Annotated in this window: 56 protein-coding genes and 1 riboswitch (1 of these 57 only partly in view); of the genes, 43 read left to right on the top strand and 13 right to left on the bottom strand. The window is 42.9% G+C overall.

The window, feature by feature from the left end:
* Window positions 1–125, bottom strand: partial view of a methyl-accepting chemotaxis protein gene (locus tag J7E38_RS04710; protein ID WP_483297157.1) — the 5' end (the start) only. Its footprint begins 1,588 nt before the window's first position; the window shows 125 of its 1,713 coding nt (coding positions 1–125); the start codon lies at window positions 123–125; its stop codon lies off the left edge, out of view.
* Between the two features lie 572 nt (window positions 126–697).
* On the opposite strand from J7E38_RS04710, the gene J7E38_RS04715 reads away from it, so the two are divergent.
* The 5 genes from J7E38_RS04715 to J7E38_RS04735 all read left to right on the top strand — a co-directional run bounded on the left by J7E38_RS04715 (window position 698) and on the right by J7E38_RS04735 (window position 5,781).
* Window positions 698–1,480 carry a TerC family protein gene (locus tag J7E38_RS04715; protein WP_214709950.1) on the top strand — a complete coding sequence of 261 codons (783 nt, stop codon included), beginning with the start codon at window positions 698–700 and terminating at the stop codon, window positions 1,478–1,480.
* A gap of 224 nt (window positions 1,481–1,704) precedes the next feature.
* The gene (locus J7E38_RS04720; protein WP_214709949.1) at window positions 1,705–3,021 is read left to right on the top strand and encodes a hemolysin family protein; all 1,317 of its coding nucleotides are present in this window, start codon (window positions 1,705–1,707) and stop codon (window positions 3,019–3,021) included.
* 172 nt (window positions 3,022–3,193) lie between these two features.
* Complete coding sequence (locus J7E38_RS04725; protein WP_214709948.1) at window positions 3,194–4,141, top strand: YsnF/AvaK domain-containing protein; 948 nt, start codon at window positions 3,194–3,196, stop codon at window positions 4,139–4,141.
* Between the two features lie 248 nt (window positions 4,142–4,389).
* On the top strand, window positions 4,390–5,100 hold the full coding sequence (locus J7E38_RS04730) for a GDSL-type esterase/lipase family protein (RefSeq protein ID WP_214709947.1): 711 nt from the start codon (window positions 4,390–4,392) through the stop codon (window positions 5,098–5,100).
* 114 nt (window positions 5,101–5,214) lie between these two features.
* Complete coding sequence (locus J7E38_RS04735) at window positions 5,215–5,781, top strand: M15 family metallopeptidase (protein WP_214709945.1); 567 nt, start codon at window positions 5,215–5,217, stop codon at window positions 5,779–5,781.
* A gap of 50 nt (window positions 5,782–5,831) precedes the next feature.
* Here J7E38_RS04735 and J7E38_RS04740 read toward each other — a convergent pair whose 3' ends face one another.
* The 4 genes from J7E38_RS04740 to J7E38_RS24045 form a co-directional block, all read right to left on the bottom strand.
* Entirely contained in the window at window positions 5,832–7,064 is a 1,233-nt protein-coding gene (locus J7E38_RS04740; protein WP_214709943.1) for an NAD(P)/FAD-dependent oxidoreductase, read from the bottom strand.
* A 254-nt stretch (window positions 7,065–7,318) separates the two neighbouring features.
* Window positions 7,319–7,738, bottom strand: a complete 420-nt coding sequence (locus J7E38_RS04745) for a pyridoxamine 5'-phosphate oxidase family protein (protein WP_214709941.1) — start codon at window positions 7,736–7,738, stop codon at window positions 7,319–7,321.
* Window positions 7,739–7,824: 86 nt separating this feature from the next.
* Entirely contained in the window at window positions 7,825–8,064 is a 240-nt protein-coding gene (locus J7E38_RS04750; protein ID WP_214709939.1) for a hypothetical protein, read from the bottom strand.
* 47 nt (window positions 8,065–8,111) lie between these two features.
* Window positions 8,112–8,234, bottom strand: coding sequence for a hypothetical protein (locus J7E38_RS24045; RefSeq protein ID WP_285291706.1), 123 nt, complete (start codon window positions 8,232–8,234; stop codon window positions 8,112–8,114).
* Window positions 8,235–8,519: 285 nt separating this feature from the next.
* On the opposite strand from J7E38_RS24045, the gene J7E38_RS04755 reads away from it, so the two are divergent.
* The 11 genes from J7E38_RS04755 (at window position 8,520) to J7E38_RS04805 (ending at window position 17,472) form a co-directional block, all read left to right on the top strand.
* Entirely contained in the window at window positions 8,520–9,251 is a 732-nt protein-coding gene (locus J7E38_RS04755; protein WP_214709938.1) for a hypothetical protein, read from the top strand.
* 199 nt (window positions 9,252–9,450) lie between these two features.
* Window positions 9,451–10,923, top strand: a complete 1,473-nt coding sequence (locus J7E38_RS04760) for a UDP-N-acetylmuramoyl-L-alanyl-D-glutamate--2,6-diaminopimelate ligase (RefSeq protein WP_214709936.1) — start codon at window positions 9,451–9,453, stop codon at window positions 10,921–10,923.
* A gap of 503 nt (window positions 10,924–11,426) precedes the next feature.
* Window positions 11,427–11,726 carry a metal-sulfur cluster assembly factor gene (locus J7E38_RS04765; RefSeq protein ID WP_214709934.1) on the top strand — a complete coding sequence of 100 codons (300 nt, stop codon included), beginning with the start codon at window positions 11,427–11,429 and terminating at the stop codon, window positions 11,724–11,726.
* A gap of 163 nt (window positions 11,727–11,889) precedes the next feature.
* Window positions 11,890–12,255: a hypothetical protein gene (locus J7E38_RS04770; RefSeq protein ID WP_214709932.1), complete on the top strand. Its 366-nt coding sequence runs from the start codon at window positions 11,890–11,892 to the stop codon at window positions 12,253–12,255.
* A gap of 149 nt (window positions 12,256–12,404) precedes the next feature.
* A complete protein-coding gene (locus J7E38_RS04775; RefSeq protein WP_079508178.1) occupies window positions 12,405–12,503 on the top strand; it encodes a YjcZ family sporulation protein in 99 nt (32 codons plus the stop codon).
* 26 nt (window positions 12,504–12,529) lie between these two features.
* On the top strand, window positions 12,530–12,661 hold the full coding sequence (locus J7E38_RS04780) for a YjcZ family sporulation protein (protein ID WP_214709930.1): 132 nt from the start codon (window positions 12,530–12,532) through the stop codon (window positions 12,659–12,661).
* A gap of 252 nt (window positions 12,662–12,913) precedes the next feature.
* Complete coding sequence (locus tag J7E38_RS04785) at window positions 12,914–13,441, top strand: RNA polymerase sigma factor (protein WP_214709927.1); 528 nt, start codon at window positions 12,914–12,916, stop codon at window positions 13,439–13,441.
* Window positions 13,425–14,042 carry a hypothetical protein gene (locus J7E38_RS04790; RefSeq protein WP_214709925.1) on the top strand — a complete coding sequence of 206 codons (618 nt, stop codon included), beginning with the start codon at window positions 13,425–13,427 and terminating at the stop codon, window positions 14,040–14,042. Before J7E38_RS04785 ends, J7E38_RS04790 begins: the two co-directional genes overlap by 17 nt.
* Window positions 14,043–14,180: 138 nt before the next feature.
* Window positions 14,181–15,473: an ABC transporter substrate-binding protein gene (locus J7E38_RS04795; RefSeq protein ID WP_214709923.1), complete on the top strand. Its 1,293-nt coding sequence runs from the start codon at window positions 14,181–14,183 to the stop codon at window positions 15,471–15,473.
* Between the two features lie 140 nt (window positions 15,474–15,613).
* Window positions 15,614–16,606 carry a carbohydrate ABC transporter permease gene (locus tag J7E38_RS04800; RefSeq protein ID WP_214709921.1) on the top strand — a complete coding sequence of 331 codons (993 nt, stop codon included), beginning with the start codon at window positions 15,614–15,616 and terminating at the stop codon, window positions 16,604–16,606.
* Window positions 16,603–17,472, top strand: coding sequence for a carbohydrate ABC transporter permease (locus tag J7E38_RS04805; RefSeq protein ID WP_214709919.1), 870 nt, complete (start codon window positions 16,603–16,605; stop codon window positions 17,470–17,472). Before J7E38_RS04800 ends, J7E38_RS04805 begins: the two co-directional genes overlap by 4 nt.
* A gap of 40 nt (window positions 17,473–17,512) precedes the next feature.
* Here the strand turns inward: J7E38_RS04805 and J7E38_RS04810 are convergent, their stop codons facing one another.
* Window positions 17,513–17,749, bottom strand: a complete 237-nt coding sequence (locus J7E38_RS04810) for a hypothetical protein (protein WP_214709917.1) — start codon at window positions 17,747–17,749, stop codon at window positions 17,513–17,515.
* 184 nt (window positions 17,750–17,933) lie between these two features.
* Complete coding sequence (locus tag J7E38_RS04815) at window positions 17,934–18,386, bottom strand: YkvA family protein (protein ID WP_251030202.1); 453 nt, start codon at window positions 18,384–18,386, stop codon at window positions 17,934–17,936.
* A gap of 284 nt (window positions 18,387–18,670) precedes the next feature.
* Here J7E38_RS04815 and treP point away from each other — a divergent pair, with 284 nt between their 5' ends.
* From treP to J7E38_RS04840, 5 genes are all read left to right on the top strand, one after another.
* Window positions 18,671–20,077: a PTS system trehalose-specific EIIBC component gene (gene treP / locus J7E38_RS04820; protein WP_214709914.1), complete on the top strand. Its 1,407-nt coding sequence runs from the start codon at window positions 18,671–18,673 to the stop codon at window positions 20,075–20,077.
* A gap of 37 nt (window positions 20,078–20,114) precedes the next feature.
* Window positions 20,115–21,800, top strand: coding sequence for an alpha,alpha-phosphotrehalase (gene treC, locus J7E38_RS04825; RefSeq protein WP_214709911.1), 1,686 nt, complete (start codon window positions 20,115–20,117; stop codon window positions 21,798–21,800).
* A gap of 335 nt (window positions 21,801–22,135) precedes the next feature.
* Entirely contained in the window at window positions 22,136–22,546 is a 411-nt protein-coding gene (locus J7E38_RS04830; protein WP_214709909.1) for a YugN family protein, read from the top strand.
* A gap of 107 nt (window positions 22,547–22,653) precedes the next feature.
* Window positions 22,654–23,835 carry an alanyl-tRNA editing protein gene (locus tag J7E38_RS04835; protein WP_214709907.1) on the top strand — a complete coding sequence of 394 codons (1,182 nt, stop codon included), beginning with the start codon at window positions 22,654–22,656 and terminating at the stop codon, window positions 23,833–23,835.
* 241 nt (window positions 23,836–24,076) lie between these two features.
* A complete protein-coding gene (locus J7E38_RS04840) occupies window positions 24,077–24,289 on the top strand; it encodes a hypothetical protein (RefSeq protein ID WP_214709905.1) in 213 nt (70 codons plus the stop codon).
* Between the two features lie 30 nt (window positions 24,290–24,319).
* Here the strand turns inward: J7E38_RS04840 and J7E38_RS04845 are convergent, their stop codons facing one another.
* Window positions 24,320–25,195 carry a metal-dependent hydrolase gene (locus J7E38_RS04845; RefSeq protein WP_214709903.1) on the bottom strand — a complete coding sequence of 292 codons (876 nt, stop codon included), beginning with the start codon at window positions 25,193–25,195 and terminating at the stop codon, window positions 24,320–24,322.
* Window positions 25,196–25,345: 150 nt separating this feature from the next.
* On the opposite strand from J7E38_RS04845, the gene J7E38_RS04850 reads away from it, so the two are divergent.
* From J7E38_RS04850 to J7E38_RS04890, 9 genes are all read left to right on the top strand, one after another.
* Window positions 25,346–26,920, top strand: coding sequence for a peptide chain release factor 3 (locus J7E38_RS04850; RefSeq protein ID WP_214709901.1), 1,575 nt, complete (start codon window positions 25,346–25,348; stop codon window positions 26,918–26,920).
* A 405-nt stretch (window positions 26,921–27,325) separates the two neighbouring features.
* On the top strand, window positions 27,326–28,723 hold the full coding sequence (nhaC, locus tag J7E38_RS04855) for a Na+/H+ antiporter NhaC (RefSeq protein ID WP_214709899.1): 1,398 nt from the start codon (window positions 27,326–27,328) through the stop codon (window positions 28,721–28,723).
* Window positions 28,724–29,257: 534 nt separating this feature from the next.
* A complete protein-coding gene (locus J7E38_RS04860; RefSeq protein WP_214709897.1) occupies window positions 29,258–32,524 on the top strand; it encodes an efflux RND transporter permease subunit in 3,267 nt (1,088 codons plus the stop codon).
* A gap of 187 nt (window positions 32,525–32,711) precedes the next feature.
* On the top strand, window positions 32,712–33,809 hold the full coding sequence (locus J7E38_RS04865) for an SDR family oxidoreductase (protein WP_214709895.1): 1,098 nt from the start codon (window positions 32,712–32,714) through the stop codon (window positions 33,807–33,809).
* Window positions 33,810–33,840: 31 nt separating this feature from the next.
* Window positions 33,841–35,388, top strand: coding sequence for an aldehyde dehydrogenase family protein (locus J7E38_RS04870; RefSeq protein WP_214709893.1), 1,548 nt, complete (start codon window positions 33,841–33,843; stop codon window positions 35,386–35,388).
* A gap of 228 nt (window positions 35,389–35,616) precedes the next feature.
* Window positions 35,617–36,102 carry a hypothetical protein gene (locus J7E38_RS04875; RefSeq protein ID WP_215038198.1) on the top strand — a complete coding sequence of 162 codons (486 nt, stop codon included), beginning with the start codon at window positions 35,617–35,619 and terminating at the stop codon, window positions 36,100–36,102.
* A gap of 195 nt (window positions 36,103–36,297) precedes the next feature.
* Complete coding sequence (locus J7E38_RS04880; protein WP_214709889.1) at window positions 36,298–37,506, top strand: DUF5667 domain-containing protein; 1,209 nt, start codon at window positions 36,298–36,300, stop codon at window positions 37,504–37,506.
* Window positions 37,507–37,624: 118 nt separating this feature from the next.
* Window positions 37,625–38,371: an RNA polymerase sigma factor SigI gene (gene sigI / locus J7E38_RS04885; RefSeq protein ID WP_215038236.1), complete on the top strand. Its 747-nt coding sequence runs from the start codon at window positions 37,625–37,627 to the stop codon at window positions 38,369–38,371.
* Window positions 38,368–39,438, top strand: coding sequence for an anti-sigma factor domain-containing protein (locus J7E38_RS04890; protein WP_214709885.1), 1,071 nt, complete (start codon window positions 38,368–38,370; stop codon window positions 39,436–39,438). The genes sigI and J7E38_RS04890 overlap by 4 nt, the downstream gene beginning before the upstream one ends.
* 87 nt (window positions 39,439–39,525) lie before the next feature.
* Here the strand turns inward: J7E38_RS04890 and J7E38_RS04895 are convergent, their stop codons facing one another.
* Entirely contained in the window at window positions 39,526–39,726 is a 201-nt protein-coding gene (locus J7E38_RS04895) for an alpha/beta-type small acid-soluble spore protein (RefSeq protein ID WP_214709883.1), read from the bottom strand.
* 277 nt (window positions 39,727–40,003) lie between these two features.
* Here J7E38_RS04895 and J7E38_RS04900 point away from each other — a divergent pair, with 277 nt between their 5' ends.
* Window positions 40,004–41,359: a TrkH family potassium uptake protein gene (locus tag J7E38_RS04900; RefSeq protein WP_214709881.1), complete on the top strand. Its 1,356-nt coding sequence runs from the start codon at window positions 40,004–40,006 to the stop codon at window positions 41,357–41,359.
* Window positions 41,360–41,392: 33 nt separating this feature from the next.
* On the opposite strand, the gene J7E38_RS04905 is transcribed toward J7E38_RS04900, so the two are convergent.
* Window positions 41,393–41,740 carry a DUF3905 domain-containing protein gene (locus J7E38_RS04905; protein WP_214709879.1) on the bottom strand — a complete coding sequence of 116 codons (348 nt, stop codon included), beginning with the start codon at window positions 41,738–41,740 and terminating at the stop codon, window positions 41,393–41,395.
* Window positions 41,741–41,876: 136 nt separating this feature from the next.
* Here J7E38_RS04905 and J7E38_RS04910 point away from each other — a divergent pair, with 136 nt between their 5' ends.
* Window positions 41,877–42,038: a hypothetical protein gene (locus J7E38_RS04910; RefSeq protein WP_186326636.1), complete on the top strand. Its 162-nt coding sequence runs from the start codon at window positions 41,877–41,879 to the stop codon at window positions 42,036–42,038.
* Window positions 42,038–42,181 (top strand): hypothetical protein, encoded by a 144-nt coding sequence (locus J7E38_RS04915; protein ID WP_215038255.1) that lies wholly within the window; start codon window positions 42,038–42,040, stop codon window positions 42,179–42,181. The genes J7E38_RS04910 and J7E38_RS04915 overlap by 1 nt, the downstream gene beginning before the upstream one ends.
* Before the next feature lie 16 nt (window positions 42,182–42,197).
* Here J7E38_RS04915 and J7E38_RS04920 read toward each other — a convergent pair whose 3' ends face one another.
* Together J7E38_RS04920 and J7E38_RS04925 are read right to left on the bottom strand one after the other, a co-directional pair.
* Window positions 42,198–43,958, bottom strand: coding sequence for a B12-binding domain-containing radical SAM protein (locus J7E38_RS04920; protein ID WP_214709875.1), 1,761 nt, complete (start codon window positions 43,956–43,958; stop codon window positions 42,198–42,200).
* A gap of 144 nt (window positions 43,959–44,102) precedes the next feature.
* Window positions 44,103–45,146 (bottom strand): acyltransferase family protein, encoded by a 1,044-nt coding sequence (locus J7E38_RS04925; protein WP_214709873.1) that lies wholly within the window; start codon window positions 45,144–45,146, stop codon window positions 44,103–44,105.
* 344 nt (window positions 45,147–45,490) lie between these two features.
* Between J7E38_RS04925 and J7E38_RS04930 the strand changes: the two genes are divergently transcribed.
* The 4 genes from J7E38_RS04930 (at window position 45,491) to J7E38_RS04945 (ending at window position 51,340) form a co-directional block, all read left to right on the top strand.
* Complete coding sequence (locus J7E38_RS04930; RefSeq protein ID WP_214709871.1) at window positions 45,491–46,504, top strand: 2-oxoacid:acceptor oxidoreductase family protein; 1,014 nt, start codon at window positions 45,491–45,493, stop codon at window positions 46,502–46,504.
* Window positions 46,504–48,798: a thiamine pyrophosphate-dependent enzyme gene (locus tag J7E38_RS04935; protein ID WP_214709869.1), complete on the top strand. Its 2,295-nt coding sequence runs from the start codon at window positions 46,504–46,506 to the stop codon at window positions 48,796–48,798. The genes J7E38_RS04930 and J7E38_RS04935 overlap by 1 nt, the downstream gene beginning before the upstream one ends.
* A gap of 159 nt (window positions 48,799–48,957) precedes the next feature.
* On the top strand, window positions 48,958–50,535 hold the full coding sequence (locus J7E38_RS04940) for a PAS domain-containing sensor histidine kinase (protein WP_214709867.1): 1,578 nt from the start codon (window positions 48,958–48,960) through the stop codon (window positions 50,533–50,535).
* A 220-nt stretch (window positions 50,536–50,755) separates the two neighbouring features.
* Window positions 50,756–51,340, top strand: coding sequence for a DUF2087 domain-containing protein (locus J7E38_RS04945; RefSeq protein ID WP_214709866.1), 585 nt, complete (start codon window positions 50,756–50,758; stop codon window positions 51,338–51,340).
* A 69-nt stretch (window positions 51,341–51,409) separates the two neighbouring features.
* On the opposite strand, the gene J7E38_RS04950 is transcribed toward J7E38_RS04945, so the two are convergent.
* Window positions 51,410–52,192, bottom strand: coding sequence for a carbon-nitrogen family hydrolase (locus tag J7E38_RS04950; RefSeq protein ID WP_214709864.1), 783 nt, complete (start codon window positions 52,190–52,192; stop codon window positions 51,410–51,412).
* A 125-nt stretch (window positions 52,193–52,317) separates the two neighbouring features.
* Between J7E38_RS04950 and J7E38_RS04955 the strand changes: the two genes are divergently transcribed.
* The 6 genes from J7E38_RS04955 to J7E38_RS04980 all read left to right on the top strand — a co-directional run bounded on the left by J7E38_RS04955 (window position 52,318) and on the right by J7E38_RS04980 (window position 57,267).
* Window positions 52,318–53,514, top strand: a complete 1,197-nt coding sequence (locus J7E38_RS04955; protein ID WP_214709862.1) for a pyridoxal phosphate-dependent aminotransferase — start codon at window positions 52,318–52,320, stop codon at window positions 53,512–53,514.
* 62 nt (window positions 53,515–53,576) lie between these two features.
* Window positions 53,577–53,684: riboswitch (SAM riboswitch) on the top strand.
* A 94-nt stretch (window positions 53,685–53,778) separates the two neighbouring features.
* On the top strand, window positions 53,779–55,002 hold the full coding sequence (gene mtnW / locus J7E38_RS04960) for a 2,3-diketo-5-methylthiopentyl-1-phosphate enolase (protein WP_214709860.1): 1,224 nt from the start codon (window positions 53,779–53,781) through the stop codon (window positions 55,000–55,002).
* On the top strand, window positions 54,999–55,661 hold the full coding sequence (locus tag J7E38_RS04965) for a 2-hydroxy-3-keto-5-methylthiopentenyl-1-phosphate phosphatase (RefSeq protein WP_214709858.1): 663 nt from the start codon (window positions 54,999–55,001) through the stop codon (window positions 55,659–55,661). The genes mtnW and J7E38_RS04965 overlap by 4 nt, the downstream gene beginning before the upstream one ends.
* Window positions 55,658–56,293: a methylthioribulose 1-phosphate dehydratase gene (locus tag J7E38_RS04970; RefSeq protein WP_214709856.1), complete on the top strand. Its 636-nt coding sequence runs from the start codon at window positions 55,658–55,660 to the stop codon at window positions 56,291–56,293. The genes J7E38_RS04965 and J7E38_RS04970 overlap by 4 nt, the downstream gene beginning before the upstream one ends.
* 36 nt (window positions 56,294–56,329) lie before the next feature.
* Entirely contained in the window at window positions 56,330–56,869 is a 540-nt protein-coding gene (locus J7E38_RS04975) for a 1,2-dihydroxy-3-keto-5-methylthiopentene dioxygenase (RefSeq protein ID WP_214709854.1), read from the top strand.
* A gap of 152 nt (window positions 56,870–57,021) precedes the next feature.
* Window positions 57,022–57,267, top strand: coding sequence for a Spo0E family sporulation regulatory protein-aspartic acid phosphatase (locus J7E38_RS04980; protein ID WP_214709852.1), 246 nt, complete (start codon window positions 57,022–57,024; stop codon window positions 57,265–57,267).
* Window positions 57,268–57,671 lie beyond the last annotated feature (404 nt).

Below are 57,671 nucleotides of genomic sequence, written 5' to 3' on the forward strand. Positions count from 1 at the left end.
AGTTCAGCTTCCATAGAATTGAAATTACTGGACTTTATCGTATGCTGGGCATAGAAAGTCGTTGCCATTGCAAGGACAAGTATTGAAATGATACTCAAAGATACAATCTTCAGCTTTAAACTCATATTCCTGTTGAGCAGGATTCTTCCTGGCTTTTTCTTTTCCGCTGTCTTTTTGACAGTATTCTTTCTTTTCTTAAAACGCAATTTGTCCACTCCTTCTGATTCTGCATAGACGAAAATATCGTTATTGTTATTTTCGGCAAATTTCAAAATTTGTTAAGTAAAAAGTACTATTAGAGTAGATATTGTTAATTACTTGTAGAGTATTGATTGCTGAAGATCGCAATAGTCTCCGATAGTATCAGGGACCAATGGCTTTTTCGGGGCAACAGATGAGTTTACGTTTTTTGTGCGCCGGCTGCAAGAACCATAATAAAAGCCTAGTTAATTGACTAATAATAGCTGCTCCAATATATTTAAATTAAGAGGATCATCCTTTTTAAAGGGGAGTAGCTGCTACAATAAAGTCGTCATGCCGAGATGAAAGTCTCCGGCTTTATTGGCAACATTGACGTTGTTAGCAAGACCTTTACTGAAAACGGTAAAGGTCTTTTTCTATTTGTTTAAGGCCTTTGCCATTTGCGGCAAGGCTTTTTTTCGTATGCCGGGGATGATCCGGAATGGAGGAGAAGAAAATGGAACTAACTTTGTTGCTTGAATATGGTTGGGTACTGCTTGTGCTTATATTGATGGAAGGACTTTTAGCAGCGGATAATGCATTAGTGCTGGCGATCATGGTGAAACACCTTCCTGAAGGGAAACGAAAAAAAGCGCTGTTTTATGGGCTTGCAGGAGCATTTGTGTTTCGATTCACATCTTTATTTGTTCTTTCCTTCATGGTTGATTTATGGCAAATCCAGGCTATTGGGGCTTTATACCTGCTATTCATGTCAGTAAGTCAAATAGTTAAAAAACTGGTCCCTAATAAAGAAATCCAGAAGGAAGCATGGTCCAAGAAAAGGGAAAACAAAAGCGGTTTTTGGATGACCGTACTGAAAGTGGAGGTAGCCGACATAGCTTTTGCCATCGATTCGATTCTTGCAGCTGTTGCACTGGCAGTGGTGTTGCCAGAAACACCTATCCCTGATATCGGAGGAATGGACGGTGGGCAATTTCTCGTCATCTTTGCGGGCGGCATGATTGGGGTAATCATTATGAGATTTGCAGCAAATATGTTCGTCAGTCTGCTTGAAAAAAGGCCGGGTCTTGAAATTGCGGCATTTGCGATCGTCGGCTGGGTTGGGGTGAAACTGGCAGTATTGACCCTATCCCATCCTGCACTAGGAGTAATCAATCAGAATTTCCCTCACTCGTCATTATGGAAGCTGATTTTCTATGCTGTTCTGGGAGGGATAGCTGCTGCTGGATGGTTCTTATCCAATACCAGGGTTGAAGATACCGTTAAAAAGGCATCCTAATCAAATTTTACAGCCACCTCCAAAATGAATTTGTATGAGAATTGCTGATATATTGAGGCGTAATATCGAATACTAGGACTGTATTGATTCAAGTTCTTTCTATATAATGCGTTAGTTGCTTAATATACGGGTATAATTTAAAAAATGATTTCATTTGGGTAATGAAATTTTGGAGGAAATGTTGGTTAGGAGGTGAATGCCTTACAAAATGTAGGGCTTGCCCATTGATTATTACGAATTTGCTGTTAGTTATCCTTTTGATTGCATTGACCGGTTTTTTTGTTGCGACGGAATTTGCGATTGTTAAAGTCAGGAGTTCAAGGATTGATCAACTGATTGCTGAAGGAAAGAACGGTGCACAGTCGGCTAAACATGTAATCACGCATCTCGATGAATATCTTTCTGCCTGTCAGCTGGGGATCACGATCACAGCTCTTGGTCTTGGGTGGTTAGGGGAACCGACAGTGGAAGCAATGCTCCATCCCGTTTTTGAAAGCTTAGATCTAAATCCGTCATTATCAGGTCTTTTATCGTTCGCAATCGCTTTTGCTTCGATCACTTTTTTGCACGTGGTTGTTGGGGAACTTGCCCCTAAAACGGTTGCCATCCAAAAAGCAGAATCAATAACCATGGCATTTTCAAAGCCAATCATCTTGTTTTATAAAATTATGTACCCCTTCATTTGGGCGCTGAATGGATCAGCCAGGCTTCTTGTCGGACTATTTGGCTTAAAGCCGGCATCAGAACATGAAATAGCCCATTCAGAGGAAGAGCTTCGGATTCTTTTATCGGAGAGTTATGAAAGTGGAGAAATCAATCAGAATGAATTGAACTTTGTTAACAACATCTTTGAATTTGATGAACGGATTGCCAAGGAAATCATGGTTCCGAGAACTGAGATTGTTACGTTTGACATTTCTGATGATGTTGAAAAAATTATCGATGTGATCCAGCAGGAAAAATATACTCGTTATCCCGTAATCGATGGTGAAAAGGATAATGTAGTAGGAATGATCAACATCAAGGAAATACTGACTGCCAAACTGACGCAAAAAGAACTTCAAAAAGATTCGATTTTGTCGTCATTCATTAAGCCTGTCATCAGAGTGATTGAGACTATTCCCATCCATGATTTGCTCGTGAAGATGCAGAAAGAGCGCATCCACATGGCAATCTTGATCGATGAGTATGGCGGCACCTCCGGCCTCGTAACTGTTGAGGATATCCTTGAAGAAATCGTCGGGGACATCCGCGACGAATTTGATGTAGACGAAATTGCCGAAATCAGGAAGGTGAAAGAAGACCATTATCTTTTCAGCTCACGAGTATTGATTGATGAAGTGAATGACCTCTTAGGCATCCATATTTCCGAAGAAGATGTCGATACCATTGGCGGCTGGTTCATGACCAAGAATATTGATGCCAAAATTGGAGATGAGATCGAGGAAGAGGGGTATCTTTTCAAAATCATTGAAATTGATGAATACCATATCGCCTATTTAGAAGTGACTAAGATAGAGGATGATTTAAAACCGGTGTAAACCGGTTTTTTTCTTTGTATCCATTATTCCGTACAAGATATCTTTCTGCCTTCTTTTCCGGTTGTGGCTAATTTTGGTATGTGCTAAATAGTTTGAGGGGTTGGCCATGCGGGGTAAGAATACACTACCGGTGCAACCGGATGTAACTTACATTGAAATGGAGGAATTTAAAATGTCTAAAAAAGTAGTTGGAGTTTATGATAATCAAACGGAATTAATTGAAGCAATTGAAGAGCATAAAAACAAGGGATATGCTGTCCAGGATTTTTCCATTATTGGGGACACAAATGACATTACCACTGCACTGGAAAGCAGGACAGGCGTAACGACGGAAACTATTGGAACAGATCATGATGATCATAAAGAAGGAGGATTCTGGCAGAGCCTAATGACTGCGTTCGATGCGGACCGAAATCTCGGCGGCAATGAACCTTCTATTTCAGACCGTCTAGTAGGGCTGGGATTGACAGATGACGCTGCAAGGGAATATGAAGCGGATGTAAGAGCTGGCCGTATCATCCTGTTAGCGGAAACCAATGCTTCTGGCCTTGATGTTGAGGAAACAGGCTATGTTACGGACACATCAGTAGCAGGGAATTATCAAAATACAGACACGTCTGTAACTGGAAACTATGAGGATACAGATGAACAAACTCTGAGATTAAGGGAAGAACAGCTGGATGTTTCCAAGGAGCGCGTCCAGGCAGGTGAAGTCGAAGTGCATAAAGAAGTAGTTGAAGACCAACAGAAGGTCAATATTCCGGTTACCCGTGAGGAAGTATACATTGAAAGACGGGATGTGAATGAGGCAGCAACTGGAACTGACGCTGCAATCGAAGATGACGAAACAATCCGTGTACCGATCATGGAAGAAAAAGTAGAGGTCACGAAGAAACCTGTTGTTTCAGAAGAAATTGTCATCGGCAAGCGCGAAGTGACCGATACTGAACAGGTTGTAGAAAGTGTCAAGCGTGAGGAGGCTCATCTTGAGGCTGATGACGACAGGATCGTGAATGATGGCGACCTGAACCGCAATAAGTTAAGAAACGATACTGATCTTAACCGCAACGAGTTAAGAAACGATACTGATCTTGATCGTGACGGTTACAGGGATCGATAAGAGAATAAAAAAAGAAAAGACGCCTCAGGGGCGTCTTTTCTGCGTATTGAGGCGACTGACTGTACGCCACATCGTACATTTCCATGAAGGAGTGTCAGTCGGCTTACACAATTCAGCTCATCGCTTGATTAATATATCATTTAAACGCATGAATTGGCAAGAGGAATTTTAAGGGAGGGCACTTTAGGTTTCAGGTCCAGTACCAAAGGGGTAAGAAAAAGAGAAATCAAACAGAGAAGGGAACCATCATGAAAACCAATCGAATTCTAATAACACTAGTAGTTGTAATCGCTCTGCTGGCAGGAGTCAGCATTTATGGTAACACACAAGAAAAAGACAAAGTGGAAAGGCTGGTTATTGCATTTGGCGACTCACTTACGTATGGGTTCGGAGATGAAAAAGGTTCAGGTTATATTGATACGTTAAAAGTAAAATTGAATACCCAGAGCAAGAAAGAATTCAATTTTGATAACGAAGCAATTTACGGTCTTGAATCATCGGGAATCCTTGCCCAACTGTCTGATGTTGGGATAAGAGGGAAACTTGATGAAGCGGATTATTTTATTCTTTTTATCGGTACGAATGATTTGATCAACAGCAATGGCGGAAACTTGAATAACCTGAAGGATGATGCAATTGCCAAAGGTCAGGAAGACTATTTGAAAAATCTAAAATCCATCATCAACATACTGTCTGAACAAAATGAGCAAGCACCAATCTTGCTGCTTGGACTTTATAATCCCTATCCTGACAGCAAGGCAATAGAAACTGTGATTGATGACTGGAATAATGAAATCAGTAAAATGATTAAAGATGAAAAACAGATCGTTTACATTCCTACCAATGATTTGTTTAAAGGGAAAAATAAAAAACAATATTTCAGTGATTCCCTCCATTTAAATGATAAAGGATACAAGCTGGTCTCTGAACGTATTTTAGAAAAATACCAGTTCGAATAGGATTGGCCTGGCAAAGTTATTGCCAGGTTTTTTCAATTTCTCAATCCATGAAACCCGAGGCGGTTTGAATTCGTAATATAATAGACTGAAAGAATAACTGAAAGGACTTTTACCGTGAAAAAAAAGCTGTTTGGGAATGCATCCGTCACGTTCTTGCTGGTTTTGGTGGTGCTCCTGCTATATTATCAGTTCCTGACCAGGCCGGAATTCAATGAAGACGTTCCCCTGCCAGAGGGACTCCATCCAGTTGTCTCGGAGAATAAGGAGGCCCTGATTCAAAGAGCAGCTGATTTAGGGATCAGGGTCATTGTTACAGATGGATTCAGGAGTTTCCAGGAACAAGATTCTTTGTATGAAAAGGGCAGGACGGCAGACGGCCAAATTGTCACCCATGCAAAAGGCGGGGATTCTTATCATAATTTTGGACTCGCAATAGATTTTGCTTTATTGGATAAACAAGGTAAAGCCTTATGGGATACGGCCTATGACGGGAATGGGAACGGAAAATCCGATTGGAGGGAGGTAGTTTCCATTGCCAAGGAACTTGGCTTTCAATGGGGTGGAGATTGGAAGCACTTTAAAGATTATCCGCATTTAGAGATGCGCTTTGGACTGACGATTGATGATTTGAAAAGAGGAAAACGCCCTCCGGAAGACTCGTTGACAGCATCACAAAATTAAACAAAGCATCGGGTACAGTTCACTGAGAACTGCTCCGATGCTTTTGGTTGTTATTTTTGATGGGAGACAGTGGAAACCTCTGAGTACGGCTTACCAATCTTAAAAAATTGCTTAACGACGAGGCCAGGTCCTCCGAGCACGAACAGGTAGCGTGCCTCGATGACCTGCTTCATTAAGGCAGCAAATGAACCTGAGATCTTCAAACCGAAGACTTTTCCTACGGCCGCCTTATTACCAATGGAAGCTACAGTGCCCTTATGGTGATAAACAAAATTTTTAAGGTGTTCACCCCTCAGGCTGGCAATAATATTTGGACCACATAACTCTGCCTGCTGTATGGCCACCTGCGCAGTCGGAGGCAGGGCGTTTTTATCATCCTTCATGAATAACGCGGCATCCCCGATACAAAAGACATTTTCAACACCTTTTACCCGTAAACATTCATCGACCGGAATGCGTCCTCTTGAAACGGGCAAGTCCAGTTTTTCCAGGAGAGTATTGCCGCGGACACCACCAGACCAAATCAATGTCCTGGACGGAAGTACTTCTCCATTGTCCAATTCAATGGAAGTTGGAGAACATTCTAGTATTTTTGTAGATGTCATTAATTCAACGCTGTTTTTCTTTAAATAATTGGTTGTAAAATCAATTGCTTCTTGATCAAACCCTGGAAGAACCGTTGGAGAAGCTTCGATATTGATGATTCTTGTTTCGGATAAAGGAATTTCATATTTGCGGCAAAGCTTGGGCAATGCTTCAATAAGTTCGCCAACCATTTCAATACCGGTAAAGCCTGCCCCGGCAACCGCAAATGTAAGTCTTGAAGGATCAGAATCTTCCTTGTAAGCAGCCATCTGTCTGAGAACATGATTGTAGATAGCTTTGGTGCTCTGGAAACTTTTAATTTTAAACGCATTTTCTTCTACACCGGGAATACCAAAAGTAGCAACATCAAAACCAAGAGAGATCAGCAAGTAGTCATAATCAATTTCATCGCCAGAATCGAGGCAGACCTTCTTTGCACCAAAGTCAACATCGTGTACGGTTCCTTTTTTGAACTGGACCTTATTTGTCTTGAGCAGGTCAGGGATGTGCAATGTAATTTTATCGTCAGATGCCGTACCTGCACCTGTTTTATGAAGTTGGGTAGAAATATAATGGTAATCATGTTTATTGATCAATGTTACTTCAGCTTCGCCGTTCCTTAGGGATTTCTCAAGTTGGCGGCTTGTAATCAGTCCGCCATATCCTGCGCCTAGTATGACTATTTTGGGAGTATTCATTGTATTTCCTTCTTTCTGGCTGGGTGATTGTGAATATTTTCACAAGTTAGGGTAAAAAAATAAACTTTGCTATTGGTTTTTAAAATAAAATTTGTGAAATGTTTCACATTGTTTATATCAATAGATTACAATAAACCTATTTTTATATCAAGTCATTTTATGCTGTTATTTTTAACAAATGTTTGAACAAAATCCGGCATGTTCTTCGATATATAAAAAGATGGAGAGGGGATTTTCCCGCTCTCCATCGCGATTTATAATCTCAACTCTTCAGGTTCTCCATGATCATTCATGAGCCGGATCGTTTCTGGTTTTATTTCCAGGATGATGAACTCGGGATCATTTGGGCTTTCAATCCATTTCTTCATTCTTTCATTCCAGAATTTATCCTTTAAGCTATGTTCTTCCCGGATCGCAGCCTTGCCCTGCACTTCGATATAGGCATCACCCATTCCTTCGCCTTCATATCCAAGCAGGATATGGACATTGGCATTCTTTTCAATTTCTTCAGCTTTATATGTTTCCTTGCTTGTCGGGGTGTACATTGTCAAATCTTCATGGAAGAAAGTCATATAGCGTGTGTGCGGCTTATTATCCACAACGGTCGCAAGGGTTCCTACCTTTGACTCACCGAGAACTTCCATGATTTTTTCCTTCAAAAGTTGTTGCTCCATTTCGTTTCCTCCTTTTTGTGCACCTTCTTACTATTCACTTTTTTGCCTGTGATAAACCAAAAAGCCCTGGAATCCCAGGGCTGTTGCTATAATTCATTATCAATATCAACATTGTACTTCTTTTCACTTGAAGACGAATCTTTTGAATGGTGACCGTCCTTTTCTTCTTGCTTTTCCTGATTGAGGTCTTCCATCGGAATCGTGTCTACTGTCAATTCACTTTTGTATCGATCATGGAGGCTTTTCGTCCGGGTTTCATACTGTTCCGGGTTGTCCATATTTTGAGTATTATCTACTGGTATAGGCTTTTTATCATCTTTTTTCAATATTTCTCACCTCACTGATTAATTCTTCCGAGTATCGCACTTAATGCCTACTTATCATCTTTTGACTCTTCCTGAGGTTTTACTGGATCCCTTTGAGGCTCGATATCCTTATTGTGCGCTTGCTTATTCTCCTGTTCTGGTGAACCATCATTGTGATTTTTTTCTGGCATGATAAAACCTCCTTTTACATTGAAAATACCCTTTCACATCAATTTAAAACAAACTTCCGTTGCGAGGAAGGTAATAACACAGCCTTTGCTATCACATAGAAGTAACTAGATGATTACCCAAAAGCGAGGTCCGCGAATGAATAGACCCCAACTTTATCAATTCATGGTGTCATGGCACTTTAAACCTGGATTCCAATTAACCACGCTGTCCAATGTCTTTTGTGCCGGGAAAGTTCATATAGTTAGAATGTATGTTTAATTATTGGAATATGGAGGGGGAGCGTGATGATTATCATCCGGTTTCCAGATGCTGCAGGCAAGCAAAAGCTGCAGAATCTGTCTGGGAAGCAGAGGGAAATATACGAGCATCTGGATCATAGCCTGACTTTGTTTGAGTTTGACTCAACCTTTCAGCTCCTATTTGAAATCAGGCTAAGGGAAAATATCATTGAAACGGCACTGAAACTGAAAGATGCTTCGGTGGCCTTCACTTCGTTCAAATACTCTAAATTCAATCCGATTTATTGGACAAAAGGACCAAGAGGTTACCTTTTGAATCCAAATGCACGACCGTCTGATGCCATTTCTGACATTTTTGAAAATGGGCAGGAGTATGGGTTTGAATGCTCTACCGCAATGGTGATCATTTTTTACAAAGCAGTCCTCGATTCCATCAGGTTGACGGATTTTGACTATTTATTCAGGGGACTGCTTGTCTGGAACTGGAATTATGACCCTGATTTGGCCATCATAACCTTGGAAGGGAGTGAGTTTATCCCCGGTGATGTGGTTTATTTCATGAACCCTGATTTCGAAATGCCCATCTGGCGAGGCGAAAATGCGGTTGTCCTGGGAAAAGGATTATATTATGGGCATGGAATAGGTATTGGAACGGCTAAAGAAATGATTGAGGCTCTTAACACCCTCCGGAAAGAAGGCTCAACAACGTCAGCCTTTATGCTGCAGCAACATAGCAGGCTGAACTCTAAGTACTTGTCCCAGTTCTCCGGCAGATAATCCCAGAAAACAGTAAAAGGCTGGCTGTATTGCCGGCCTTTTTTGCTGCTTCTTTCTGCTCATTTTTTTTAAAGTGATTTCTTATACAATTTACGAGGCATAGTTTTAGAAATTGGGGGAATATAAAAAGAGACATATTCTATACGTTTCTAGGTTCCAGATGTGGAATTTATAGGCAGTTAAAAAGGGAGTTTTGGAAATGAGATTATCAAAAGTACTTGAAGCCCTCGGCGGCAGTTTGAAAAAATACATAAACGATGCAGATCCTGATTTGGCAGGTATACAAATGGATTCACGAAAGGTGAAGCCAGGGGATTTGTTTGTTGCGATTTCTGGTTATCAAATTGATGGTCACCAGTTTATTCAAGAAGCAATTGACAATGGTGCTGCTGCCGTTATTGGAGAAAATGAGCTTGAAATTGCTGTACCGTATATCCAGGTATTTGACAGCAGACTGGCTCTAGGGAGGGCTGCAAGTGCTTATTATCAACATCCGTCAAGAAAGCATACGGTGATTGGCATCACAGGCACAAACGGAAAAACGACGGTTTCATATATTTTAAAGCATATTCTTGAGCATGCCGGCAAAAGTTGCTCTTTGCTCGGCACGGTGTCTTATATTATAAATAATGAAGTGTACAAGCCTTCGAATACTACTCCAGATGCCTTGCAAATCCAGGAATTAATGGCAAACAGCAATGATGAATTTGTTGTTCTAGAGGTGTCTTCACATGCCTTGAAGCAGTATCGGATTGAAGGATTGGAACTGGATTATGGACTGTTCACGAACCTTTCCCATGACCATCTGGATTATCATCCGACGATTGAGGATTATTTCGAGGCAAAAACACTGATGTACAATTACATGAAGCAAGAAGGTTCAGCAGTTGTCAGCATGTTGACCGAGTGGGGAGAAAAACTGACCGATCTATTGAGTGCCAAAGAGATACCTGTCTATTCAATGGGAAATAACGAAACCGATGATTTGAAAATAGGGGATATCAAGCTGAATGGTGCAACAAGGTTTGAAGTCAAAATGGGAGGGATTGTCTATCCTTTAACTTTTCCTTCTCCTGGTCTCCATAATGTCTATAACGCTGCGATGGCTTTTTTGACAGCAATAAAAATCGGCATTCATCCTGATGTGATCACGGACGCATTAAAGACTTTCCCAGGTGTGCCGGGAAGATTCGAAATGATTTCACATCCGGAGGGTGCAACATTCATTATCGATTATGCCCACACGAAGGATGCAATTGAATACTGTCTGCAGGCGGCTCAGGAGCATGATGCCGTGAAGATCAAGCATATATTCGGATTTCGCGGAGAGCGGGACAAGACGAAAAGAGAGCATATGGTAAAAGCGTCTGCGGCAATGAGTGATGAATTCATTTTGACATTTGATGATCTGAACGGTGTTTCGGAAGATGAGATGGAGGATGAATTAAAGGAACTGAATGAACGGTTTGGGATGAATAAGGGAAAGGTCATCACCGACAGGACGATCGCGATCCAGGAAGCCTGGGAAAGCGCCGGGATGGGGGAATGGATTCTCATCACAGGCAAGGGCCCCGAGGAATATCAGACCATATACGGACTTCCGACATCATCCGATAAAGATACGCTGCTATACTTACAAAAACAGCAGGATAAAGAAAAAATAATCGGCTGAACCATCCGCAGGCTGTAACTACTCAGCCTGCGGATTTATTTATAAAGGCTCTATTAAACAAGACTGTTGATTTTCGTTCCAGGCGCTTCGCTTTCCGCTGGAAGAATAATGAAAAAGCCCTACTGCCGGCTTTTTCAAAAGGCAATTCTTCCTGGCTGGCGCTGAGCCTCCTCGTCGCTTTGCTCCTGCGGGGTCTCACCTGACCAGCTGCGCCCGCAGGACATTGATTAGCTTACTGAATCAGCCCACGCACGATGGAAATGCGGTAGCATTTTCGGAGCAGTATACGCGCTTTCCACTACAATCAACAGGTGTAAAAACAACAATGGGCTTTAACAGCGCCTTTAAAAATAAACCTTCTTGTCAGGAAATGACACAAATTAGCCTTTTAATCATGACAATAATATGAAAGCTGTAGTAAGTTACTCCAAATTTTTTTCACCATCTTTTATCATATAAGTAAGTGCTATAAAGGCATGACTTTATGAGAGGAGGCATTCACTATGGATAAGATTGATATTTATAAAATGCTCGAAGAAGTAAAAGAACCAATGCTCGGAGTCGATATTGTGAACCTTGGCCTCGTCTATGAAGTCAGTGTCAAGGACGATCGGGATGTGGAAATCGTGATGACCACCAGGAATGAGAATTGTATGCTTGCGGACTATATCGCGCTCTCTGCCCGGGAGCATTTGACGGACCAGATGAAAAATCTTGAGCATATCGACATCAAAATGGTTTCCGCCCCAAAATGGACTAAGGATCGCATGACGAGATATGCAAAATTTTTATTGGATCTTTAATATAGACATCCCCATGAAGATTGCAAAGTCTCCTATGCGATCTTTTTTTCGCCTTCATCCTGTAAAAGATGTCTTGGAATTTCTTCCATACCCCAATATAAGTTTACTTTTAAACGAATTGTCTTTTAGAATGTGAGTTGGGGGAAAAATGGAGGCATCAACTATGATTTATAAAAAAATATCAGGAATCAGCATGTGGAAATTGAACAGAACATTAAAGAAACTGGCGTTTGCACGAATGGAATTGGAGAAGCAGATGAAGAAAGAACTAATCGTGGTCCTGCTCGAGCCGAAAAAAGATAAAGTGCTTGCCAGCCCGGAAGAGATAAAGGAAATTGAGAGGTCAGTGCAGGAATTAAGCGGGTTTGAAACGTTGAGGATTTGCCTTCTTGAAGATTGCAAGCCGGTATACAGAGAAAAACTGACGAACACTGGAGTATCAAGGTGGCTGGAAATACCAGTGAATCCTTTGATTACATATGAATTTTTGTATGAGAATCAGGAAGAACAAGTGCAAAAAATTGGATAACAACAGGCAGAAAGAGGACCTTCCACGGTTCTTTTTTTTTGTTTGCCTTTTTTAATTTTGAATTGGGCTAGTATTTTTTTTGGTGTTTAATTGCACAAATGTCCCGGGTTGAATAGGATATAGGGACACAAAAAAAGGAGGTTGTTACGATGTCAGATGGATGCGGCTACGGCGGAGGTTTTGCTTTGCTTGTTGTTTTGTTCATTCTTTTAATCATTATCGGAGCGTCTTGGGGTTTCGGTTACTAAAGTGAACTTCAATAGGAGGTTTTAGAATGTACGGATATGGCGGATGCTGTGGATATGGCGGCTACGGCGTAGGAGGAGTTGGATACGGCAGCGGATTTGTATTGATCGTTGTGCTGTTTATCCTCTTGATTATCGTCGGCTGCTCATGCTATCGCTAATAATGTTATCACAGGCGTCTTGGTCAATCCCGACAAGCGCTCGAGCTGTAAAGTGATCGAAGTGAGTGATAAAAAGGTGCTTGAACCACTCGTTCAAGCACCTTTTACTTTAATCGGACACACTTTTGGTTAAAAAGAATGATGAAAAAAAATTGAATTCCTGTTATTTTTAGTTAAATTAAAAATATTCCGAAAATAGTGTTGCTTTTTTTGCGCTTGTTCGTCTAACTGTTTGTAAAAGGGGGGAGAAATTTGAGCGATTATTACAGCATCCATTTCCAGAAGGTATACGAGGAATACAGTGATAAGGTATTCGGTTATTTGCTGCTATTGACCGGAAAGAAGGAAGTCGCGGAAGATTTAACCCAGGAAACTTTTCTAAGAGTGTACAAGAACATTCACCAATTTAATGGAGACTCACAAATGTTCACATGGCTTGTGAAAATAGCACGAAATGTGGCAATTGACCACTTAAGAAGAGGACGAAGACTGCGGTTTTTCTCATTGGACAAGTATGCGATCCAATCAAGTCAGCCTTCTCCGGTAGAAATTATTGTAAAAGGAGAAAAGACATCACTACTTTACAAAGCAATCAAAGCTTTGAAGCTAAGCTACCAGGAAGTGTTGATTCTAAGGAAAATCAAGGAATTTTCGATTAGAGAAACCGCTTTAATACTTGGATGGAGCGAAAGCAAAGTGAAAATTACCACTTCCAGGGCAATGGCCGCGCTAAAAAAAGAGTTGAAGAGAAGAGGGGAACTAATTGAGGAAATCATTTGAACTAGAAGATAGCTTCAGGAATCTCAACCAGATACCCAGGTCGGAAATTCAAAAAAGGAAAACCTATAATAACATCCTCCAAACCGGAAAGCCTGAAAGGCAGCTGCACTACATAGTAAAAACCTGGACAGGCAATTTCCTGACATTTGTGATGATTCTTGCGTGTGCAGCATTCCTTTTTACGGAAGTACAAACCCCGGCATATGATGGAGAAACTGCTCTCAAACCGGCACAGTTCTTAGCGGCAAGCGTTCCGGTCATAACCTATCTGGCAAAATCCGATTCAGCAGACCAGTTTAATCTGAACTTTAACCTGACCAGAAAGGGAGTGACCATCATTGATGAACCTTCCTGGATGGAGACGGTGAATAAGACCCTCAGCGGGCAAAGCAGCGGGAAGGATGCCGCATCCCCTGACGAGGCTTATGATGTATTGGTGGTCTATGAAAACCGGAAGCCGGATAAATGCAAATTATGGATTGACGGTGATACTGTATATATCAAAAAAATGAAAGGACAGCTTGTTTACAAAATTGAAAAAGAAAAATCAGAAAAGGTCATTGCAATGATCAGGGACATGGAAAAACAGGTTCAATTTTGAGCCTGTTTTTTTTATTATTCTGATGATGCTTTAGTACTATTTTAAAAAAGTATCGAAAAAGACGTTTAGAGTGCCGAAGGAGGTGGTAAAAGTGGGGTTGTACTTATAAATCAACTTGAATATACAGGAGGATCAGAGATGAAGAGGGGTCTAGCAATACTTTTAGCAGCATCCATGCTTATCGGATTGCTGGCTGGATGCTCAGGGGAGCAAAAGGCAGAAGCGGAAAAAACGAAAGACGGGAAAGTTGTTGTTGATTTCTGGACATTCTGGGGATCAGAAACACGACGTCCGATCATCGAAAAAATCATTGATGATTACAACAAGTCCCAGGACAAAGTTTTTGTGAAGCACACCTTCCTGCCATGGGGTGATATCTGGACAAAGAACCTTGCGTCCGTTGCAGCCGGAAATCCAGCAGATGTCATCGTCAATGATATCAATACTGTTGCCCAGCGTGCTGAAAACAAGCAGGTTGAGGATTTAAGCAAGTATGTTGATGATTCATTCAAACAGCAGTTTTATCCTCATCTGTGGGATACAGTCGAACATGATGGAAAGACATACGCAGTACCATTCAACACAGATACGCGACTTCTTTTTTATAACAAAAAAGCTTTCAAGGAAGCAGGACTTGATCCTAACAAGCCACCTGCAACCTGGGCTGAACTTGAAGAATATGCTCAAAAGTTAGATGTGAAAAATGGAGATAAATATGATCGCGTTGGTTTCTATCCGCTATGGGGAAGTGTCGGTGCTTCCAGCTGGATGACGAACGCAGATAATGGGAAAGGCTTCATCGAGGACGGAGAGTTGGCGATCAACACTCCGAAAAAAGTGGAAGCACTCAATTGGATTCTTGATTGGAAAGAGCGTCTTGGTGAAAAGACAGTCCAGGCTTTCCAGGCAGAATTCGGCAGTGAACAATCTAATCCTTTCATTGCAGGGAAAGTTGCAATGTGGGTTGATGTAGGAACATTCTATACTCAATTACGAGATTATGGTCAGGATGTTGAATTTGGCGTAGCACCAATTCCTGCCAAAGAAGAAGGCGCAGGGAATTGGGCAGAAGGCGGCGGTTTCGTAGTTGAAGTACCAAAAGGATCCAAGCATCCAAAGGAAGCAATGGACTTTATTAAATATTTGACAGATGTTGAAGCCCAGAAATATTGGGCTGTCAAAAACTATGATAATGTAGCGAATATTGAAGCAGCTGAAGCGGCTCTCAATGAACTAGAAGGCCCGGATAAAATGGTTTATGAAGCTTCAGTCAAGAATCTGGACCAAACAAAGATGTTCCCGGTACCAGTTGATTATCCTGATTACCAGAGCAGATTGAACCCGCATATCGACAATGCTTTATTAGGAAAAACAGCTCCTGAAAAAGCATTGAAGCAAGCGGAAGAAGATATTGAAAAAATGAAGAAGTAATTTAAGAAAAAGAGAAGGCGCAAACCGCCCTTCTCTTTTTGATAAGGTTCTTTTGTGAAAATACTGAAAAGATGGTTGGCTGTTTTTTTCTGAATTATCACTCGTTTTTTCTCATATGCAACAAGGGGGTTTAGGAAAGTATGAAGTCATCGGAAAGTACATTAGTGCACACAGAAGCTGGGCCAAAAGTAATAAGTGAACGTAAGACTGCTGAAGCAGCCCGGACGAAGGGTCTAAGCAGAAAAGCAAAAGACAATCTCGCTGGTTACTTATTCATTTCTCCATGGATCATAGGATTTCTCGGCCTGACTTTGGGGCCATTGCTGTTCAGTCTGGCTGCTAGTTTTACAGATTACAATATTACGTCAAAAATGAATTTCATCGGTTTGGAAAACTATAAACGCATGTTTACAATGGACGATTTATTCCGCACTTCTCTTTTTAATACTCTTTATTATGTTATTTTCTCGGTTCCATTGACGACTGCGGGCGCGATTATTCTGGCTGTCCTGCTGAATCAGAAAATCAAAGGGATGAAGTTTTTCCGGACAATCTATTATCTGCCGGCGGTTTTATCCGGTGTGGCAGTTTACTTTCTCTGGATGCAGCTTTTGAGTCCTTCGACTGGCCTTGTGAACACAATGCTTGGCTGGTTCGGCATTGACGGTCCGGCCTGGCTGTTTGATCCTGAATGGACCAAGCCTGCATTGTTATTGATGAAAATGTGGAGTGTAGGCGGAGGAATGCTGCTATACCTTGCCATCATGCAGGGGGTATCCCCTCAAATGTATGAAGCGGCAGATATTGAGGGAGCCTCACCATGGCAAAAGTTTTACCATATCACCTTGCCGATGATTTCTCCGATTATCTTTTTTGATGTCATCACAAGTACCATTGGTGCTTTTCAAATCTTCCAGGAAGCGTATGTCATGACGGAAAACGGAAGTGGCGGCCCTGGAAATTCGCTATTATTCTATAATCTGCATATGTGGAACAACGCATTTGAGGTCTTTAACATGGGATATGCTTCGGCAATGGCATGGCTGCTGTTCATCATAGTGATGATCTTGACAGCAGTGAATATGAAGCTCGGAAAAAGATGGGTGCATTATGAAGGGGGGGACGGCAAATGAGTTCAGTGACAGCTCCAAAATTTCATGAGACTAGAAAGTTCAAAGATAGGGTTAGACTTACATTTGTGACGCTGCTGCTAATTGCCGGCAGTACCCTGATTTTACTGCCATTATGGTGGATGATTTCGACTTCACTGAAGTCACCTGCTGAGATTGCGCAATATCCACCTACATTTTTCCCTAAGGAGTTCAATTTCAACAATTATATCGAGGCCTGGCAGACTGCTCCTTTCACTCGCTGGGCTTTGAATACGCTTTTCCTTGCGACCGTCGGTACGATCGGAAGTGTAGTTGTTAACTCATTGGTGGCTTATGGTTTTGCAAAAATCAAATTCAAAGGCAGGAATGCTTTATTTGTCCTGGTTCTTTCAACCATGCTTATCCCTGGATTTGTGACGATGGTGCCGCAATATATCCTGTTTTCCAAGCTTGGCTGGGTGAACACATACCTGCCTTTGCTCGTACCGGCATTCCTTGGCAGTGCTTTCTTCATTTTCCTGCTTCGCCAGTTCATGATGGGGATTCCAAATGAGCTGATCGAGGCGGCCGTACTCGATGGAGCCGGCCATTTGCAGATCTGGTGGCATATCATGCTGCCATTGACAAAGCCTGCTTTGATCACAGTGGCAATTTTTTCATTTAATGGTGCATGGAATGACTTATTGGGACCACTGCTGTATATCAATGATGAAAGCATGTACACATTGCAAATTGGTCTGCAAACCTTCAAGGGTACTGTCCAGACACAGTGGCATTATTTGATGGCAATGTCTGTCACGGTATTGCTGCCAGTCATTCTGTTATTCTTCTTTTTCCAAAAGTACTTCATAGAAGGCTCGAATATCTCATCCGGAACAAAGGGGTGAAAAAAAAGGATGCTGAAAAAATTCAGCATCCTTTTTGGGCTTAGTTTGTTACTGGGCAGGTGGTAAGCCATACGCCAGAGACACAGGTTCTATAACCATTATAGTAGGCATATTTTGTGCATTGCCAGCATGTGTAGCCCTCAGGATTGATGCCGGTCTTACTTTTATAATCCTCAGTTGGACTGGTATTTCTGTTCGAACTTTGTGCAGAAGAGGCTATGACAGAACCAGAGAAAACAAGCATCAAAACAAAGGTCAACATGAATAGCTTTTGCATGATTCTTCCCCCTTATTTTTCGATAGCATATAGTAAACTTTGTAAAAAATTTACTATTACTTTAAGTTACGGAAATGATGATTGAATTAGAATAGGACAAAATGTTTATTGTGCAAATGGCCACTTTTGTACTAGAGAGGGAAGAGGGAATTTTCCCAAGAAAAAAAGCCCGACAAGTTTCGGGCTAGTTCAGAGTTGGTGTATTATTGTCAGCTGGAGTTTCTTCTATTGTGATATGGTTTCCTCCATACCTTTCCTTCCAGATACGGAATTTTTCCAAATCGTTGGTGATTTGTTTCAGAACGAATCCAATCACGGCAGCATCGTCGACTATTCCAAGCCCGATGAGGAAGTCTGGTATTAAATCGATGGGAGATACAAAATAAATTACTGCGGCGATGATGGTCATGATTGATCCAGTCGGGATCTTTCGGTATTCCCCGCGACGCCAGGCTCCTACTAAATCGAACAGAAGCTGGAGGTTGTCCCAACTTTCAGCAAGGGCCCCTTTGTTCTCATCTGCCTTCTTGCCGGCATCTTTTATTAGAGCATCCGTTTTTTCTGGCCGCTTGATATATTCCTTAGCTTTGGATTCAAATCTCTTATAGCCTTCTTCAAGTTTTTTTGTCCCTAACATCATAAACACCCTTCCGTCTCAATTTCATTATTTTATATTTTTACCCTTAGATTTCAGTAATCAAAACAAATCTGTCATTTGGTAATTTTTTTCATAAGCAGCGATCATCTTGTGATGGCGGTTTTTATTGGTGTTTTTGGGGAATGTAAAAGATGATTAAAATCATTGACTTATCTTGTATATACAAGTAAAATGAGAGCGTAAACATGATGTATATACAAGTGTTCAAGGTTCAAAGCTATTTTTTTATATTAAATGAAAACGGTAACAGGAGGAGAGCGACTATGGATCGCAAGGCAGTTGAACAAATTGTTGAGGCTGTTGGCGGCAAAGAGAATATCGCCGCAGCAACTCATTGTGTGACTAGGCTTCGTTTTGCATTAAAGGATGAAGGAAAAGTAGATAAGGATCAACTGGAGGATAATGATCTTGTAAAAGGGTCATTTTCAGCGAATGGTCAATACCAGGTAGTCATTGGCCAGGGTCTTGTCGATAAGGTATACGCGGAAATGGTAGCGATTACCGGAATTGGGGAAGCCTCAAAACAAGAAATCAAAGATGCGGCAGCGCAAAACTTGAATCCGCTGCAAAGGGCGATCAAGACACTTGCCGATATCTTTATTCCAATCCTGCCGGCGATCGTGACTGCTGGTTTATTAATGGGTATCAATAATATCCTGACCGGGAAGGATATTTTCTTTGAAGGAAAAGCGTTAATCGATGTATATACCGGCTGGGCTGATTTTGCGAGTATCATCAATTTAATTGCCAATACTGCGTTCGTATTCCTGCCTGGTTTAATCGGTTGGAGTGCGGTAAATAAATTTGGCGGAAACCCGCTGCTTGGTATTGTACTGGGACTCATGTTAGTCCATCCTGATTTGCTGAATGCCTGGGGATACGGAGCAGCAAAAGAAATCCCTACATGGAATTTATTTGGACTGACTGTTGAGAAGGTTGGCTATCAAGGACAAGTATTGCCAGTATTGTTAGCTTCTTATGTACTTGCGAAAATGGAAATTTTCTTGCGTAAGCGTATCCCTGATGCTTTTCAGTTGTTGACGGTAGCTCCGATTGCTTTATTGGTAACTGGTTTCCTGTCATTCATCGTGATTGGGCCAATTACTTTTGCAATCGGTAATCTGATTACTGACGGTGTTGTCGGTATTTTCGATGCGGTGCCTGCTATTGGCGGACTGATTTACGGCGGTCTATATGCTCCGCTTGTCATCACCGGTATGCACCATACCTTCCTTGCGGTTGATTTGCAGTTGATTGGTACAATTGGCGGAACATTCCTCTGGCCGATGGTCGCACTTTCAAACATCGCTCAGGGGTCAGCGGCTTTTGCAATGATGTTTGCTGAGAAAGACAATGAAAAATTAAAAGGTTTATCTATGACTTCAGCTATTTCTGCCTGGCTTGGAATAACGGAGCCTGCCATGTTTGGTGTGAACCTGCGCTACAGATATCCGTTCATTGCAGCCATCATCGGTTCAGCCATTGCCGGAGTTGTCATTACACTCCGCGGTGTCATGGCGCCTTCGATTGGTGTCGGCGGTCTGCCTGCTTTCCTGTCAATCTTCACAGAGTTCTGGGGAGTGTTCTTCATTGGAATGGGCATCGCGCTTGTCGTACCATTTGTACTGACATTCATTATGGCCAAGACGAGAAAAAAGAAAGAAGCATAATTAATTGATTGATCCTGATGGAGGTGGAAGTATTATCATGACTGAACCATGGTGGAAAAAGTCGGTTGTCTATCAAATCTATCCAAAAAGTTTTTATGATACGACCGGCAATGGAACAGGCGACCTTCCGGGGATTATCGCCAAACTGGATTATTTAAAGGAACTGGGTGTGGATGTAATCTGGCTTACGCCAATCTATGATTCACCTCAGCGGGATAACGGTTACGATATTAGGGATTATTTCAAGATATATGAGGAATACGGCACGATGGAAGACTTCGACCGACTTCTTGAAGAGGCCCATCGACGCGGAATCAAGCTGATCATGGATATCGTTGTGAACCACTCATCAACTGAGCATGAGTGGTTCCAGGATGCAAAGAAATCCAAGGACAGTCCATACCGTAACTATTATATTTGGAAAGATCCTAAAGAAGATGGAAGTGCCCCGACAAATTGGGAGTCCAAATTTGGCGGAAATGCCTGGGAGTACGATGAGGAGACAGGACAATATTATCTTCATTTATTCGATGTGACCCAGGCTGACTTGAACTGGGAAAATGAACAGCTGCGCAATGATGTATATGAAATGATGCATTTCTGGTTCAAAAAGGGCGTTGATGGCTTCAGGCTTGATGTCATCAATCTGATTTCAAAGGATCAGGATTTTCCTGATGATGATGGTTCCGTGCCTCCAGGTGATGGCCGTAAATTTTACACGGATGGTCCGCGGGTTCATGAGTATCTGCAGGAAATGAATCGAGAGGTATTCTCTAAATATGACAGCATGACGGTCGGCGAGATGTCTTCGACTACGATTGAGAACTGCATCAAATACTCGAATCCAGAGCGAAATGAATTGAGCATGACATTCAATTTCCATCATTTAAAAGTAGATTATCAAAACGGCGATAAATGGACACTGGCTGATTTTGACTTCCTTGCACTTAAGCGGATCTTATCTCTTTGGCAGGAAGAAATGCATAAGGGCGGAGGATGGAATGCACTGTTCTGGTGTAACCATGACCAGCCGCGTGTTGTTTCCCGTTATGGAAATGACGGTGAGTACCACCGGGAATCTGCTAAAATGCTCGGAACGGCAATTCATATGATGCAGGGTACACCTTATATTTATCAGGGTGAAGAAATCGGGATGACCAACCCTTATTTTGAAAACATCGAGGATTATCGCGATGTAGAATCCTTGAATATGTATAAAATCAAAAAGGAAGAAGGCATGCCTGAAGAGCAAATCCTGAAAATCCTTCAGAGCAAGTCACGTGACAACTCACGGACCCCTGTCCAGTGGAATGCCGAGGAGCATGCCGGCTTTACAAAAGGGACTCCATGGATTGGTGCAGCGGAAAATTATCAGAGTGTGAATGTTGAAAATGCGCTCGCAGATGAAAACTCAGTTTTCTATCATTATAAGAAGCTGATTCAATTGCGAAAGCAATACGATATCATCACATATGGCGATTACCAGCTGATTCTCGAAGATAACCCTGACATCTTTGCTTATGTCAGGAACGGACAGGATGAAAAGCTGCTCGTCGTGAACAATTTTTATGGGAAAGATACGGTTTTTGAATTGCCGGATACTGTTGAAGCAGAGGGATATAATGTAGAAATCCTGCTCTCCAACTATGCTGATAGAAGTATAGATGTGTCACGGGTCAATCTTCGTCCGTATGAATCTGTAGTGTATCTTTTGACGAAATAAATGATTGGTGGAGGCCTGATTGCGGCCTCCACTTTTTCTGTTTATTGAAAAATGTAGAGAATAAGGTGAATTTCGTAGAGAATATCCAGAATTTCGTAGAGATTATGGTCGTAACCGTAGAGAATAATTGCGAAACTGTAGAGATTAGCGGGTAACTCGTAGAGATTTGCCTGTTTTAGAAGGGGGCATTACCACGGTACCTATTCATTTACAACGAAAGTGCCCTGTTTGATAGCTAACCATATATCTTACCAGTGTGTTCCTGCATGTTTGATAACCTTATTGCGGTGGAAAAAGTGAATATACCGAATCCAATACGAAATGAGGTTTGCAAAATGGTACCGATTCAATCAAATTTAGACGGTAAAGAGGTCCCGGTGGGTGAATTGAAGCAAAAACTCGAGCCGCTTGGCTTCACAGTAAACGGCAACTGGGAATATGACCATGCCTTTATCGATTACAAAATGAATGATGATCATGGTGACCAGCAGTATGTCAGGATTCCTTTCAAGTCTACTGGCGGTCCGCTTGACGATGATGGAACATTCGTCCAGATGGGGACACCGTTCCTCCTGGATCACCAATTTGAAACAGATGTGGATGAAGAAGGGAATATAGGGGCCCTGACTGGTTCATTCGACCAGTTCAAATCACCTGCCGACAAGGACGCTCCATTTCCGGAGGAACTTGTGGAACGGGGAAGAGTATTGATCAGCAAAGCTGAACAGGCTCTGGGCACTTTATAAGTGATGAAGACAGCTTCCGTTTAAGGGAGCTGTCTTTTATTTAGGAATTAGAAAAAATGGTATACTGAAAAGCATAAGTTGTTATGATCGGGAGCGTGAATTTGACCATGGAGAATAAGTTATATTATCAAGATGCTTACATAAGTAGCTTTAGTGCTGAGCTGGTCAGGCAGGGGTTGGATGAGTCAGGCAGGAATTATGCAGTATTGACTCAAACAGCTTTTTACCCGACAGGCGGCGGCCAGCCATTTGATACTGGTATTCTGAATGGAGTAGAAGTTGTGGATGTCGAGGAAATTGACGGAGAGATACGCCATTACATAAAAGAGCCGCTGGAAGATGGAATGCCTGTAGAAGGGAAAATTGATTGGGACCGCCGGTTTGACCACATGCAACAGCATGCTGGACAGCATATTCTTTCGGCAGCGTTCGAGGAACTGTATGGCTATAAAACAGTCAGTTTCCATTTAGGGAAAGATACGCTCACAATCGACCTCGATATAGAAAGTCTGTCAGCGGAGGAAGCTGACAGGGTAGAGGAGCTGGCTAACCGGGTGATCCTTGAAAATCGGCCAGTCATGACTAAATGGGTCGATGAGGACGAATTAAAGCAATACAAACTCAGAAAAGCATTGTCAGTCTCGAACAACATCAGGCTCGTCATCATACCGGAATTCGATTATAACGGCTGCGGGGGAACACATCCAAACAGCACAGCCGAAGTAGGCCATTTGAAAATCCTCGGATGGGAAAGACAGAAGAAAATTATCCGTGTTGAGTTTGTATGTGGGCAAAGAGTGTTGCGCGAGCTCGGGCAAAAGCATGACATTCTTAAGCAGCTGGCGGTTCTGCTGAATGCACCTGAACAGGAAATGGTGTCCGCGGTCAACAGACTGCTTGGCCAGAAAAAGACATCCGAAAAGTCAATCGAGGAAATGAGAGACCAATTACTAAAATATGAAGCAGCTGATCTGGCTGCAGCCAATACAGAAGAAATCGTCAGCCGTGTTTATCAAAATAGGGGGATCCAGGAACTTCAAAAGCTTGCCAGGATGCTCGCTGTACAGGCTGAGGACAAGGTATTCTTGCTAGTGGCTGAAAATGATGACAAACTTCAATTTGTTTTTGCCCGGGGTAAGAACACCCGCGGCAATTTGAAAGAATGGTCAAAACATGCTCTATCAATGATTGACGGCAAAGGCGGAGGCAGCGACCAGCTTGTTCAGGGCGGAGGCAGGTTCATGCCAGGTGAGGAATTCATCAGTGAGATTTCCAAGATTATCAAGTAATATAAATATGAACACACCATGAAAAAATTTGTGTAAATTAAGGAAGAACGACATGGTTCTTAAGGTGTGATTTTAACTGTAATGAACGTTTTCAAATCAATATTTTTCTCGCAAACTAAAAAGTAGAGACTAATATCCTATTTTTTACAGCGTAACTGGGTATAGATGAAAGTTTTACCATTTAAAAATAGGTTTATCTCCCTCATAATGGAATTCAACCAGAGAAATAGGGGGAATCAGAATGTATGAAGTTGAGAGAGGATCTGTAGAAGAGGCAATCATGATCCTGCAAAATCTCGGTCTTAAAGTGAATGAATACGAGAAGACGAATTCAATGATTCCAGTAGATAAATATAAAGAGTTATTGGAATTCACGATCGCAGTAGCCAGAAAAACGAATGATATCACTGTCACAATAGATGAACTTATGGACGATATAGAAACGAGAATGTAATAATAGAAGAGCAGCCAATTGGCTGCTCTTTTATTTGGTCTGGGTTTTATCGATATATTCAAACAGGAACGATTGGCCATTTCGGTAAAAGCGCGGATCATAGACTCCGAGTTTCTCGCCATCATCGACGATGACTACAAATGGCGACCATTCGTAAAGCGTCTTTGCTTCTGGTTTCCTCGCAAAAAGTCCATTCAGGTCTGTTTCCTCAGCAGAAGTAAGCTCATATTGCAGCTTTCTGTCAGTGAACAGGTTGTCTTGAAAGATTTTAACGTCGCTGTCGTTTTTGGCTATTACCGTATATGTCCATGGAATAAAGCCGGCTGAAAGGGCAATCTGCTTATAATCATTTTCATACTGATTATAGATTAACCAGCCCTGGACACTCTGGACAACAATGTGCAGCGCAATGAAAACCCATGCTATTTTAAAATAATACGGACTTTTCGCTTTATTTTTCCGTGAAGCAATAAAAGCTGTCCCTAGTATGACCCAGAATACAAAGTCAATGATCGGGATTGTGCCGAAAGTGATCCTGATATTTGAATATGGTTCGAGATAGCCTGTTCCCCAGGCATTGAACAAATCACTTGTATTATGGATAAAGACTGCCAGCCAACCGAGGAAAAATAATTTGAGATCCTTCACTTTAAAGAGAAGAAAAGACAGCAATACAAACAACAATGCCCAAACTGGAGTCAGAAACACAGAATGAGTGATGCCTCTGTGCCACATTTGGTAAAGTCCTTCATTATCCCAAAATTGGGAAATGACATCTATGTCAGGAATTTGGCTTGCGCCAACAGCTGTCAGCAAATAGGCACGCTTTTGCGTTTTCTCCATATGGTTTTTATCAACGGCGCCATATAAGGCTAAGCCGAATAAAGTATGGGTAACTGAATCCACTTTCGCACCTCCTGAACTATTATTATAATAGTTCCAAGGAAATAATTAAAAGTTCTGATATGCATTTGCAGGATTGCAAACTTTCCTCCAGAAAGATAAGATTAATTTTATGAGGAATTTTGCCTTTAAACAGAAAGGAAACATCAAATCATGAAAAAATTACAAGATGAAGTATTATCACGCAGAACGTTTGCGATTATATCTCACCCGGATGCCGGGAAAACAACGCTTACGGAAAAGCTGCTGCTATTCGGCGGCGCGATCCGTGATGCGGGTACCGTAAAAGCGAAGAAGACAGGAAAGTTTGCGACGAGTGACTGGATGGAAATCGAGAAGCAGCGCGGAATTTCCGTTACCTCCAGTGTAATGCAATTTGATTATGACGGCTTCAAAGTGAACATCCTTGACACACCTGGACACCAGGACTTCTCCGAAGACACCTACAGAACATTGACAGCGGTAGACAGCGCTGTGATGATCATCGACTCAGCAAAAGGGATTGAGGATCAGACTCTCAAACTCTTCAAGGTTTGCCGCATGAGAGGAATCCCGATCTTCACTTTTATCAATAAGCTGGATCGCCAGGGGAAAGCACCTCTTGAATTATTAGCTGAACTTGAAGAAGTTCTTGGCATCGAATCATATCCGATGAACTGGCCAATCGGAATGGGCAAAGAGTTCCTCGGAATCTATGACCGATTCAATAACCGAATCGAGCAATTCCGGGTTGATGAAGACAAGCGTTTTATTGCATTGAATGAAGAAGGCGAAATTGATGGAGATCATTCCATGAAAGAGTCTTCACTGTATGAACAGACATTAGAAGAAATCATGCTTTTGGATGAAGCGGGAAATGAATTTTCCAAGGAAAGGATTGTCGATGGGACATTAACACCGGTATTCTTTGGCAGTGCCTTGACGACTTTCGGTGTTCAGACTTTCCTTGATTCCTATCTGCAATTCGCGCCTGCGCCACAGCCAAGGAACTCCACGGTAGGAGAAGTGGATCCTCAATCCGAAGAATTCTCAGGTTTTATTTTTAAGATCCAGGCTAACATGAACCCGGCCCACCGTGACAGGATTGCTTTCCTGCGCATTTGCTCAGGAAAGTTCGAACGGGGAATGACCGTCCAGCTTAGCCGGACAGGGAAAACGATGAAGCTTGCGCAGTCCACACAGTTCATGGCTGATGACCGCAGTACTGTTGAGGAAGCTGTTGCCGGTGACATCATCGGGCTTTATGATCCGGGCACATACCAAATTGGCGATACAATCGTATCTGGCAAGGAAGGATTCCAGTATGAAAAGCTTCCTCAGTTCACCCCGGAACTTTTCGTCAGGGTTTCAGCCAAGAACGTCATGAAGCAAAAGCACTTCCATAAAGGAATCCAGCAGCTTGTCCAGGAAGGAGCCATCCAGCTGTTCAAGACATTGAAGACGGAAGAGTACCTTCTCGGTGCTGTCGGACAGCTTCAATTCGAAGTATTCGAAGCCAGGATGCGGAATGAATATAATGTTGAAGTCATCATGGAAAGACAAGGCTCCAAAATCGCCCGCTGGATCGAAGGCGACGATGTGAACGAGAACCTGTCCAGCTCCCGAAGCCTGCTAGTGACTGACCGCTTCGACAAGAAAGTATTCCTGTTCGAAAATGAATTTGCCCTAAGATGGTTCCAGGATAAGAACCCGGAAGTAAAACTTTATAACCCTATGGATGCATCTTAAGATAACGAGAGTCGGCATAAAATAGCCGGCTCTTTTTTTATGGTGGAATTTAACCTATAGGTTTTGTGGAGCCGAGTCTAACACACAAACAGTTTCTTCTTGACGTACTATTACTTTCATAATATAGTAATAGTATTCTATAACGCTTTTATGCATAAAAGCGTTTAAGTGAAAAAGAGGGATTGTGCTGACAGACCCTAGTAGAATTCCCACGAGCAGCGAAAAGAAACTGGATGGCAGCTGAAAATCCAGGCGGTGGCAAATTCGAAATACACCTGTCTTAGAAGGCACTGTTAATTAAGTGGGTAGACAAATTGTTTGCCAATTAGGGTGGTACCGCGGAGCTCCTTCGTCCCTAAACGTTGAGGAGTTTTTTGCATTTTACGATTAATTGGAGGAATCAGCATGATCCATCAAAATGAATCTATCACCTTAAAAACTTTCGAAGCCGCAGCAGTAATAGTATTGCTTTTGTCAGGAATTAGCTATGGCATGATCAAGCTGGAACTAATGCCCCATATTCCTGTCATCATTGGGATCATGGCGCTGACGATTTATGGTTTAATGAAAAAAATCAAGATGGCCGACCTTGAAAAAAGCATGGTTGAGGGTGCGAAGGCAGGCCTTGGTGCAGTAATGATATTTTTCTTCATCGGGATGCTTGTCAGCAGCTGGATTGCTGCTGGTACCATTCCGACTCTGATATTCTTTGCATTTGATCTGGTGACTGGCAAGTGGTTCTACGCAATTGTCTTTATCATCACATCCATAGTTGGGTTGAGCATAGGCAGCTCGTTGACCACCTCAGCTGTGATCGGGGTTGCTTTTATCGCAGTCAGTGAAGCACTGGGTTTCTCCCTGGCTATTACAGCCGGAGCAGTGATTTCGGGTGCCTTCCTGGGGGATAAAATGTCGCCGCTCTCAGATACGACGGTTCTGGCTTCATCCACTGTTAAGGTGGACCTGTTTGAACATATTAAAAATATGTCCTGGACAACGGTCCCTGCGTTCTTCATTTCGCTTATTTTATTTGGGTTTCTATCACCGGAGCTCCATTCAGCGGATTTCACCCAACTAGAGAATTTGCAGAACACCCTTATGAAGATGAATCTTGTACACTGGTACTCTTTGATTCCGCTGGCAGTGATCGTGGTTCTGGCTATTAAAAAAGTCTCATCAATTATGACCCTTACAGCAGGGACTCTGGCAGCGATGGTGATCAGTATGTTTATTGTCCCAATGCAAGAGTGGGAAGCGCTGCCCGGAATCTTATATTCTGGCTATGTTTCTGAGAGCGGAAATGCCCAGTTGGATTCACTGTTGTCAAGGGGCGGAATTGAAAGTATGTTCTTTTCCGTAACACTTGTCCTGCTTGCCTTGAGCATGGGCGGATTGCTTTTCAAGCTAGGGGTTCTGCCTGCGTTATTACAAGGTCTGGCCGGCAGTCTGGAAAAAGGGCCGGTGCTGATTGGTTCAGCAGCACTTTCTGCTCTTGGAATCAACTTGCTGATCGGTGAGCAATACCTTTCGATCCTTTTGACAGGGAATACATTCGCAGACCATTTTGAAAAAGCCGGGCTCCACGCGAAAAACCTGTCCCGGGTCCTCGAGGATGCAGGAACAGTTACCAATCCGCTTGTCCCATGGAGTGTGTGCGGTGTTTTCCTCAGCAGCGTCCTCGGAGTCAGCACAATGGAATATGTCCCATTTGCATTCTTTTGCCTGCTTTCACCGGTATTGACCCTTGCAGCAGGCTTCACCGGCATAACATTATCAAAAACTGGGAAAAACGCGGTGGCTTAGGCTACCGCGTTCTTTTTTTGGGTAAGTATGTGCCCGAAACCCGAGAGAACAGGAGATTTGGGTAATATAAAACCTAATTATGTGCCCGAAACCCGAGAGAACAGGAGATTTGGGTAATATAAAACCTAATTATGTGCCCGAAACTCAGAGGAACAGAGAATTTGGGTCACATAAACCCCGAACATGTGCCCCAAACTCCGTGGAAGAGAAGAATTGGGTAACATAAACCCCGAATATGTGCCCGAAACTCAGAGGAACGGAGGAATTGGGTAACATAAACTTCAATTATGTACCCATAACCCAAAAAAACGATCAAGTTGGGGCACATCCCTAATGATAAAACTAGGCACAGTCAGTGTCTTAAATTTTCATAAATCCGTTGCTTCATTTAAAATGGAGGGTATGTTAAAAATTGTTCTTAAACATTGCATATTTGATAGTTGAATTATCCTTGATGCTTCACTATATTTAGAATGGTATCTTTTAAAAAACGTCCGGTCAGTCATAAGGTTTACCGCCGAAAGGAGTTAGCGTATGAAAATCAGCAATTTTTCGATCAGGAGACCTGTTTTTACATTGGTTACGATGTTTTTGGTCTTGATTCTCGGGGTGGTTTCATTGATGAGGATTCCATTGAAACTCATTCCGGATATAAATCCGCCTGTTGGCGTGGTCGTGACCAATTATGAGGGAGCAAGTCCTGAAGAGGTTATGGAGAAGGTGACAAAGCCTCTGGAAGCAAATCTGGCGACACTGCCGGGAATCAAGACGATGACATCGACTTCGCAGGAGGGTGCAAACCTGATCCTGATGCAGTTTTCATGGACAACCAATATAGATGATATCCAGGATGAAGTCATTCAAAGACTGGATATGACGCCTATTCCGGACGATGCGAATAAGCCGAGGTTCATGAAGTTTGACCCGTCTCAATTCCCGATCATCCAGCTATCGCTTAGCTCTGGAAAGGATGAATCCGCGCTAAGGGAACTTGCTGAAGAGCTTGAACTGGAACTAACCAAGGTCGAAGGGGTCGCCAGCATCAACTTATCAGGGACATCTGTCCGTGAAGTGAGGGTGGAACTGGACCAGGAAAAGTTGAGAGATTATAAACTGAGTCAGTCGGATATTGTTGATCTGATCAGGGCGAATGATGTCTCGATGCCGGGTGACACGATATTGACTGAAGGCAAAGAACTGACCACGAGGATCATCAGTACTCTGGATTCACTGGATACATTGAAGAATCTGACGGTGTTCACCAATCCGGTGACGAAACAGAAGGTCAAACTGGCGGATGTCGGGAACGTCGAACTGCAAAAACAGGATGACCGGACAATCACAAGGACGAATCAGACCCCGTCAGTGCTGCTGAGTGTCCTTCAGCAGTCTGATGCGAATACGGCAGCAGTATCAAAAGCGTTCCTTGATGAGCTGGAAACTTTGCTTGAGAAAGATAAATACGCTGGAATCAAGTCCGATGTACTCTTTGACCAGGGCGATTATATAAAACTTGCGATCGGCAATATTTCAAACTCGCTTATTGTCGGGGGACTCTTGGCGATGCTGGTGCTGTTCTTCTTCCTGAGAAATGTGAAGAGTCCGCTCATCATCGGGATTGCCATTCCTTATTCCGTAATTTTTACGTTCGTATTGATGTTTTTCGCTGACTTTACTTTGAATATCATGACGCTCGGCGGCCTGGCTCTCGGGATTGGGATGCTCGTGGATAATGCCATTGTTGTCATTGAAAATATTTACCGGCATCTGTCGATGGGCAAGGATCCGAAAACCGCAGCCAGGGATGGTTCCAGGGAAGTCGGCGCTGCCATTACTGCTTCGACTTTGACGACAGTAGCCGTGTTTTTACCGGTTGTATTCATTTCCGGAATCATAGGGGAACTGTTCACAGAATTTGCATTGACGATCTCATTCAGTCTGTTTGCTTCATTGGTGGTCGCGTTGACAGTTGTCCCGATGCTCGCAAGCAGACTGCTGAAGGCGCCTAAGAAAAACATCGAAGCGAGAAGGCAGCGCTCCGGCTCGATGAGAGGACTGGAGAAATCGATCAGATGGGCTCTGCGGCATCGTTTTGCTGTCATTCTGATCACACTGCTGATGCTGGCCGGAGGCGCTTATGGAGTGACGACGGTCGGTACGCAATTTATCCCGCCGACGGATGAAGGCTTCTTCAGCATCAGGGTAAACCTTGAAAATGGGTCAGCATTGACAGAGACGGAAAAGGTTCTGGCAGCACTGGAAGATAAGTTGAAAGATGAAGAAGATGTTGATGTCTACGTAAGTCTGGTTGGAACAACCCAGGAGGCCTCGTTCAGAGGCACAACGAATGCAAACATCGGAGAATTGTATGTGAAAATGGATGAGCTGGAGGAAAGGGAGGTCAGTACCTTCCAATTTGTTGATGATGTGAAAAAGGAACTTGAGCAAGCTGCAGCTGAGGCAAACAGCAGTGCTGAGCTGAGTTTCAATCTCCAGTCCACATCAGGTTCAGCTCCGAACACACTTACATTCAATGTTCGTGATTCCAGTGAAAAAAGGCTGAATGAATCGGTTGAAAAAATATATAATTCCCTGAAGGACTTTGACGATGTCAATGAATTGACAACGAGCCAAAATGACACAGTCGAAGAAGTCCAAATCACAGTTGACAGGGAAAAGGCGCTCGCACAGGGTCTGGCACCTGCGCAAGTAGCGATGGTTGTAAACAATGTGACAAGAGGGGATATGGCGACCCAAATGCCTGGGGAGGATGAAGAGATTCTCGGTGTCTATGTGGAATATGACAGCGATGTAACCCAGAATATCGATAATCTAAAAAAACTGCTGATTAAGAAGCCTGATGGCAACTATGTTTCACTTGGCCAGATTGCCAATATAGAAACTGGCAGCGGTCCTGTTAAAATCCAGAGAATCAACCAGCAGGGTGCAGTTGAATTCACAATGAAGTACAAGTCTTCAACTAACCTTGGAGATATGTCCAAGCAAGTGGATAAAAAGATAGAAGAGCTTGATTTGCCTGATGAAACCGAGATTGTTTTCAGTGGGGACAGAGAACTTCTCGAATCTTCCATTGATGACTTGCTGCTTGCTTTCGTTCTCGCAATCATCCTGATTTATCTTGTCATGGCTGCCCAGTTCGAATCCCTGAAGTATCCATTTGTCATCATGTTCACTGTGCCGCTGATGGTGATTGGGGTTGCCATTGCATTGACCGCAACGCAAACTCCAGTGAGCCTAACGGTCATTATAGGGATCATTGTCCTCGCAGGGATTGTAGTGAACAACGCGATTGTGATTGTCGATTACATCAATCAGAAGAAAGAGCGCGGCCTGAATCCGCATGAGGCGATTGTTCTCTCGGTAAAAGACCGGGCACGCCCAATCCTGATGACCGCTTTAACTACGATTCTTGGGTTGATTCCGCTCGCACTCGGAATCGGCGAAGGAACCGAAATCAATCAGCCAATGGGGATAACCGTTATTGGCGGGTTGATCAGCAGTACGCTCCTGACACTCTTCGTCATTCCGGTGGTCTACAGCTTTTTCGACAGGGACTATCGCAGAAGGAATAAAATGTATGCAACACCAGATGGCCATCTTGTACCAGCCTATCTGCTGAAAGAGCATACAGATTCAGAATATGAAACAGGAGTCGAACAGCAGACAAAATCCTTCCAGAAAGGGAAATACTCAAAGGAAGAGATGGCAGGTATGCTGGAAGAACTTCTCCAACACATAAAGGAAGAAGATTCAACTCAAGATTTTAGAAGAAGAAGATAATACGTGATGCCTGGCTGGAAATAGCCGGGCATTTTTTTATGGAATAGAACATCACGATAAACGAGGGACTTCAATCAAGAATCATACCCGTTATTCATCGTATTTTTCAGAATAGTCAGCAAAGTGATTGCGGATATAAGCGCTTATCGATAAAATATAGCTAATTACTGTGTTTAGGAGGACGTCCATGGAATACGGATATTTTTTCACTGGCTTTCCAGGATTCATCAGCAATCAATTGATCAGGGAAGTATTACGGAGGAATGAAGGGAAAGGGACGGTTTATGTCCTCGTATTGCCTGCTATGGCTGAAAAGGCAGAGGCTGAGAGGGCTGCAATTGTTAAGGACTTTAACCTTGATGAAAGTCGATTTGAGATTTTAACAGGTGACATAACGGTTTCCGGTCTGGATATATCTCCGGTAAAGGCTGATCAGCTTGAGAAGAACGTTACCCATGTGTTCCACCTTGCAGCCATATATGACCTGGCAGTTCCTAAGGACATCGCCTACCGGGTGAATGTTGAAGGGACCAGGAATGTGAATGAATGGGCAAAAAGATTAAAAAATATTCAACGCTATACGTATTTCAGCACAGCATATGTTGCCGGTAAACGAGAGGGAATCCTTTATGAAGACGAATTAATCAAGCCACCCGGCTTCAAAAACTTCTATGAGGAGACTAAATATGAAGCTGAAGTCTTGGTAGACTCTCTTAAGTCGGAGATTCCGGTCACCATTATCAGGCCGGGAATCGTGAAAGGCCATTCGAAAACGGGGGAAACCATTAAATTTGATGGCCCATATTTTATCATGAATTTTATCGACCGGCTTGGTTTCATGCCTTTCTTGCCAAAGCTTGGCACGGGCGAAACTGTTGTCAATCTCGTTCCCGTGGATTATATTATTGAAGCGACCACCTATTTGACATTTGCAGAAATTGGGTCAGGCAAGACGTATCATCTAACTGACCCGAAACCTTACAAAGTCTCAGAGCTGTATGAAATGATGATGTTTGAATTGTTGAAGAAGCAGCCAGTGGGTTCGGTGCCTTTATCCCTGGCTAAGGCAGGGCTTCAGTTCAGGGGCTTGAGAAGGTATCTTGGTGTTGAAAAGGAAGCGCTTGATTATTTTACGTGGAAAGGCCGTTTTGACTCTTCGCAGGCCCAGGACGATTTGAAAGACTCAGGGATTGTATGTCCTGATTTCAGGGATGGGATTGCTTCAATGGCAGCCTTTTACCGCGAGAATAAGCATAAGCCGCATTATCAAATAAACATAATATAAATACTTGATCAGTATAGGCAGGTGAATGAATGTGCATTCAGTTGAAGATATACGGAGAATGCCTGTTGTCGCACCGGCTACAGGAAAAATAATCGCTGAAATGGAAGAGACGCCTGTCCATGAAATGCCTTACTTTTATGAGCGGGGCAGGAAGGCCTTCGCCAGTTGGAGTACTTTGCCAATCGCTCAGCGGATGGGTTACTTAAGAAAGCTCAAACAGTTAATGGTGGATGAGATGGACGAGATTGCGAGGGTCATTTCTGATGATACAGGGAAGGTGTTGACCGAAGCAATTGTGGCTGACATTATGCCAACACTTGATGCGATCGACCACATCATCAGGCATGCTGAAAAGGTCCTAGGCACGCAAAAAGCAAAAACGCCATTACTGCTGTTCGGCAAGAAATCATTCATAGAATATATGCCTCGTGGGGTGGTTCTGGTGATCTCCCCCTGGAATTATCCTCTTCAGCTGGCGATGGTTCCGATGATTAGCGCCCTGGCAGGAGGAAACTCTGTTATTTTAAAGCCGTCAGAGGTAACCCCGCTAGTCGGAAAATGTATCGAAGAGCTGTTCAAGCGTTCGGGATTCCCTGATGGGACCATACAGGTGGCCCACGGAGGAAAAGAAGTTGGCGCCGCCTTCACGGCCGGCAAGCCTGATTATATCTTTTTCACAGGCTCTGTACGCACCGGCAAGATCATTCAGCAGCAGGCAGCAAAAGATCTAATCCCGACTACCCTTGAACTGGGCGGGAAGGACCCGATGATCGTTTTCGGCGATGCCAACCTGGATCGGGCAGCGAAGGCTGCTGTCTGGGGTGCTTTTACGAACAGCGGCCAGGTTTGCATGAGTGCTGAGCGCCTGTATGTTGAACGGACAGTATATGGAGACTTCCTTGAGAAATTGAAGGGTGAAGTGCAATCACTCAGGCAGGGGGATGACATCGATGCAGATGTAGGTTCCATGACCTTTCCAGCCCAGAAGAACGTGGTTAGGGAGCAGCTGGAGGAAGCGCTTCTGCGCGGAGCGAAATTGGTGACAGGGCTTAAACCTGAGGAGTGGAAGGAAGGCATGTACCTGCCGCCAACGGTTGTTACGGATGTTGAACAGGATATGAAAATCATCCAGGATGAGACTTTCGGACCGTTGCTTCCAGTGGTTCCATTCGATACCGAAGGAGAGGCCATTGTCTATGCGAATGGCACAGCTTATGGGTTAAATGCAAGCGTATGGACAAAGGACAAGGAAAAGGCACGCCGTGTTGCGTCCCGCCTGGTGTCCGGAGCTGTCGTCATCAATGACGTCATCATCACTGTCGCCAATCATGGTCTCCCGTTCGGCGGTGCAAAGGAAAGTGGCATTGGGCGCTATCATTCCGAAGCAGGGTTGAGGATTTTTTGCCATGAAAAAGCGATAATGGAGGACCAGGGTTTCATGCAATCAGAGATTCAATGGTATCCCTATAAAGGAAAGTATCCATTATTCCTGGACTTGTTCAAGAGCTATTTTTCCGAGAAAAGAGATTGGGTCACCTTCGCAAAGAATTATGTCTCACTTTTAAGAAGCAATAAATAAATGTCAGCCGTCCTTTAATTGAGGGACGGCCTTTATTTTTGTTTGCTATAGTGAGGGGATTTAGGGGTCTTTTAGATTATTTCTTAACAATTAACTGGAAAAATGATAATTCAAAGCACAATTTGGACAATCTAAAACAAGTAGAAGAACGAAAAGGATGAAAAAGACCAATTTGAAATTGAAGGAATTTGCACTCATACAATGAAAGTCCAATAAATCGTTTAAAGGATGAATCTTGTCGTGGCGATAAAAAAGAAATTAACCAAACTAGAAGCGGTAATGTGGAGCATCGCACTGCCTGGATTTGCCCAATTGTTGACGGGTAATCTTGTGAAGGGCATATTATTTGTCTTACTCGAGTTCCTTGTTAACGTGAAAAGTAATTTCAACAAAGGAATAATGTACAGCTTCCTTGGTGAGACGGGAATGGCCATGCAGGTGATGGATTATCAATGGCTGATGTTTTACCCCTGTCTATACATGTTCGCCATGTGGGATGCATATAGGAGCGTGATGCCAGAAGATGAAAAGATTACTTTTTTGCCTTTCGTATTTTCGGCTTACTTTGTGACTGTTGGGTTAATGATTTCACCCAAGATCAAGATTTTTGGGATTTTTCCAGGTCCGGTGTTTTTGCCGATGATGTTTGTCATTCCAGGAGTACTGATCGGTTTATTGATCAGGAAACTGATCTTAAGGTTCTATAGTGAATGAACAATCTACATACTAATCCTGCCCGGTAGGGTTTGCAAAAAAATCAAGGTTACAGCAATGAAGAGATAATTCCGGTCGACTATAGACTGGAATTTTTTATTTTTTTCAGTAAAACCCCCATAACCCCCCAGGTGCAAACGTAACCATTTAGTGATTAAAGCGGCCGCTCTTAAAAACACATGAGGTGAACAGAGAATGAAGAAACTATCTAACCAAGAGATGAAGAAAATCGCAAAGAGTACCCTAGCTCTAGTGCTTGCTGGAACATTCACATTTTCCCCGGTTGCAATGGCAGAAGAAAACCATTCTGATCTGGAAACAGTAGAAATGCAAAATGTCAGTCCAGAAGAAATTGAAGAAGCAAAATCCCAGGTGGAAGAACTGGAAGAAATCAATCCAACGCTGATTCCTGGAGATTTCTTCTACTTTGCCAAAATAGCATTGGAGAAAATCAAGCTTGCTTTTACATTTGATCAGGCTGAAGAAGCAGAATTGCTTGCTGCATATGCATCAGAACGCCTTGCTGAAGCTGGGGCTTTGTTCGCTGAAGGAAAAGAAGAAGAAGCGCTTAAAGTGATTGAAGCGGCTGTTCAATACATGGAAACCACTCAGGACATCGTCGATCAGGAAACATCAAATGACGCAGAAGAGGACCTAGCTTCTGAAGCCGGAACGGTCTCTGAAGAAGATGGTGAAGATAAAGAAGCTGAGGAGTCTGCTGAAGAAGAAGTGGAACCAGCAGATGATGCTGATGCGGTTGAACAAACTGACGAAGATACAGACGAAGCCACTGATGAAGAAGAAGTGGTTGAAAATGAAGACGATGATGCTGTAAGCGAGGATCCTTTTGAGGAGATCGAAGGAATGCTCAGGCAGAATATCATTGCATTAAAAGCAGCTATGGAGCATGTAGGCAATGAAAATGCAAGGGCACAGCTTCAAAAGAATATTGACAAGACATATGCCAAGATGGCGAAGAAATTGGCGAAAATAGAAGAAAAGTACGGTGAGAAGCCAGCAGAAGAAGATCAAAATGACCAGGTTGAACCAATTGAATTAGAACCTGTGGTTGAGCCAGATCTCCTGCCTGCAGATGAAACACCTGAAACTGAAGATGATGTTGTAAAAGTTGAAGAAACAATGCCTGCTGATGATGATACAGCAGTTGCTGCTCCTGTAAAGGCGCAAAAAGAAAAAGCCAAGCAAGAGCGTAAGGCTGAAAAGGCTGCTGTGAAACAAGAGCGTAAGGAAGCAAAGCAGCAGGTGAAAGAAGAAAAGCGTCAGGCAAAGCAGGTGAAGAAAGAGGAAAAGCACCAGGCTAAGCAAGGCAAGAAAGAAGAAAAGAAAACACACAACAAAGCACAACACGGAAATGGCCACGGAAAAGGGAATGACAAAAATTAATATCGTTTGAACAATAGACTCGAAAAGATAGCCCGAAACGGCTATCTTTTCCCTGCCTAACCACAATAGAGAAATTGACAGATATGATATAATGTGTGGAGGAAAAGAGGTGAGGCTATTGCTAAGTTTATTGTTCATGGCAAAGAAAAAGCGCAGGCCGCTGGAAGAAACCGTTGAAAAAATCCACCAGGGGGATGCTGCACTTAGAGAAGAATTAATTGATTCTTACAAACCTTTTATTGCCAAGACTGTTTCGTCTGTCTGCAAGAGGTACATACATGAGTCTGACGATGAATTTAGCATTGGCCTCATCGCCTTTAATGAGGCAATCCAGAAATATTCATCCGAAAAAGGGAATTCCTTGTTGAGTTTTGCAGAAGTGATGATTAAACGGAGGGTTATCGATTATATCCGCCAGCAGAGCAGGAATCAAAACCTGAGCTTTAATATCTCTAATGACCCAAATGAGGAAGAGCAGCATCGGTCTACACTTGAAGATGAGCTTTCACTTGATGAGTTCCGTAAAAAAACAGAACAGGAACTCAGAAGAGAAGAGATCATCCAATTCCAAACAATATTATCTGAGTTTGATTTATCATTCCAGGACTTGCTGGAACAGTCACCAAAGCATGCTGATGCCCGGAAAAATGCCATGCTCGTCGCAAAGGCGATGGTAGAAAATGAAGAATTGAAGGGCTTGCTGCTCGAGAAAAAACGACTGCCAATCAAGCAACTGGAAGAAATGGTCAAAGTCAGCAGAAAAACTATAGAGAGAAACAGAAAATATATTATTGCAATTGCACTTATTTTAATTGGGGATTATGTGTTTTTAAAGGATTATATTAAAGGGGTGTTGGAGACATGAGAAAAGGAGTAATCCTTGAAATCAATGATCTTTACCTAACATTGTTGACCCCCGAAGGCGAGTTTTTGCGCGCCCGAAAGCTTCAGCAAGACTATCAGGTAGGAGAAGAAATTCACTTTTTTCCAGAATCGGAAAAAGCAAAGAGAAGAAAGTTAGACGTTTCATTTTTAACTAGTCTTAAGGCAAGGTCAATCATGCTGGCTGCAGCACTTATGCTTGTCATGGCTGCAATCCTGCCTGTTTACCAGGACGGACAGGTATACGCATATATGTCCATAGATGTGAATCCGAGCATAGAAATGGCGGTCAATGATGATTTGAAGGTTCTTCAAATGGAAGGATACAATCCGGAAGGGAAACAAATTATCACAGAATTAGAGGGCTGGAAGAAGAAAGATGCTGCCCTTGTTGCAGAAATGATTCTTGATAAAATTGAGGCCCAGGGATATTTTAGCAATAAGAATGAAGTCGTCATTGCAACAGTCCATAAAACAAAGGCAAAAAAATCAGTGGATCGGAAATTGGAACAAAAAATTGCTGAAATCAAGAAGTCAACAACCGATGAAGATTTGAATCTTAAGGTAATGGAAGCAACGAATGAAGACAGGGAGAAGGCTGTTAAGCAGGGTGTTACGACTGGTGTGTATAAAGAGAAGCAAAAAACAGCTGCACCAAAGCCGGTTGAAAAAGAAAAGAAAGCCGAGCCAAAGAAAGAGAAGAAGGAGCCGATTCAACAGCCTGTAAGGCAGGAACCGGAGCCGGAGCAAAAAAGAAAGGAAGCACCAGGCCAGGTAAAGAAAGATAAACCGGAGCCACCAAAAGGCAATTCAAATTCAGAACAGCGAAGGAATCCAGCTTCTGATAAAAAGAACGAGAAAGATAATTCTAATTCCGGATCGAACGGCAACGGCCAATCAAATAAGAAACATGCTACTAATAGGAGCAGTAAGCCTGATCCCAGTGGACAAAAATATAAAAATGATAAAAAGCCGAATGTGAATCAAAACCAGAATAATGGCCAAAGAGGAAAAGCTGGGAACCCAAAAGACAATTCAGGCAAAAAATAGAGAATGTCAAAAGTCCGGAACGTGGTTCCGGACTTTTTTCCATATCTATATTCGGTTTTAGTTACGTTGCTGAGGACTTGCTATATTTTATTCTTGTCTTTGTCCAGAAAGCTGGGCCTGTGCCTGCTGAACTAAACGTTTGGTGATTTCTCCTCCAACTGAACCATTTGCTCTGGAAACAGTATCTGAGCCTAAGTTTACGCCAAACTCCTGGGCAATCTCATATTTCACCTGATCCATGAATTGCTCTACACCAGGAACCAGCAATTTATTTGAATTTCGAGCCATGTTTTCATCTCCTTTTATAGGTTTACAGAGAAAAATCTCTGTATGAATAGTTTGGACATTGCGGACAACTTCATGAATGGTAACTTTTATATCATGGATTTTTCGTTCCGATTCTCTAAAGGTGATCTGCGCGTTCTTACCCAGAAAGCAGAAGAATTTGTGCAAAGGTGCCTCATCCATAATAAGTGGCTATGGGAACTGCAGGAAAATACTTTATTAATCCGTTGAATTTCTTTATCATAGGTAGTAATGAACTGAGAACTGAAAGGATATAAGTATGTGGATTAATATAAGAAGAAGGTTAAACAAATTATCTCCGGCACAAATCATTGTGGCGTATTATTTAATTGCCGTAATGGTCTCCATGAGTTTATTGAGCCTGCCTGTTGCCATACAGCCAGGTGCAAAATGGACTTTTATGGATGCGTTGTTTACTGCAGCAAGTGCAGTCAGTGTGACCGGCCTGTCCGTTGTGACAATTCGTGATACCTTCACTGTTCAAGGAATTTTTATACTCATGTTTGTCCTTCAGTTTGGCGGCATCGGCGTCATGGCCCTTGGAACTTTTTTTTGGCTGATCATCAGGAAGAAGATCGGCTTGAAAGAACGCAGGTTGATTATGATGGACCAGAACCAAACCAATATGTCCGGTCTTGTGAAAATGCTGAAGGATATCCTGATCATCATCGTGATCATTGAATTGATGGGTGCTCTGCTTCTGGGAATATACTTTCTTAAATACTTTCCAACATGGCAGGAAGCTTTTCTCCACGGTTTGTTTGCATCCATAAGTGCCACAACCAATGGAGGCTTCGATATTACCGGTGCCTCAATGATTCCATACGCTCAGGATTATTTTGTGGTGACAATCAATATTCTTTTGATTACTCTAGGGGCAATTGGTTTCCCTGTGTTGGTTGAATTGAAAAGCTTCCTTTTCAGGAGAAAAAAGAGTGCTCCGTTTCATTTTTCACTTTTTTTGAAGATCACTACACTGATGTTTCTCATTCTCCTGATTTTCGGTACAATCGCTATTTGGGGTCTGGAATTCAATCATTTCTTCTCCGATAAGTCATGGCTTGATTCTTTCTTTTATGCGTTCTTCCAATCGGCGACAACAAGAAGTGGCGGTCTGTCCACGATGGATGTCAATGATTTTACAGACCCGACGTTATTCCTGATGGCAGCACTGATGTTTATAGGGGCATCACCAAGCTCTGTCGGTGGAGGAATCCGGACCACTACCTTTGCACTAAACCTCTTATTCCTCTATCATTTTGCCCGAGGAAGGAGAGCAATCAAGATCTTTAACAGGGAGCTGCACCAGGATGACATCATCAAATCACTTGTTGTTTCAATTATGGCTGTCATGATTTGTTTTCTTGCTGTCATCATCATGATGGTGACAGAGGACCATGGATTGCTTGCGATCATCTTTGAAGTTGCATCTGCCTTTGGGACAACTGGATTATCAATGGGGATTACACCCGACCTATCAAATATTGGCAAATTGGTCCTGATCATCCTGATGTTCATCGGAAGAGTAGGAGTCATTTCCTTCCTGCTGATCATCGGCGGAAAAACAACCAAGGAAAGCATCGGTTTTCCTAAGGAACGTGTGATTATTGGATAAATGTTAAAAATCCGGGAGAATTCCCGGATTTTTTTAATCCTGACCCTTGCTCACATCTTTTGTTGGATGCATGAATGGATAGCCCTGTGGTTTTCTCTTTTCCTCGAGAAGGTCTCTGTTTTCTGCTGTGTTCCAGCCGATGTCATTGGTAGGATGGACCCATTCGTCACCAGCCATGACGGCCGGATCTGTCTCATCCGACCAATTTTCCAGCGGTGAATCCTCAGAAGCGTAAAGGCTGTCACCGATAATCACGCCATGCTCATTCCTAAAGGGTGGTTTCATCTCCATTCCGGTATCCTTGAAGCTTGGAGCGTTGATTTGATGGGGCAATGTTTCTTCGATATCCAATGGTTTTAGCTCGTGATCATTCTTTGCCATTTCTGCTCCTCCTTTTTGAGTTTATCTTTTGTTGTATGAAGCTTTTTATAAGAGAGTTCAGTTTGTAAAATAAGGTAATCAAAACTGTACATAGCAAATCACACATTGAAAAAAATAAAGGATGGAGGTGGTTAGAATGGCTAAAAGGAAGGCAGAAAGAAATGCTGTGGCTAAATATACAAACACACCTAAGAAGAATCTTCAGGAAAGTGAATTTTCTGCTGAATTTGCTCATGGTGAAGATCCGGGGAAATTTGCAAACAGGAATTCAAAGCAGGGCAGGAAAGGAAGAGCATGATGAAAAAGCATGAAGTCCGGCACCAGAAGCCTTTGAACGTTGAATTCGGCATGGAATTTGGCGATTTTAATGCGGGGAAGTTTTATGAACAGCCTTTTGCTGGTAAAAAGGTGAAACATAAAGCCGAAAAGGACTGTAAATAGAAAAAAGCCGGCTTAATCAAGCCGGCTTAAAATTTTCCTGTTTAAATGGGAAAAAATAAGGTTTTTCTGATTTAGAATCAAAATAGACAAGGAGATGTGACGGAGAATTCTCCATTACTCCATGTTTGATCAGTTTATCCAGATCGATTGTGATATCTTCTAGCAGAGTGTGTTTGTATAGATCCTTTTCATTCATCTTCAAATTAGTGAACTGATGGCCAAGCGCCTCGGGATTCTTGATGATATCCCTGTATAATTCAGACCGCTGCTTTTTGTCAGATGTCAGCTCCCACCAGGGCTTACGGGGCTTGTATTTCATGCTGGCGAGATAGTCGTATTTCATCAAACTGACAATCTGCTCAAGGTGGTCCACACCCTTTTCCTTCAGGAACTGGTATAGCCTTTTATATAAGTCTTCAAGCTGGTGACCGATCCTCGACCATCCTTTTGTTTCCCAGTAGGATCCGAATTCCTGGAAGAAGTCGAATGGGGAGGGGAAGACGCTGGTGACCAGGAATTCAACAGTATGGTCCATTCTGTGATCATTCCAATATTTCTCAAGCACATCCTCAACCTGCTTGATCTTAATGATATCATTGAAATCAAGTACATTATTCCCGAGGATTTCATATGGGGAATGGTCCATATAGATATAATCATGTTCAGGAGCTCTCAGCCTCAAACCAGTCCCTCTTAGCATCTTCAGGAAGCCTAGCTGCAATTCTTCCGGCCTCATCGCAAACACATCATTGAAGGTTTTCTTGAACGATTGATAATCTTCTTCCGGCAAACCGGCGATCAAATCAAGGTGCTGGTCAATCTTGCCGCCTTCCTTGACCATTGTGACAGTCCGTTTCAGTTTATCAAAATTCTGTTTTCTCATGACAAGTTCATTTGTATAATCATTCGTGGACTGGACTCCGATTTCAAAGCGGAACAATCCTGCAGGTGCTTCCTCGTTCAGGAAGGCAATAACCTCGGGCCGCATGATGTCCGCAGTGATTTCGAATTGGAATACGGTCCCGGGGAGATGCTCATCGATCAGGAATCGGAACATTTCCATAGCATAGCTCCGGCTGATATTGAACGTCCTGTCCACGAACTTGATGGTCTTCGCACCATTTGCCATTAAATAGCGGATATCATCCTTGATCTTTTCCCTGTCAAAGTAACGTACACCGACTTCGATAGATGAGAGGCAGAATTGACAGCTGAATGGACAGCCGCGGCTCGTTTCAATATACGTGACCCTTTTGGAAAGGTGTGAAGCATCCTCTTCGAAGCGATATGGAGAGGGGAGGTCTTTTAGGTCAAGCTTGTTGCGCTGAGGATTCAGCTGGATGCTTTCTCCATTCCGGTAGGCGATGCCGGGTACTCCTGAAAAGTCCTGTTCTTTTGAGTATCCTTCAAGAAGCTGTTTGAATGTCTGTTCACCCTCACCGATGACAATCACGTCGAAATCAGGCACTTTTTCCATCCATTCCTGGACATCATAGGTAACCTCAGGGCCTCCGACGACAATCAAGATGTCTGAATTGATTTTTTTGATCATTTTAATGACTTTAATGGTTTCTTCGATGTTCCAAATATAGCAGCTGAAACCAATCACATCAGGTTTCTTTTGGATCAGGTCTGACACGATGTTGATCACAGGGTCTTTTATTGTGTATTCAACAATGCTCGCATCGAATTCCGGCTGAGCATATGCCTTGAGGTATCTAATGGCAAGATTCGTGTGTATATACTTCGCGTTTAGCGTTGTTAAGACGATATTCATGTAAAAATCTCCTTTATAAAAATCCACAGCAAGTCAACTTCCAATTATATCTCAGTTTAGACAAAAAAGACAGGTTGAATCCTGTTGAAGAAAAAGGAAAGAGCCATTCTCGATGAATGGCTCTTGGCAATTTTTAGTCATAATTTACTGGCTCAACAGCTTTCGGCGATAGAAGCGGACGATGGCTGCCATCCTGGTTTTAAGACGGTTGATCCTGGATGTCTTGAATTCGATTAGCGGCTGTGCGAATGCGGCCGCATATTTGCTTGACAGCAAGAAAGTAAGCACCAGGGCGATGAATGCCAGCAGGATAAAACGTTCGGGACTGTGGAAAAAGTTCTGGACCTCGCTTTCGCGGAAGGTCCGGACAAAAAATCCATGCAGTAAATACACATAAAGTGTATTTTTCCCAAGGTCAGTAAAGAAATATTGCTTTTTAGGTACGATTGTCAGGAAACTGAACACCATCAGCAAGCTTAACAGGTAAAAACTTAAACGTGTGAACATGCTTGAAATCGATGCAGCTTCCATCATTGAATAGGGCTTTGATCCAAGGAGCCATTTATAGTCAATATCCGGATTGAAATAGAATCCTAAAAATACGACTGTGAATGCAACGAGTGCTCCAATTTTAAATGAAGGCCTGGTCAATGTTTTGATATGGTCCTTTGTTAAATGGTATCCAAGCAGGAACAACGGAAAGAATACGAATGTCCTGGAGAGACTCAAATAATTGGATATCCAATCAACATAGCCCACGCCAAGTCCTAGTCCAAATGCAATCAAAAGACCTGTCGGTGCGCTAAGCCTTGCAAAGCCGATCAGCATAAGGTTCCAGCAGAACAGGCTGATCAAAAACCATAATGACCAGTGCGGATTCAGCGGATCGATCGTAAAGGTCGATTTGCTGTAAAGAAAATAGAAAAAAATTGAATAGATGAGTTGAAAAATGAAATATGGCAGAATCAATTTCTTTGCTATTTTCATTACATAACCTTTTTTGTTGAAGCCTCTTGCAAAAAAGCCTGAAACCAGGATGAAGGCTGGCATATGGAATGTATATATGACTTTATAAATATTGTAGATCATTTCATTGTCTTCAATGAACGAGCGCAAAAGATGGCCAAAGACGACGAAAAAAATCAAGATAAACTTGGCATTGTCAAAGTAGTAATCTCGCTGTTTCATATTTCCTCCCTTAATTAGAGACCCCCAAAAAATACTCACCTATATTTACCCTTTTCAAGACAAAGACAAACCAGGCTATTTGCTCAAAATTAAGGAAATGGTTCCTGGTTCAGGAATACTTTCCTGAATCAGGGTTTACTGCTGTATTAATACAATTTTCTCTCTGTTATATAAAAGGAATTCATTATAGCATACGGATTAAGTGAATTATTTTTGGGTGTGTTCTAATAAAAAAATTCAAATGTTTGATATATGTCACAGCTTAATCATTTTGTTATCTATAAAATTAAAAGTGGGGAATGTTCACATTCAATAACCTTAACAACAAAATTGGGAGGGAGATTATGTCTATCTTACCGAAGAAGAATGAATTAGGGTTTTATGAGATAAGACTTGAATCGATTGGGGGGCTTGGCGCGAACCTTGCCGGAAAGATGCTTGCCGAGGCAGGAGTTCTCGGTCTTGGGCTGAATGGTTCCAACTTTTCTTCATATGGATCGGAGAAAAAAGGCTCGCCGGTGAAAAGCTTTGTCCGGTTCTGTGACCCAGAAACGGAAATTAGAGTCCATAGTCCGATAGAAGAGCCACAGGTAGTCGGTGTCTTCCATGAAGCGCTTTATAAAACGGTTGACGTTGTCAGCGGCTTGCGGCCCGACGGAATCCTGCTCGTGAATTCAACAAGGGGTTTTGATGAAATCAAACAAGACCTTCAGCTGGAATATGGAACACTCGCGATTGTCGATGCACTTTCAATTGCCGTTGAGGAAAAAACGAAGGTGAATACCGCAATGCTTGGTGCCTTGTACCGCATTATTGACTTTCTTGATCCCGACGCAATGAAACATGTAATCCGTAAAACTTTCGAAAAGAAATATCCTCATCTGGTGGAACCGAACATAAGAACATTCGAAAGAGGCTATAATGAGGTCCAGTTCAAGACATACGAGCTTGAAGAAGGAGCACAGGGCAAGGGTTTCAAGCGTCCTATGCCGCTGCTTGGGTATGAAACGCAGGGTCTTGGCGGAGTCATTACAACTCAGGCAAACAGCATCCTGAAAGATCTAAGCGGTTCCAGACAGGGATTCGTGCCGCAATTTAACCAGGCAGACTGCATCAACTGCGCAGCATGTGACACTGCATGCCCTGACTATTGCTTTGTCTGGGAAGAAGGTGAAGACAAGCGCGGCAGAAAGCAAATGTTCCTGAAGGGAATCGACTACCAATATTGCAAAGGATGCCTGAAATGTGTCGAGGCATGTCCTACAACGGCATTAAGCGAACTAAGGGAAATGATTGGCTATGCCGAGGAAAACCAAGTAAAACAAAATTATCCTTATGTGACTGGAGGGGTTTCTTAATGTCCATTCTTGAAGAGAACGTAAAAGCAATGAGCACAGCAGAGCAGTTGACCACTTTTGAATCGGGAAATGAAATGGCGGCAATGGCTGCAGCTCAGATCAATTATCATATCATGGGCTATTTTCCAATCACCCCTTCAACAGAAGTCGCCCAGTATCTCGATCTGATGAAAGCAAGGGGCGAGCATGATATCAAGTTGATCCCTGCTGATGGCGAGCATGGTTCCGCTGGTATCTGCTATGGAGCTGCCGCAACAGGAGCGCGTGTGTTCAACGCAACAAGCGCGAACGGATTGATGTATATGCTTGAGCAGCTTCCGGTCCAATCGGGAACACGGTATCCAATGGTTCTGAACCTGGTCACGCGCTCCATCAGCGGTCCGCTTGATATCCGCGGTGACCATTCGGATCTGTATTTTGCCTTGAATACCGGGTGGGTGATCCTTACAGCAAGGACTCCTCAAGCAGTTTATGATATGAATATCATGGCACTGAAAATAGCCGAGCATTCCGATGTCCGCCTGCCGGTCATGGTTGCCTATGATGGCTTCTTTACGTCGCATCAAAAACGGAAGGTGAATTATTTCAAGGACCGCGCAGTCGTTCAGAAATTTGTAGGAGAGGCACCGACTGAATACAATTTCGCACGAGATCCCAAGAAGCCGTTGACGATCGGAGCACATATGAATGGCGACGACTTGACCAATAACCACTTCCAGCAATCTGAAGCGATATACAGAGCGAAAGATGTTTATAAAGAAGTGGCTGCTAAGTATGCGAAACTGTCAGGACGGGGTTATGACATTCTCGATCTCTATAAAATGGAGGATGCGGAAGTAGCGCTATTTCTTTTGAACTCAGCTGCAGAGTCTGCCAAGGATGTTGTTGACAGGCTGAGGGAGCAAGGAATCAAGGCTGGTGTCATCAGCCCTAACATCATCCGTCCTTTCCCAGCACAGGAAATCAGGGAAGCTTTAAAGAATGTGAAATCCCTTCTTGTTGGGGAAAGAGCTGATTCTTACGGCGGGCATGGTCCAAACCTGACTCATGAAATCAAGTCCGCGCTTCAGGAAGACAGGAACAATGAAACCATCGTCCTGAGCAGGGTGTTCGGCCTGGGAGGAAAGGACTTTTATGCAGATGATGCTGAAGCATTTTTCGCTATGGCGATTGACGCTATGGAAAAAGGCTATGCTGAAAAACCTTTCGACTACTACGGACATATTCCGGGCGAACCCGAAAAGACATTAAAGACTGTCATTGAGCCGCAGCACGGTGACGTGTATAAATCAGGACTGATCCAGGTAACAAGGGATGAAGAGAAAAACAAACTGAATGTTAAAATTCCGCCATTAAGGGCGCTGACCTCAAAGCCAAAACGTATTGCCTCCGGTCATGGTGCTTGTCCGGGCTGCGGTATTTTTGGCGGCCTTGAAATGTTCTTCAAAGGCATTGAAGGAGATCTTGTCATCCTGTTCCAGACGGGCTGTGCGTATGTTGTTACAACAGCGTATCCTCACACCTCCCATAAACAGACAACCATCCATAACCTGTTCCAGAATGGGGCAGCAACATTGTCAGGGACGCTGGAAGCATTCCTTGAATTGAAGCGGCGCGGTGAGATCGAAGTGTCAGCAGATGCGACATTCGTGATGGTAACCGGAGATGGCGGCATGGATATCGGTATGGGATCAGCAATCGGAACAGCGCTTCGCGGCCATAAACTGATCATGCTTGAATATGATAACGAAGGATATATGAATACAGGTTCGCAGCTTTCCTATTCCACTCCGTTTGGGCATATGACCAGCACTTCAAATGTAGGGAAGGCCCAAAAAGGAAAGGCGTTCCACCATAAGGATACTGCCCAAATCATGGCTTCAACCAATATACCTTATGTCTTCACGGGTACCGAGGCATTCCCTCAGGATCTTTTGAAAAAGGCTGCGAAGGCACAATGGTATGCCCAGAATGTTGGAACTGTATATGGCAAGCTGCTGATCACTTGTCCGCTTAACTGGAAGTCAGAAGATCGCTATGGACAGACGATCGTAGAAGCGGCTGTCAATTCCAACTTCTTCCCGCTTTATGAGGTGGAGGAGGGGGTCACGAACATAACGTATGATCCTGAAGCGAAAAACAAAAAAATCCCTTTGTCAGACTGGCTAAAATATATGGGAAAAACAAAGCATTTGTTAAAAGAAGAAAACAAAGACATGCTTGTTGAATTCGAAGAAGAAGTTGAAAAAAGATGGCAGCGCCTTAAGGCGAAGCACGAAAACGAATATCTATAATATTTTAAGAAGCCGGGGGGATTCCCGGCTTTTTTTGTTTCTACAGTCTCTGCCAAAAAGTCTAGTAAATAAACAGGAAATAATCACGAAATAAAAGGGATTTTCAATATCGATGTAGAAATTACTAGAAAAATGGGAATCCGACAAGGAGGCTTTCTGGTGGGGAGTGCTAATGGACAGGATGATATTAAGGCACTGAAGGAAAAAATAGCCGCTTTAGAACAAGAAAATTCCTTTTTAAAAGAGATAGTAAATGACCAGCAAGCAGCCACTGACTGTTCTTTAGACTTGGATCCAGATGACAGTCATACAGCTTTTGATGAAAGATTTCTCGAAGACAGGGGCTTATTAAAAAGCTTATTCCGCGAAGCGCTTGACGGCATTGTGTTCTGGGGAAAATCTGGTCAGATCATTGCTGCTAATGAAGCGACCTGCAAAATCTTCGGTCTTACTCTGGATGAATTATTGAAACATAAAATCTCGGACTTTATTTATCAAAAAGATGATAAATATAGCGAAATGAAAAAAATCATTAAAGAAAAAGGCGCCCTGCGTGAGGAAGCGGTCTTCTTGCTGCCTAGCGGGGAAAAGCGGCTGCTGGAATTCACCGTCAAGCTCAATGCTGGTGATGGGTACCATATGACCATTGTACGGGATGCAAGTGATCGATACCGGATGGAACGGGAAATACGGAAAAGCGAAGAGAGGTTCAGGAAAATCTTCGAGGGTTCAATCGAGGGCATGATACTATGGGATGAAAATTGCAAACACTATGAAATCAACCCTTCCGGCATGGCGAAGCTTGGGTTGAAGCCTGAAGACCTTGAAGAAGAAAATTTTCGGAAGCTTTTCGTCAGTCTTGGATTATCAGAGACATTACTTGATGAAAAAATTGAAGAACTGCTGCGAAAAGGAAGGCTGGATGGAAGACTTACCATCCCATATGAAGATGGCAGGTTGAAGCATTTTGAATACACGGTCAAACGGCATCTTGTCGATAGCCTGAATTTGATTATCTTCAGGAATATCACTGAAAAAGTCGAAATGGAAGCACAGCTCCGAAAATCCGACACGTTGAATATACTAGGGGAGCTGGCAGCCGGAATAGCCCATGAAATCCGAAATCCAATGACTGCGCTCAAAGGATTCATACAGCTTCTCGAGAACAGCTCGGGTGATCAGTATTCCCTTTATTTCCAGGTGATCAAGTCAGAACTCCAGAGGATAGACTCAATCATAAATGAGTTCCTGATCCTTGCCAAGCCGCAGGCTATCAAGTATGTCAGAGAAGATATTTCGAAAATAATGAAGGAGACTGTAGACCTTCTGACAGCCCAGGCAGTCCTACATGACGTTCAATTCAGGACGATTTATGACAACAGTTTACCCAATCTCCTATGTGAACCGAATCAGTTGAAAAAAGTCTTTATAAATATCATAAAAAATGCCATCGAAGTCATGCCAAAAGGCGGATTCGTATACGTTGAAATCAGCAAGGCGCCGGGGAACAAGATACATATTTCAATCAAGGATGAGGGCGAAGGAATCCCCGCTGATAAAATTGAAAAACTTGGGGAACCATTCTACACAACAAAAGAAAGAGGAACTGGCCTCGGACTGATGGTTAGTTTCAAGATCATTGAAGAACATGGAGGCACAATCGAAGTAGAAAGCGAACCGGGACACGGAACTACTTTCCATCTGTATTTGCCAATTACTGAAGAAACGTCTGATTGATTGCTAATCAGGCGTTTTTTTTGAACTGAAGGAGGGGGAGTTTCTTAGGTTATACCAAGATAGGACTTCGCCTGGTGAAAACTCAACTCTGTTCCGACCCTAATGAGCCATGCGAAAAAAGACATGATAAAAAATGAAAAAGACTTTTCAAATAATGGAAAATGGTATATATTAGATACATACCTAATTAGATAGTTATAAAATAATAGGAGAGATCATCATGCAGCTGGATAGAATAGTCGCTTTTCATAAAGCAATGGGCGATCCAACCAGGATAAGAATTGTTGCGCTGCTGGCCCGCGGTCCGCTTCATGGCCAGGCGATCGCTGGCAAATTAGGCCTCACGCCGCCCACGATCACACATCATATAAAAAAATTGCGTGATGTCAATGTCATCATTGAGCGCAGGGACAAGAACACAATTTATTTCCATTTGAACGAGTCGGTCATTAAGCAGCAGACCAAGTCGCTTGGCAAATTAATCATGAAAAAGGAAGAGGAGGTGGAAGCATTGATCGACCAGAACATCGAAAGGCAGAAGGTCATTGAGAATTTCATGACAAAAGACGGCAAATTAAAAAATATTCCGGCCCAGCGGAAGAAGAGGCTGATGATTTTTGAATACATGGTCCGTGGTTTAAAAACAGGTAAAAAATACCCAGAAAAAGAGTTGAACGAATATATTAAAAAGTTTCACGAGGACTATGCTACAATCAGGCGTGAATTCATCATCAATCACTATATGTATCGCGAAAATGGGATTTACGAATTGAATCCGGAAGAGATGTGGGCAAAACCGGAGTGATGTTCCATTGTCTGCCAAAAAACCGCCACAGGCATTGTCCCTGGCGGTTCTTTTGGCGGTCTTTATGCATTAATAAAGTTCAGGCCGTCGGTCAGCAAAAATAGGGATTTTGCTTCTCGCCTCTTTAACCTGATCAAGATCGATTTCTGCGAACAGGATTTCCTCGCCTTCTCCGCCTTCAGCAATCACATCACCCCAGGGACTGATGATCATTGAATGGCCGGCAAATGTATTGTTAGGGTCCGCGCCGGCACGGTTGCAGGCAATGACAAAACACTGGTTTTCAATGGCACGGGCAATAAGCAAAGCGCGCCAGTGTTCAAGCCGCTGGATCGGCCATTCAGCGACAATGAAAAGTGCTTCAACGTCCTGGAGGGCATGGGCACGCACCCATTCTGGGAAGCGGATGTCATAGCAAATCAGCCCAGCGAAATTATGTCCGTCCAAAGAGAACAAGCCTTTTTCATTCCCGGCAGCGAGATATAGGTGCTCATCCATAAGCTGGAACAGGTGAAGCTTACTGTATTTTCCCGCAAACTCACCATTCTTGTTATATATGAGCATTGTATTTTCAATGCCAGCTTCTGTTTTGTTGGCAACGGAACCGCCAATAAAATGGGTTTGGTGCTTCACAGCTGCTTCACGTAAAAAAACTTTGGCTTCCTGGGCTCCTTCATCGGCTGTGCCATTCAAATTGGCCAGGTCATATCCGGTTGTCCATAGTTCGGGAAGGACTATTACATCTGGATCATGAGAACTTGCCCGGTCAATCATTCGGGATGCAGCATCATAGTTTTTTTCAGGGTTTCCGAAAGCAATATCCATTTGCAGGCATGCTATCTTGAGTTTCATAAAAAGTCACCGCCATAGTTTCTGAAAATTATATCTTTACAAGTTACTATTTACGTTATATCATTTGTGACTAGAATTTCAAATTAAAAAATTTTAAATTTATAAATTATTAAGCAGGTGAGAGAATGGAATTCGAACAATCAGAATTATTGAAAAGCCTGCCCAGACAGTTTTTTGCTTCGCTCGTGCAAAAGGTGGGCTCTTATACTGAAAAAGGGGCCGATGTCATCAATCTCGGACAGGGGAACCCTGACCAGCCGACACCGGAACATATTGTAGAAACATTAAAAACGGCGGCAGAAAACCCGCTGAACCATAAGTATTCACCATTCCGGGGATTTCGTTCGTTAAAAGAAGCGGCAGCTGAGTTTTATAAAAGAGAATTTGGCGTTGATCTTGACCCTGAAGAGGAAATTGCCATCTTGTTTGGCGGCAAGGCTGGCCTCGTGGAAATTCCTCAATGCCTGTTGAACCCTGGAGACTCGATCCTTGTTCCGGATCCTGGCTATCCTGACTACTGGTCTGGAGTGGAGCTGGCAAGGGCAGAGATGATAAAAATGCCGCTAAGAGAAGAAAATGGCTTCCTCCCTGACTACACAGAGTTAGGAGCCGAAGAACTCGAAAAGGCAAAATTGATGTTTTTGAACTATCCCAATAATCCCACTGGTGCGGTTGCGGATCAGGCATTCTTTGACCAGACAATTGATCTGGCGCAAAAACATAATATATGTGTTGTCCACGATTTTGCTTATGGGGCGATTGGCTTTGATGGGAACCGGCCATATAGCTATTTGCAGTCAAAGGGTGCCAAGGATGTCGGAATCGAGATTTATACTTTATCTAAGACGTATAATATGGCCGGGTGGCGAGTGGGTTTTGCTGCCGGCAATAAGAGTGTGATTGCCGCAATCAATTTACTCCAGGACCATATGTATGTCAGTTTGTTTGGCGCGATCCAGGAGGCTGCAGCGGAAGCATTACTCGGATCCCAGGAATGTGTAGCGGAATTGAATGACTTGTATGAATCAAGAAGGAACATACTCATTGACGGTTTAACAAGTATTGGCTGGAAGGTCACTGCACCGAAAGGGTCCTTTTTTGCCTGGCTTAAGATTCCTGATGAATTCACCTCATCGGTCGATTTTGCTGACTTTCTTCTGGAAAAAGCCCATATTGCCGTTGCACCTGGAATTGGGTTCGGCGAGCATGGTGAAGGCTATGTGCGTGTAGGCTTACTCACATCTGAATCGAGATTGAAAGAAGCTGTCACCAGAATCGAAAGCTTAGGAATTTTCAAAAAAGATATTGACAATGATTTGTGAACCTGACATAATCCTAATTAATAAATTTACTTTAACCAATTAAATAACTTAATTAAATTATTTTCTTATCAAGAGCAGGCGGAGGGACGAGCCCGATGAAGCCCGGCAACCGATCCAGCATAATGCTGGGCACGGTGCTAATTCTTGCAGCGAAAGCTGAAAGATAAGAAGAGTTTAGTGAACGTCCTAACCTCTTCTTTTTGAAGAGGTTTTTTTTATGCCCCGCATAGCCGGGAAAAACCAGTTTTGAAGGGATTGATCTTCATGAGTGAAATTACAGCAACTTACATTGTCCATGATGCTAAGCATAATCCAGAGAAAAAGGCGGAGGGCATCGCACTTGGTTTGACAGTGGGATCCTGGACAGACCTTCCGGAACTGGACCAAAAACAATTAAAAAAGCATAAGGGAAGAGTGGTTTCGGTTGAAGGCAGTGGCCTGGACGCAAATTCTGATACTGTGGCGACAATTAAGATCGCTTATCCGGCAATCAATTTTTCTCCGGATCTGCCGGCAATTCTTACAACTGTTTTCGGCAAGCTATCGCTAGACGGAAAAATAAAGCTAGTCGATCTCGAATTTGGAGATGAATTGAAAAAAGCTTTTCCAGGTCCCCGTTTCGGAATTGAAGGAATCCGCAATAAGCTGGGTGTTTATAACAGGCCATTACTGATGAGTATCTTCAAAGGAGTGATTGGCCGCGATCTTCCATTCCTGTTAAAACAGTTAAAAGAACAAAGTCTTGGCGGAGTTGATCTGATCAAGGATGACGAAATTTTGTTCGACAATGAGCTTGCTCCTTTTGAAAAGCGAATCATATTAGGAAAACAGGTCCTTGAAGAAGTCTATCAAACTACCGGTCACAGAACCCTGTATGCTGCTAATCTGACAGGCAGAACCACTCAACTGAGAGACAAGGCCAGAAAAGCAGCTGAATTGGGGGCGGACGCATTGCTGTTCAATGTTTTTGCCTACGGACTTGATGTACTGCAGGAGCTAAGGGAAGACGATGAGATTGGCATTCCCATCATGGCACATCCAGCAGTAAGCGGTGCGTTAACAGCAGCCGATGAATATGGTTTCTCCCATTCTTTGCTGCTCGGAAAACTTCTCCGTTATGCTGGTGCAGATTTCTCCCTGTTCCCATCACCTTATGGCAGTGTCGCCCTTGAAAAACAACAGGCTCTATCAATCGCTGAGGCATTGATTGCCGAGGACGAGTTCAAGAGAACATTTCCAGTCCCATCCGCCGGTATACATCCAGGAATGGTTCCACTTCTTATAGAGGATTTCGGATTGGATTCAATCATCAATGCTGGCGGCGGTGTCCATGGCCATCCCGGAGGAGCACAGGGAGGCGGAAAAGCTTTCAGGCAGGCAATCGACACAGTTCTCGATGGTAAAGCCCTTGAGGAAGGTGCTCTTGAATTCGAAGAACTTAAGGCAGCAATCGACCTTTGGGGCCTGGCTAAGGCGGTGGCAAAATGAGCCAGCCAGTCATTTTCTGTGATTTTGATGGAACAGTAACCGAAAAGGATAACATCATAGCGATCATGAACCGGTTTGCTCCAGAGGGCTGGGAAGAACTGAAGGAAGGAGTACTGAACCGTACGATTTCCATCAGGGAAGGGGTCGGCAAAATGTTTTCCCTCCTTCCAGTCAGCCTGAAGGATGAAATCATTGAGTTTGCCGTGAAAAATGCGAGGATTCGTCCAGGGTTCCAGGAATTCCTTGATTTCGCGAAAGAGGAAGGGATCCCGGTCTATATCGTCAGCGGCGGCATTGACTTTTTCATTGAACCGATCATCAAATCATTCGGACCGATTGAAGGCATTTTTTGCAATGGCTCTGACCTCTCAGGCGAATCAATTAAAATTGAATGGCCGAACAGCTGTGATGATCAATGTTCAAATGATTGCGGGTGTTGTAAGCCATCAATCATGAGGAATCTGGGTCATGACGGAATCTATAAAATCGTCATCGGTGATTCCGTGACCGACCTTGAAGCAGCTAAACAGGCAGATTACGTGTTTGCGAGGGATTATTTAAAAGATAAATGCGAAGAATGGAAGATTCCATATACGCCTTTTGAGACATTCCATGATTGTATTGAAGCTCTTAAAATTCAGACAGGGGTGAGAGGATGAGCATTTTAGAAACAAAATGGCAAGAGCTGGCTGATGTGAAAGACGAATTAGCTGAGCGTGACTGGTTCATGGGAACGAGTGGGAATCTGGCGATTAAAGTAGAGAGTGAACCGGTGCAATTCCTTGTGACGGCTAGTGGAAAAGATAAGCGGAAGCGGACCGATGAGGACTTTTTACTTGTTGATGAGTATGGCCGGCCGGCAGGGGAAACTCACTTAAAGCCTTCTGCCGAAACGCTTCTTCACGTTGAGGTCTATAAGAAGACCAATGCTGGCTGCAGCCTTCATGTCCATACCATTGACAACAATGTGATTTCCGAGGTGTATGGTGACAGGGGTGAAGTTCAATTCAAGGGACAGGAATTGATTAAGGCATTTGATCTTTGGGAGGAGGATGCCATTCTCAAAATTCCCATTATTCCAAATTATGCTCATATCCCGACGCTGGCTAAAGCATTTTCCGAACATGTAAAAGGGGATACTGGAGCCGTCCTGATTCGTAATCATGGTATTACTGTCTGGGGCAGGAATGCATTCGAAGCCAAGAAGATCCTTGAAGCAACGGAGTTTTTATTCCGTTATCAATTAAGACTGCTTGAACATAAACCCTTCCAACTTTTCAAAGTGGTTTAAAAAACATAATTTTACTCATAAAAAGGAGAGATTCACATGGCATACATCGTAAAGCAGAATACACAGGAAAGAATTGGTGAGGAACAACAGGTAGAAGCATTCCTGAATGCTCAGGAAGTCATTTATGAGAAATGGGAGATCAATAAGCTGCCCGCCAGCCTGCAGGAAAAGTTCCTGTTATCTGACGAAGAAAAGCAGCAGATCCTTGATGTATTCAAGGCTGAAATTGAAGATATTTCAGAACGACGCGGCTATAAAGCTCAGGATGTCATTTCGCTGTCTGATAATACTCCAAATCTTGACCAGCTGCTTGCAAATTTCAAGCAGGAGCATCACCATACAGATGATGAAGTAAGGTTCATTGTCAGCGGGCATGGTGTATTCGTGATCCAGGGAAAAGATGGTGAATTTTTTGAAGTATTCCTAAATCCGGGAGATTTAATCTCTGTTCCTGAAAATATCCGCCACTACTTTACGCTTCAGGAAGACCGCCAGGTGGTCGCGGTCAGGATTTTCGTTACCACTGAGGGCTGGGTGCCAATTTACGAAAACGAAAAAGTAAGCCAGTCATCATAAAAATTCGCAAACTTTGTCGAAGAAAAAAATTTCGGGAATGAAAATTGTCTTATTTTGCGATTCTATTTACATTCATCCAAGCATTTGCAATAATTCTTCAAGTAATCTATTTATTTTATTAAGCAATTAAAGTAGTAGAGGAGATTTTAGAAGTGTATCAAACGCAAAATGCTTTATTGAAAGAAATTGATCGCGTCCGGGAATTGATGATAGCTGCTGCACTCGAAACTGGGTATACAAGTGATGAAACAGTGCGGCGCAGCCAGGAACTTGACACCTTGATTTATGAATATCAGGCATTGTGCAGGGAAATAGAAGTGCAGCGGCAGAAAACAAAAATCCTCTTCAGACAATTGATCTTGCTTACCAAGAAACAGTATATTTTGTCACATGCTTAAATGTTCAGATGAAAAACTAGGCCACCGCTGGCCATGGCGGTGGCTATTATATTTAGGAAATTTCCTCCTAAACAACACCCAAGTAAATTACCCCTCCAAGGAAATCCACTAAAACCCATCACAGAACACAAGAAAATGTAACAATTTGCTCAAAATTTCACGAGAAAATGACTTTGTGTGATTTTTATCATATTTTTATAAGCTTATTTTATATATTTTTAACATAGAAAGGTTTATATCATCACATAGAATCCACCCACATCATGTTGATCTCAGCGGATTGCCAGCTTATCCATTTGGTTCAATGATCGATGCACATCCAAGTTTATTTACCTCAAATTTCACTATTAATATCATCTTTGTTTTTCACTTTTTCAATTGTTGGTACTATGCTTGTAATGCGA

It is taken from the genome of Bacillus sp. ISL-35 (assembly GCF_018613355.1).
Taxonomy (GTDB): domain Bacteria; phylum Bacillota; class Bacilli; order Bacillales; family Cytobacillaceae; genus Mesobacillus.

Coding starts and splice junctions, on each gene's coding strand:
- J7E38_RS04715 (WP_214709950.1), top strand. CDS start 698: ATGGAACTAACTTTGTTGCTTGAATATGGTTGGGTACTGCTTGTGCTT.
- J7E38_RS04725 (WP_214709948.1), top strand. CDS start 3,194: ATGTCTAAAAAAGTAGTTGGAGTTTATGATAATCAAACGGAATTAATT.
- J7E38_RS04730 (WP_214709947.1), top strand. CDS start 4,390: ATGAAAACCAATCGAATTCTAATAACACTAGTAGTTGTAATCGCTCTG.
- J7E38_RS04740 (WP_214709943.1), bottom strand. CDS start 7,064: ATGAATACTCCCAAAATAGTCATACTAGGCGCAGGATATGGCGGACTG.
- J7E38_RS04745 (WP_214709941.1), bottom strand. CDS start 7,738: ATGGAGCAACAACTTTTGAAGGAAAAAATCATGGAAGTTCTCGGTGAG.
- J7E38_RS24045 (WP_285291706.1), bottom strand. CDS start 8,234: ATGCCAGAAAAAAATCACAATGATGGTTCACCAGAACAGGAGAATAAG.
- J7E38_RS04755 (WP_214709938.1), top strand. CDS start 8,520: ATGATTATCATCCGGTTTCCAGATGCTGCAGGCAAGCAAAAGCTGCAG.
- J7E38_RS04760 (WP_214709936.1), top strand. CDS start 9,451: ATGAGATTATCAAAAGTACTTGAAGCCCTCGGCGGCAGTTTGAAAAAA.
- J7E38_RS04765 (WP_214709934.1), top strand. CDS start 11,427: ATGGATAAGATTGATATTTATAAAATGCTCGAAGAAGTAAAAGAACCA.
- J7E38_RS04770 (WP_214709932.1), top strand. CDS start 11,890: ATGATTTATAAAAAAATATCAGGAATCAGCATGTGGAAATTGAACAGA.
- J7E38_RS04775 (WP_079508178.1), top strand. CDS start 12,405: ATGTCAGATGGATGCGGCTACGGCGGAGGTTTTGCTTTGCTTGTTGTT.
- J7E38_RS04780 (WP_214709930.1), top strand. CDS start 12,530: ATGTACGGATATGGCGGATGCTGTGGATATGGCGGCTACGGCGTAGGA.
- J7E38_RS04795 (WP_214709923.1), top strand. CDS start 14,181: ATGAAGAGGGGTCTAGCAATACTTTTAGCAGCATCCATGCTTATCGGA.
- J7E38_RS04800 (WP_214709921.1), top strand. CDS start 15,614: ATGAAGTCATCGGAAAGTACATTAGTGCACACAGAAGCTGGGCCAAAA.
- J7E38_RS04805 (WP_214709919.1), top strand. CDS start 16,603: ATGAGTTCAGTGACAGCTCCAAAATTTCATGAGACTAGAAAGTTCAAA.
- J7E38_RS04810 (WP_214709917.1), bottom strand. CDS start 17,749: ATGCAAAAGCTATTCATGTTGACCTTTGTTTTGATGCTTGTTTTCTCT.
- J7E38_RS04815 (WP_251030202.1), bottom strand. CDS start 18,386: ATGTTAGGGACAAAAAAACTTGAAGAAGGCTATAAGAGATTTGAATCC.
- treP (WP_214709914.1), top strand. CDS start 18,671: ATGGATCGCAAGGCAGTTGAACAAATTGTTGAGGCTGTTGGCGGCAAA.
- treC (WP_214709911.1), top strand. CDS start 20,115: ATGACTGAACCATGGTGGAAAAAGTCGGTTGTCTATCAAATCTATCCA.
- J7E38_RS04830 (WP_214709909.1), top strand. CDS start 22,136: ATGGTACCGATTCAATCAAATTTAGACGGTAAAGAGGTCCCGGTGGGT.
- J7E38_RS04835 (WP_214709907.1), top strand. CDS start 22,654: ATGGAGAATAAGTTATATTATCAAGATGCTTACATAAGTAGCTTTAGT.
- J7E38_RS04840 (WP_214709905.1), top strand. CDS start 24,077: ATGTATGAAGTTGAGAGAGGATCTGTAGAAGAGGCAATCATGATCCTG.
- J7E38_RS04850 (WP_214709901.1), top strand. CDS start 25,346: ATGAAAAAATTACAAGATGAAGTATTATCACGCAGAACGTTTGCGATT.
- nhaC (WP_214709899.1), top strand. CDS start 27,326: ATGATCCATCAAAATGAATCTATCACCTTAAAAACTTTCGAAGCCGCA.
- J7E38_RS04860 (WP_214709897.1), top strand. CDS start 29,258: ATGAAAATCAGCAATTTTTCGATCAGGAGACCTGTTTTTACATTGGTT.
- J7E38_RS04865 (WP_214709895.1), top strand. CDS start 32,712: ATGGAATACGGATATTTTTTCACTGGCTTTCCAGGATTCATCAGCAAT.
- J7E38_RS04875 (WP_215038198.1), top strand. CDS start 35,617: ATGAATCTTGTCGTGGCGATAAAAAAGAAATTAACCAAACTAGAAGCG.
- J7E38_RS04880 (WP_214709889.1), top strand. CDS start 36,298: ATGAAGAAACTATCTAACCAAGAGATGAAGAAAATCGCAAAGAGTACC.
- J7E38_RS04890 (WP_214709885.1), top strand. CDS start 38,368: ATGAGAAAAGGAGTAATCCTTGAAATCAATGATCTTTACCTAACATTG.
- J7E38_RS04895 (WP_214709883.1), bottom strand. CDS start 39,726: ATGGCTCGAAATTCAAATAAATTGCTGGTTCCTGGTGTAGAGCAATTC.
- J7E38_RS04900 (WP_214709881.1), top strand. CDS start 40,004: ATGTGGATTAATATAAGAAGAAGGTTAAACAAATTATCTCCGGCACAA.
- J7E38_RS04905 (WP_214709879.1), bottom strand. CDS start 41,740: ATGGCAAAGAATGATCACGAGCTAAAACCATTGGATATCGAAGAAACA.
- J7E38_RS04910 (WP_186326636.1), top strand. CDS start 41,877: ATGGCTAAAAGGAAGGCAGAAAGAAATGCTGTGGCTAAATATACAAAC.
- J7E38_RS04915 (WP_215038255.1), top strand. CDS start 42,038: ATGAAAAAGCATGAAGTCCGGCACCAGAAGCCTTTGAACGTTGAATTC.
- J7E38_RS04920 (WP_214709875.1), bottom strand. CDS start 43,958: ATGAATATCGTCTTAACAACGCTAAACGCGAAGTATATACACACGAAT.
- J7E38_RS04925 (WP_214709873.1), bottom strand. CDS start 45,146: ATGAAACAGCGAGATTACTACTTTGACAATGCCAAGTTTATCTTGATT.
- J7E38_RS04930 (WP_214709871.1), top strand. CDS start 45,491: ATGTCTATCTTACCGAAGAAGAATGAATTAGGGTTTTATGAGATAAGA.
- J7E38_RS04935 (WP_214709869.1), top strand. CDS start 46,504: ATGTCCATTCTTGAAGAGAACGTAAAAGCAATGAGCACAGCAGAGCAG.
- J7E38_RS04945 (WP_214709866.1), top strand. CDS start 50,756: ATGCAGCTGGATAGAATAGTCGCTTTTCATAAAGCAATGGGCGATCCA.
- J7E38_RS04950 (WP_214709864.1), bottom strand. CDS start 52,192: ATGAAACTCAAGATAGCATGCCTGCAAATGGATATTGCTTTCGGAAAC.
- J7E38_RS04955 (WP_214709862.1), top strand. CDS start 52,318: ATGGAATTCGAACAATCAGAATTATTGAAAAGCCTGCCCAGACAGTTT.
- mtnW (WP_214709860.1), top strand. CDS start 53,779: ATGAGTGAAATTACAGCAACTTACATTGTCCATGATGCTAAGCATAAT.
- J7E38_RS04965 (WP_214709858.1), top strand. CDS start 54,999: ATGAGCCAGCCAGTCATTTTCTGTGATTTTGATGGAACAGTAACCGAA.
- J7E38_RS04970 (WP_214709856.1), top strand. CDS start 55,658: ATGAGCATTTTAGAAACAAAATGGCAAGAGCTGGCTGATGTGAAAGAC.
- J7E38_RS04975 (WP_214709854.1), top strand. CDS start 56,330: ATGGCATACATCGTAAAGCAGAATACACAGGAAAGAATTGGTGAGGAA.